At 56.1% G+C, this 54,930-nt stretch carries 39 protein-coding genes and 2 pseudogenes; 8 read left to right on the forward strand and 33 right to left on the reverse strand.

Annotated elements, in window-relative coordinates; genetic code table 11:
- Positions 1 to 399: HI0074 family nucleotidyltransferase substrate-binding subunit (locus tag BW14_RS09390; RefSeq protein WP_219847191.1), on the forward strand; the 399-nt coding region annotated here is incomplete at its 5' end.
- Between the two features lie 124 nt (positions 400 to 523).
- On the opposite strand, the gene rfbA is transcribed toward BW14_RS09390, so the two are convergent.
- The 20 genes and pseudogenes from rfbA to BW14_RS09485 all read right to left on the reverse strand — a co-directional run bounded on the left by rfbA (position 524) and on the right by BW14_RS09485 (position 21,489).
- Positions 524 to 1,423, reverse strand: a complete 900-nt coding sequence (rfbA, locus tag BW14_RS09395; protein ID WP_140490392.1) for a glucose-1-phosphate thymidylyltransferase RfbA — start codon at positions 1,421 to 1,423, stop codon at positions 524 to 526.
- Positions 1,424 to 1,480: 57 nt separating this feature from the next.
- Positions 1,481 to 2,566: pseudogene (locus BW14_RS09400) on the reverse strand (dTDP-4-dehydrorhamnose 3,5-epimerase family protein); the annotation flags it as partial.
- Positions 2,567 to 2,595: 29 nt separating this feature from the next.
- Positions 2,596 to 2,922 (reverse strand): GNAT family N-acetyltransferase, encoded by a 327-nt coding sequence (locus tag BW14_RS09405; RefSeq protein ID WP_140462595.1) that lies wholly within the window; start codon positions 2,920 to 2,922, stop codon positions 2,596 to 2,598.
- Between the two features lie 225 nt (positions 2,923 to 3,147).
- Entirely contained in the window at positions 3,148 to 3,306 is a 159-nt protein-coding gene (locus tag BW14_RS12040; protein WP_181161736.1) for a hypothetical protein, read from the reverse strand.
- Positions 3,307 to 3,400: 94 nt separating this feature from the next.
- Complete coding sequence (gene rfbB / locus BW14_RS09410; RefSeq protein WP_140462594.1) at positions 3,401 to 4,423, reverse strand: dTDP-glucose 4,6-dehydratase; 1,023 nt, start codon at positions 4,421 to 4,423, stop codon at positions 3,401 to 3,403.
- A gap of 378 nt (positions 4,424 to 4,801) precedes the next feature.
- Positions 4,802 to 5,893: an AbiH family protein gene (locus BW14_RS09415; RefSeq protein WP_140462593.1), complete on the reverse strand. Its 1,092-nt coding sequence runs from the start codon at positions 5,891 to 5,893 to the stop codon at positions 4,802 to 4,804.
- A 239-nt stretch (positions 5,894 to 6,132) separates the two neighbouring features.
- The gene (locus BW14_RS09420) at positions 6,133 to 6,729 is read right to left on the reverse strand and encodes a DapH/DapD/GlmU-related protein (RefSeq protein ID WP_181161737.1); all 597 of its coding nucleotides are present in this window, start codon (positions 6,727 to 6,729) and stop codon (positions 6,133 to 6,135) included.
- Positions 6,730 to 7,054: 325 nt separating this feature from the next.
- Positions 7,055 to 8,053 (reverse strand): capsular polysaccharide synthesis protein, encoded by a 999-nt coding sequence (locus tag BW14_RS09425; protein ID WP_258185214.1) that lies wholly within the window; start codon positions 8,051 to 8,053, stop codon positions 7,055 to 7,057.
- Between the two features lie 314 nt (positions 8,054 to 8,367).
- Positions 8,368 to 9,525, reverse strand: coding sequence for an NAD-dependent epimerase/dehydratase family protein (locus tag BW14_RS09430; RefSeq protein ID WP_140462590.1), 1,158 nt, complete (start codon positions 9,523 to 9,525; stop codon positions 8,368 to 8,370).
- 90 nt (positions 9,526 to 9,615) lie between these two features.
- A complete protein-coding gene (locus BW14_RS09435; protein ID WP_140462589.1) occupies positions 9,616 to 10,125 on the reverse strand; it encodes an acyltransferase in 510 nt (169 codons plus the stop codon).
- A gap of 19 nt (positions 10,126 to 10,144) precedes the next feature.
- Positions 10,145 to 11,590, reverse strand: a complete 1,446-nt coding sequence (locus tag BW14_RS09440; protein WP_140464732.1) for an oligosaccharide flippase family protein — start codon at positions 11,588 to 11,590, stop codon at positions 10,145 to 10,147.
- Positions 11,591 to 11,605: 15 nt separating this feature from the next.
- Positions 11,606 to 12,538 carry a hypothetical protein gene (locus BW14_RS09445; RefSeq protein ID WP_140490396.1) on the reverse strand — a complete coding sequence of 311 codons (933 nt, stop codon included), beginning with the start codon at positions 12,536 to 12,538 and terminating at the stop codon, positions 11,606 to 11,608.
- A 4-nt stretch (positions 12,539 to 12,542) separates the two neighbouring features.
- Positions 12,543 to 13,880 carry a hypothetical protein gene (locus BW14_RS09450; RefSeq protein ID WP_140462586.1) on the reverse strand — a complete coding sequence of 446 codons (1,338 nt, stop codon included), beginning with the start codon at positions 13,878 to 13,880 and terminating at the stop codon, positions 12,543 to 12,545.
- Positions 13,881 to 14,114: 234 nt separating this feature from the next.
- Positions 14,115 to 14,639, reverse strand: a complete 525-nt coding sequence (locus tag BW14_RS09455) for a serine acetyltransferase (protein ID WP_258184968.1) — start codon at positions 14,637 to 14,639, stop codon at positions 14,115 to 14,117.
- A gap of 32 nt (positions 14,640 to 14,671) precedes the next feature.
- On the reverse strand, positions 14,672 to 15,502 hold the full coding sequence (locus BW14_RS09460) for an NAD(P)-dependent oxidoreductase (RefSeq protein WP_140462585.1): 831 nt from the start codon (positions 15,500 to 15,502) through the stop codon (positions 14,672 to 14,674).
- A 23-nt stretch (positions 15,503 to 15,525) separates the two neighbouring features.
- The gene (locus BW14_RS09465) at positions 15,526 to 16,590 is read right to left on the reverse strand and encodes a glycosyltransferase (protein ID WP_140462584.1); all 1,065 of its coding nucleotides are present in this window, start codon (positions 16,588 to 16,590) and stop codon (positions 15,526 to 15,528) included.
- Between the two features lie 52 nt (positions 16,591 to 16,642).
- Positions 16,643 to 17,875, reverse strand: a complete 1,233-nt coding sequence (locus tag BW14_RS09470; RefSeq protein ID WP_140462643.1) for a nucleotide sugar dehydrogenase — start codon at positions 17,873 to 17,875, stop codon at positions 16,643 to 16,645.
- 92 nt (positions 17,876 to 17,967) lie between these two features.
- Positions 17,968 to 19,068 carry an NAD-dependent epimerase/dehydratase family protein gene (locus BW14_RS09475; protein WP_308810412.1) on the reverse strand — a complete coding sequence of 367 codons (1,101 nt, stop codon included), beginning with the start codon at positions 19,066 to 19,068 and terminating at the stop codon, positions 17,968 to 17,970.
- On the reverse strand, positions 19,052 to 20,350 hold the full coding sequence (locus BW14_RS09480; RefSeq protein ID WP_140462582.1) for a glycosyltransferase: 1,299 nt from the start codon (positions 20,348 to 20,350) through the stop codon (positions 19,052 to 19,054). Before BW14_RS09480 ends, BW14_RS09475 begins: the two co-directional genes overlap by 17 nt.
- On the reverse strand, positions 20,347 to 21,489 hold the full coding sequence (locus BW14_RS09485) for a glycosyltransferase family 4 protein (protein ID WP_140490398.1): 1,143 nt from the start codon (positions 21,487 to 21,489) through the stop codon (positions 20,347 to 20,349). Before BW14_RS09485 ends, BW14_RS09480 begins: the two co-directional genes overlap by 4 nt.
- A 1,069-nt stretch (positions 21,490 to 22,558) precedes the next feature.
- On the opposite strand from BW14_RS09485, the gene BW14_RS09490 reads away from it, so the two are divergent.
- Positions 22,559 to 24,007, forward strand: coding sequence for an ATP-binding protein (locus BW14_RS09490; protein ID WP_140490400.1), 1,449 nt, complete (start codon positions 22,559 to 22,561; stop codon positions 24,005 to 24,007).
- A 170-nt stretch (positions 24,008 to 24,177) separates the two neighbouring features.
- Here the strand turns inward: BW14_RS09490 and BW14_RS09495 are convergent, their stop codons facing one another.
- On the reverse strand, positions 24,178 to 26,034 hold the full coding sequence (locus tag BW14_RS09495) for a DUF4012 domain-containing protein (RefSeq protein ID WP_181161738.1): 1,857 nt from the start codon (positions 26,032 to 26,034) through the stop codon (positions 24,178 to 24,180).
- 173 nt (positions 26,035 to 26,207) lie between these two features.
- Positions 26,208 to 27,680, reverse strand: coding sequence for a sugar transferase (locus tag BW14_RS09500; RefSeq protein ID WP_258185062.1), 1,473 nt, complete (start codon positions 27,678 to 27,680; stop codon positions 26,208 to 26,210).
- A gap of 780 nt (positions 27,681 to 28,460) precedes the next feature.
- Between BW14_RS09500 and BW14_RS09505 the strand changes: the two genes are divergently transcribed.
- Positions 28,461 to 30,230, forward strand: a complete 1,770-nt coding sequence (locus tag BW14_RS09505; RefSeq protein WP_308810445.1) for an MDR family MFS transporter — start codon at positions 28,461 to 28,463, stop codon at positions 30,228 to 30,230.
- 37 nt (positions 30,231 to 30,267) lie between these two features.
- Here the strand turns inward: BW14_RS09505 and BW14_RS09510 are convergent, their stop codons facing one another.
- The 3 genes from BW14_RS09510 to BW14_RS09520 all read right to left on the reverse strand — a co-directional run bounded on the left by BW14_RS09510 (position 30,268) and on the right by BW14_RS09520 (position 33,560).
- Positions 30,268 to 30,639 (reverse strand): type II toxin-antitoxin system PemK/MazF family toxin, encoded by a 372-nt coding sequence (locus BW14_RS09510; protein WP_044089542.1) that lies wholly within the window; start codon positions 30,637 to 30,639, stop codon positions 30,268 to 30,270.
- Positions 30,636 to 30,887, reverse strand: a complete 252-nt coding sequence (locus BW14_RS09515) for an AbrB/MazE/SpoVT family DNA-binding domain-containing protein (protein ID WP_044089544.1) — start codon at positions 30,885 to 30,887, stop codon at positions 30,636 to 30,638. The genes BW14_RS09510 and BW14_RS09515 overlap by 4 nt, the downstream gene beginning before the upstream one ends.
- A gap of 525 nt (positions 30,888 to 31,412) precedes the next feature.
- On the reverse strand, positions 31,413 to 33,560 hold the full coding sequence (locus BW14_RS09520; protein ID WP_140490402.1) for a sugar porter family MFS transporter: 2,148 nt from the start codon (positions 33,558 to 33,560) through the stop codon (positions 31,413 to 31,415).
- Positions 33,561 to 33,856: 296 nt separating this feature from the next.
- Between BW14_RS09520 and BW14_RS09525 the strand changes: the two genes are divergently transcribed.
- The 4 genes from BW14_RS09525 to BW14_RS09540 all read left to right on the forward strand — a co-directional run bounded on the left by BW14_RS09525 (position 33,857) and on the right by BW14_RS09540 (position 38,864).
- Positions 33,857 to 34,726, forward strand: a complete 870-nt coding sequence (locus BW14_RS09525) for an aldo/keto reductase (RefSeq protein ID WP_140462575.1) — start codon at positions 33,857 to 33,859, stop codon at positions 34,724 to 34,726.
- Positions 34,726 to 35,469: an HNH endonuclease family protein gene (locus BW14_RS09530; protein WP_181161739.1), complete on the forward strand. Its 744-nt coding sequence runs from the start codon at positions 34,726 to 34,728 to the stop codon at positions 35,467 to 35,469. Before BW14_RS09525 ends, BW14_RS09530 begins: the two co-directional genes overlap by 1 nt.
- A gap of 330 nt (positions 35,470 to 35,799) precedes the next feature.
- A complete protein-coding gene (locus tag BW14_RS09535; protein ID WP_375137581.1) occupies positions 35,800 to 37,146 on the forward strand; it encodes an Nramp family divalent metal transporter in 1,347 nt (448 codons plus the stop codon).
- Positions 37,147 to 37,754: 608 nt separating this feature from the next.
- Entirely contained in the window at positions 37,755 to 38,864 is a 1,110-nt protein-coding gene (locus tag BW14_RS09540) for an ATP-binding protein (RefSeq protein ID WP_140490404.1), read from the forward strand.
- A gap of 234 nt (positions 38,865 to 39,098) precedes the next feature.
- Here BW14_RS09540 and BW14_RS09545 read toward each other — a convergent pair whose 3' ends face one another.
- The 8 genes and pseudogenes from BW14_RS09545 to BW14_RS09575 all read right to left on the reverse strand — a co-directional run bounded on the left by BW14_RS09545 (position 39,099) and on the right by BW14_RS09575 (position 51,731).
- Positions 39,099 to 43,502 carry an ATP-binding cassette domain-containing protein gene (locus BW14_RS09545; RefSeq protein ID WP_181162367.1) on the reverse strand — a complete coding sequence of 1,468 codons (4,404 nt, stop codon included), beginning with the start codon at positions 43,500 to 43,502 and terminating at the stop codon, positions 39,099 to 39,101.
- A gap of 484 nt (positions 43,503 to 43,986) precedes the next feature.
- Positions 43,987 to 44,859: an ATP-binding cassette domain-containing protein gene (locus BW14_RS12580; protein WP_375138442.1), complete on the reverse strand. Its 873-nt coding sequence runs from the start codon at positions 44,857 to 44,859 to the stop codon at positions 43,987 to 43,989.
- A 63-nt stretch (positions 44,860 to 44,922) separates the two neighbouring features.
- Positions 44,923 to 45,021 (reverse strand): annotated as a pseudogene (locus BW14_RS12585) (ATP-binding cassette domain-containing protein); the annotation flags it as partial.
- Between the two features lie 167 nt (positions 45,022 to 45,188).
- Positions 45,189 to 46,307, reverse strand: coding sequence for an ABC transporter ATP-binding protein (locus tag BW14_RS09555; protein WP_052382081.1), 1,119 nt, complete (start codon positions 46,305 to 46,307; stop codon positions 45,189 to 45,191).
- Complete coding sequence (locus BW14_RS09560) at positions 46,304 to 47,206, reverse strand: ABC transporter permease (protein WP_181162368.1); 903 nt, start codon at positions 47,204 to 47,206, stop codon at positions 46,304 to 46,306. Before BW14_RS09560 ends, BW14_RS09555 begins: the two co-directional genes overlap by 4 nt.
- A gap of 143 nt (positions 47,207 to 47,349) precedes the next feature.
- On the reverse strand, positions 47,350 to 48,351 hold the full coding sequence (locus BW14_RS09565) for an ABC transporter permease (protein ID WP_219847192.1): 1,002 nt from the start codon (positions 48,349 to 48,351) through the stop codon (positions 47,350 to 47,352).
- 59 nt (positions 48,352 to 48,410) lie between these two features.
- Positions 48,411 to 49,991: an ABC transporter substrate-binding protein gene (locus tag BW14_RS09570; protein ID WP_140462569.1), complete on the reverse strand. Its 1,581-nt coding sequence runs from the start codon at positions 49,989 to 49,991 to the stop codon at positions 48,411 to 48,413.
- A 258-nt stretch (positions 49,992 to 50,249) separates the two neighbouring features.
- Positions 50,250 to 51,731, reverse strand: a complete 1,482-nt coding sequence (locus BW14_RS09575; RefSeq protein ID WP_140490412.1) for an MFS transporter — start codon at positions 51,729 to 51,731, stop codon at positions 50,250 to 50,252.
- An 853-nt stretch (positions 51,732 to 52,584) separates the two neighbouring features.
- Here BW14_RS09575 and BW14_RS09580 point away from each other — a divergent pair.
- Positions 52,585 to 54,408, forward strand: a complete 1,824-nt coding sequence (locus BW14_RS09580) for a long-chain fatty acid--CoA ligase (RefSeq protein ID WP_140490414.1) — start codon at positions 52,585 to 52,587, stop codon at positions 54,406 to 54,408.
- Positions 54,409 to 54,930: the final 522 nt, after the last annotated feature.

A 54,930-nucleotide genomic window follows, 5' to 3' on the forward strand; every position in this document is an offset into this window, starting at 1 on the left:
AAAAAATATGAGAACTATGCCTCAGCATTGGATTCCCTGAAACCTGCACCTTTACAGGACCTGAGCAACGACTTCATTCAAAGCGGAATCATCGACAAATTCGAACTTCAGTTTGAACTCGGCTGGAAGCTGCTCAAGGCATTGCTTGCATACGAAGGCGACCCGGTATCCGCATCAGGATCTCCTCGGGACGTCATCAAGACAGCGTACCAATACTATGATTTCATGGACGAGTCCCTCTGGCTTCGCATGCTACGGGATCGCAACGATTCCGCACACATCTATGATGAGGATCGAGCTCAACGACTCGTGCACACCATCATCGACAGCTACATTCCCGAATTCGAACGCGTGGACAGAGGACTAACCGAACGATATGGCACGATGCTCACAGAATAAAGCATCAGACGGCAGAGTTGCCACCTTATTGGCGCGCATAACGAAGGCGGGTGCATCTTAGGCTGCTATACGCCACCCAAGATGTACCCGCCTGAAGAACAGCAGAGTTGAAGCGCGGAATCAATCAGTCGTTGGGAATGACAACAACCTTGCCGTCCGCCACATCCTTGAGGTGCTTGCCGTAAGGGCTCTTGCCGTAGCGCTGGGCGGATTCGAGGAGCTCGTCCTTGCTGATCCAGCCGTTCTCGTAGGCGATCTCCTCCACAATGGCGATGGGCAGGCCCTGCGCGCGCTGCACGGTGCGGACGAACTCGCCGGCCTCGTACAAGGAGTCCATGGTGCCCGTGTCCAGCCAAGCGTAACCACGGCCCAGCGTGCGCACGTTGAGGGTGCCGTCTTCAAGGTACATCTTGTTGAGGTCGGTGATCTCCAGCTCGCCGCGCGCGGAGGGCTTGACCTGCTTGGCGAACTCGGTGACGCGCTCGTCATAGAAGTACAAACCGGTCACAGCGTAATGCGACTTCGGTTCCTTCGGCTTCTCCTCGATGCTCACGGCCTTCTTGTTCTCGTCGAACTCGACCACGCCGTAGCGCTCGGGATCATCGACGTAATAGCCGAAGACGCTTGCGCCTTCACCGTTCTCGGCCTTCTTCACGGCTGCGCGCAGCGTATTGCCGAGGCCGTTGCCGTAGAAGATGTTGTCGCCAAGCACCAGGGCGCAGGGTTCTCCAGCGATGAACTCCTCGCCGAGGATGAACGCCTGGGCAAGTCCGTCGGGGCTCGGCTGCACCTTGTAGCTGAAGTGCACGCCGTAGTGGGAGCCGTCGCCGAGCAGACGCTCGAAGTTCGGCAGGTCCTTCGGCGTGGAAATGATGAGGATGTCACGGATGCCCGCCAGCATGAGCACGCTCAGCGGGTAGTAAATCATCGGCTTGTCGTACACGGGAAGCAGCTGCTTCGACGTGACCGTGGTCAACGGATAGAGACGGGTGCCGGAGCCGCCAGCGAGAATGATGCCTTTCATGATGTCCCTTACTTCTTCTTTCGATACGTATCAACGAACAATACGGCGCTACTACTTCAGATCATATACTCCATATGCCGCATGGGTGTCCAGCAAACGGAATATCTCACATGCAAGACGCTGAGTATCCGCCTGTGCGGATGCACTACAACGCAGGATATAGTGTTCAGGGATGTTAGCGACGGCAATATCGCCCGCTGCTTTGGTCTGCGCGTAGAGGTCCACAGGAGCGATCACGTCATCATCCGTGTTCTGCCCGTATACGCTTTCCGAACTTACCTGCACCAGTGTGATGTGATGTTCTCCTGCTGCACGAGCAAGAAGCGCAGTCCCTTGAGCGTTGGTTCTCCAGGCGCGAGCGACATCGCCGGCATCTTTGCAATCATCAGAAGCCTGTTCTGCGACATTGATGATGGTGCCGTACAGGCTCCAATCGTACCTGTCATAGGCTGTCGGGTCGGAGAAGTCGAACTCGTCGATATCCGTATACTCGAAGCCCTCCAGATTATGCGCCTCCGCATACGCGCGGATAGCATGGCCCAGCTGGCCGTTGCAGCCGGTCACCAGGGTCCTCTTCGGACTCATGGGCTTGGCGTCCCTGAGCATCGGATGATGCAGGTCAGCCTCGCTGCGCTCCGACTCCTCCAACGGGATGGGCCACTGGATGTCCAGCTCCGGATCCGCGAGGTTCACGAACGTGTACGTCTTCTTCTGTTCCAGGCTCCAATGCGCGTTCACCAGATACGTGTACACGGTCCCATCCTGCAACGCCTGGAAGCTGTTGCCCACGCCACGAGGCACATAGATCGCCTTCGACGGGTCCAGACGGGTCGTATACACCTGGCCGAACGACTCCCCCGGCCTGAGGTCCACCCACGCGCCGAAGATCGAACCCGCCGCGATCGAGATGTACTTGTCCCACGGCTCCGCATGGATGCCACGCGTCACGCCCTTCGTCGCATTGAACGAGATGTTGTTCTGCACCGGACCGAAATCCGGCAGACCCAGCTTCAGCATCTTCGCACGCTGCCAGTTCTCCTTGAACCAGCCACGATTATCACCATGCACAGGCAGATCAAACACCAGCAGGCCAGGGATATTCGTCTCCGTGACCCGGAGATCCTTCTCAAACTCAAACGACATAATCACCAATTCCTTTCCTTACCAAAACATCATTTCAACACCCAAACCGCGAACACATTGCCGCGTCGGTCCGGATCGAGCCTTTTCACCGGTTCAAAACCAAAATCATGGAACAGACGGGCACTCCGCTCATTGCGAGTATCGACATAGGCCACGGATTTCGCCTGCACGCCATCCCTCGCCGATTGAGCACGCGCGCATCGTATCGCATCCGCCAACGCATCACGCCCCAGACCCCTACCTTGATATGACGAAGAGACCGCAATGATGGCGACCTCGAACACATCAACCGATTTCCGCGCGACTGCGCAATACGTGGCGATGAGACCCGCACCGGTGACGCCAACCGTATCCAGTTGTCCGAACTCAGATACAAGGCGCTATGACGAATCAGCCGCTGCACCAACAATTCCCAAGGATACGGGTGCAAAGACTCGCCCTTGACCCATCTGCCATCGATCTCACGGTTCGACGGAACCGGCACCGTGCAGGTGAACGACGGGAAACCACGCTCATCGCCCTTACGCACAAAGCGGAAGTCTACGAGCGGGTTTCCGTCCAGCATGGGGAATGCCTCCGAATCAGGCATACAACAAACGGACGGAATCCTCCAGTGATTCCGTTTCCACCGTCCGCAGGTAGTCCATCACATCCTGAGGAAGAGGCGCATCGCACATGCGAAGATAATCACCCTCAGGCGAATTCTCCTCGACCGCATACAAATCAGTCAACGATGCCATCCGTCCTCCTTTCGTCCTTCACAGTGTATCTCTCCACCCGGCTAACGACAAACACGGGAGGCAGTGTATTCCCGCCGCCCGCATCACCCCTGTCTCACTGTCCTCGTTGCTTGTATTTGGCTTCGGTGGCCGCCTTGGCGGGCTCCCACCAGGCGCGGTTGTCCGTATACCATTGGATGGTCCGCTCCAGGCCCTTCTGGAAGTCCGTATGCTTCGGCCTCCAGCCCAATTCGGTCCGCAGCTTGGTCGAGTCGATCGCGTACCGGCGGTCATGGCCCGGACGGTCCCTCACCCAGTCGAAATCATCCGGATCCCTGCCCATCACGGTCAGGATGTCACGCAATACGGTCAGGTTGTTCCTCTCCCCGTTCGCGCCGATCAGATACGTCTCGCCGATGCGCCCCTTGGTCAGGATCGTCCACACACCCGTGGAATGGTCGTCCGTATGGATCCAGTCACGCACGTTCAGGCCGTTGCCGTACAGTTTCGGCTTCAGCCCCTCCAGGATGTTCGTGATCTGACGCGGGATGAACTTCTCCACATGCTGGAACGGGCCGTAATTGTTGCTGCAGTTCGAGATCGTCGCGCGGATGCCGAACGTGCGATGCCAGGCGCGCACCAAGAGGTCCGACGACGCCTTCGTCGACGAATACGGGCTGGACGGATGGTACGGGGTCTCCTCCGTGAACTTCGCCGGATCATCCAAGGCCAGGTCCCCGTACACCTCGTCGGTGGAGACGTGATGGTAGCGCACACCGTACTTGCGGCACGCCTCCAGCAGACGGAACGTGCCCTCCACGTTCGTCTTCAAAAACGGCTCCGGGTTCGCGATCGAATTGTCGTTATGCGACTCCGCCGCGTAATGCACGATCGCGTCATGACCCGGAACCAGCCTATCCAACAGCTCCGCGTCGCAGATGTTCCCATGCACGAACTCCACCCGGTCGCCCAGGATCCCCCTGATGTTCTCCAGATTGCCCGCATACGTCAACGCATCCAACACGGTCACATGCACGTCCGGATGATTCTCGTACACGTAATGCACGAAATTCGAACCGATGAACCCACAACCACCAGTCACAATAATATTCTTCGGAACAAAAACTTCATCAACCATACAAGCTACACTACCAAAACGTCTCGATAGCATCGACATATAACGAAAGCAAACAAAGTCATATTACAACATGCAACCAATAATAGTATTAATGAGTAAACTGACAAACTATTTACCGCCAATAGACTTTGTCTGCATATAATCAACGTGTTAAAGAGAACCGTATCGGTCGGATTGCAGAACTGGAAACAATCAATGTCGAATAAAACTTAATACAGTATGAAAGAAAATGAAAAAACACTAATAAATAGACTTATAAAACATAATCAATCATCATCCATCTAATTATATATTATTATGGCCGCATAGGCTCAATAGCCAAACATCATTGCTTAATAAAAAGGATATGCTTGGATTAATAAAACTCATTGATCACAATCAATATATATCCAAAGCGGTTAAGTAAAGACGATTTTCCATTACCAATTTATGCAACAATGAAAAACCAAGTCCTTTTCTGCTTTCGTAGTGTCTGAACAATTTATAGATATCAGACACTAAGTTACGTTTTAATTTATTTTTATCAGAGGGATAGTAAAAAACTAATATCACATTGGAATCAATCAAATGATTATGGTCAAATATATTCTCAAAATATGAATAATCTGGATCACTCAAGGAATGACCATATACTTTTATATAATCATAATTATTATGAAAAATAGAAGAAAAATTTGAACCATCGAAATATCTGGTAAGAAGCCTCATGGTCTTTGTAAATTGGCATATACTATAATCAGATGAAGAAATATCAGCGATGTCAAAGCCAAAGATTATGTTATCATCTTCAAGTTTGCCATGTATATTTACCAGACTATTGAGTGGATATTTTGAGCCATTTTGCTCAAAATGCAGAGGTCTCGTGTAATTAAATGACAATACATCTGTTTCAACAGGATAGTCAACCGAACACCATGGCCGCTGACGAGCGAGCATATCGTATAAATTTGACGCATTATCCTTATATGCAAGTCCTTCAGCAATTCCTTTAAGATAATCCTTGAAATCCGCCTCCAATCGCCTTAAGTGTTCAAAAAGAAAACCACGGAACTCTGAGATTGAGATATTACGGTACATTTGTATATAATATCGTTCTTCAATATTTGGCTTCACTAAAGGCATCATTTTTCCAAATGTCAATTTGGCTATTTGAATCAAGATTCCGATTTGCTTGTCATCGGTGACCCAGCGCTGAATCGTATATTCGACGTCCACCCAATTATTATTTTCCAACTCTATTGAGAATACTATGTCCCACAAGAAAGGTACTATTGCTGAATTATTCACCGCATTTTGCGCTCTATTAGCATCGATTGACAGTTTACTATGATTCTGCGAATACCTAACCCACGGATAATCTCCTCTCTCTTTTGTTCTGAAATCTAAATAATCAACAAACTTCGATTTAAGACCGCATTGCAGGTCAAATCCATTACCTATTATTATCAATTGTTTTTGCTTATCAAACATGTTCTTTTTCTAAAAAATAACATAATATTTAAGTCAAACCAATCAATGTTATCTATTAAACTACTCGATATAACAATTAACCCTGTATTATGCCTACTCCGAAACAATACGTTATCATGACTGAATCGCTGAGTGAGATGGGATGATTGTTCATCCCATCTCACAACAAGGGCTAAACAATCAGACTACCTCATACGATTACCAGCAATGCCATATATGAGACTGTATGTTACTCCTGTCTACGAATCCAATAGCTTCCGACTGACCCACACACCCGAATCAAAATCATATCTTTTGATCACACGCGCAGGATTCCCCACTGCAATAGAATATGGTGGAATCGACTTAGTTACCACTGAACCGGCACCGATTATAGCTTTTTCTCCGATTTCAACCCCCCCTACTATGATTACGTTATTCCCAATCCAAGCACCACGTCCAATACGGATTCCATCAGTCAATTCAAGTTGATTCATAACATATGAATCAGTGAGAGGAGACTTGCCATGATCGTAATCAATCATGACACAATCGGAAGCAAGCAATGCATCATCTTCAATAATGATGCGGGATGCACACTGTAGGGTTAGATTTCTCGTCACACGCACTCGTTCACAAATGCGAATTTCAGGCTCGTGATCGAATTTCTTTCCATGCGATGAATCCCAGCAGTACAGCCGACAATTATCACCTAAAACAGCCGTATTTGCACAATGAACATACTGGGGAAGACGCAGGTCAAGATTCTTACCTACCTGAATACCTGTCCTTTTGATAAAGTCAGAGCGCATTTTCCATACGCGCAGGGCATTCTTCGTTAGCCTCAAAAAAGACATAACCATTCCTTTTGTTATACTATATTTTTTGTATTTTGTCGCATATAAGCAAGATCGCTTATTATCCAACACCAAACATTAGTCCACTTGCGACTGCACACCATGATCATTATCATTACTGAAACACTGAAACAAATACATCCATACACCACCGAAAGTACCAACATGTCACAATAGGATTCCACGGGCAGCCAGAAGATATCCTGATGTGGAATGTTTATGGATCATCTCATCCATAAATAATGGTGTATTACTGCATACACAGGACGATTACAGAAAATGTTGTGAATTGCACTTCAAAAAAATAGCTCTCATTCTCATGTGGTTATCCCCTGCGCTGTAATGGCAATGATCCATCGAGTAGTTTCCCGTAGAACGTCTGACGACCCTTCACCGTGAGCGGGAAACTCTGTTTCCAGGTTAGCTTGAACAGGGATGTCTGCGACGTTAACGCCTTCCACTGATTGTCTTCGTACGCGTTACCCAATATTTTGTACAAGTCATCACATCGCGGATTATTCGGCTTGATAGCCAGAAACATGTCAGCGATCTCGACGCAATGACGTTGCGCCATGACGATCATGTAGTCGACCATCAGATAGTCCACCATGAAATCATTCGTCTTCCAATACTCGAGGAAAAAGTCGCGGATGGCCCGGAACATCCAACGATGATCCACATCGCATTGCAACGAATACCCTGCGAAATACCCTTGTGCGATGGAACAATGCAGATAATCTGGGCGCTTAATCGACCACACAGGCTCAGCGAACGTCATCTGTTCGAGCGGGCCGGTGCAGAAGAACGTGGAATCCAACCACAGACCACCGTGCTCCGCAAGCAGGGACAACCGCAACAGGTCGGAAAGATTCGTCCTAGTGATGATGCCGGCCTTTTGCTTCTCCTTCACCCACTGGGGGATGTGCACATAGCCTTCGTAGTTCTCATCAGTGATGATAATGACTTCACGATCGCCAGCATTACTTTTGATGGATTCCACGCACCGTTTAACAATCTCGGGAGCCTGATCGAGACCCTGCCACCAGCACATCCAAATCTTGTCTTCAAGAGCGGGGTCACTCTGCGGCATAGGCGCATGGAAGTCATATTCGTCGGCGAAGCGGCCATAGCGCTTCTCGAAGTACTTCATGAGGATCTCGTGCTTGCAAACCAGACGCTTGCGCACCTCCGGAGGCTCCTTGAACCCGTTGCGGTTCATCACCTGAATATCCACTTTGGCTATGAAGGTCTCCAACGCCTCCGGCCATGACGTCAGCCTTGCGATCTCCGCCGTAGATCGGCATTCCTCACTGATGCGATGCATTATTCGTTTGATGTTTGAATGACCTGCGACCATGTTGTGCTCTCCTCTTCTGTGTACAGAATACCGCCTATTCAGCGAATCGTACTAGGTGATTCGGTGATGGAGTTTATTTGCTGTTCTTAATGGAAGCGATAAAGGTAATCGTGGACTTCTAGGCACAATGACGAGGCTTATAAACCATTGCCATTCCACAAAGGAACCTTCACGCCCAAGAATACCAATGACGATTTCCAAAAACACATGGATGAAAAACGTACCAGCTGACATGCGAGTCGGAATTGCCTGCCGAAAAAGACGGCCGGTCATAAACGCGCTCAATGCTGTTTGCGGACGAACATGCCAGCATGTTCCATTTCTTCGAGGGAATGCTCGTAGCCGTTATCGCCCACCGTCTCCGTGCCTACCCACTTGCAGAACGCATTCAGCCCGTCATGCAGGCTGATGGACGGCTCGAATCCGAGCAGGGTGCGGGCCTTGGTGATGTCCGCCTTGTTGTGTGCGATATCGCCGATGCGGAAATCACCGGTGATGTTGATTTCACTGGAGCTTGCATAGGCGTCTTTCAGGATGTTCGCGATGTCAATCACCGAAGTGTTCACGCCACTGCCGAGATTGATGGTTTCCCCGTTGCTCTCCGGATGGGTGAGCGAGGCGGCCACGCCCGCGGCGACGTCCTTCACGTTGACGAAATCACGGCTCTCCAGCCCGTCTTCAAAGATGTTGATGGGCTGGTTGCGCAGCATCCTTGTAGAGAACACCGAGAGAATGCCCGTATAAGGATTGTCAAGGGATTGACCGACGCCGTACACGTTCTGGAAGCGGAACACTGTGTAATCAATGCCGAGTGCCGGACACATTGTGGCGAGCATCTGTTCCTGCGCCAACTTCGTAAACGCGTAGAGGGAACGCGGCTTGGCCGGAGTATCTTCGGTAGTGGCCACCAAAGTGAGTTTGGCACCGCAGGAATCGCAGTACAGGTTGAAGTCACCGGCGAGCATTCGCTCCCCTGTACGGGAGGATGGGTTCACGAATCCGCAGTTAGGGCAGCTGTATTTGCCTTCTCCGTAGACCGAGCGAGAGGAAGACAGCACTATTTTGCTTACAGTGCTGGCCTTGCCTTTCGTAGAGATGGCCTGCAACAGGTTCGAGGTGCCCATGATATTGACCTCGTTATACCGGTTTATTTCGTACATGGACTGTCCGGTACCAGTTTCAGCTGCCAAGTGAATGACATACTCGACACCGTCTATCGCATCCAGCATGGCATTCAAATCGCGCACATCGCCACGAATGAAACGGCACTTGCCTTGGATGGAACGATACAGATACGAGGATTCGGGCTCCCTGCCGTGAATCTGCTCAGACAGGGAGTCCAGCACCGTCACATCCCAATCGCCTTTGCTGTGAAGGCGATTGACGATGGCGGAGCCGATGAATCCTGCACCACCAGTAATAAGAATATTGTGATCCATATCAAACCTCAACTTATAAATTGACTTGAGACACTGGAGGAGAGACTAATCGCTGTATTTTCCATCAGATTAATACATTTATAATAGTTGTTATTCCAGATGATGAAGAACGAATGTCTTTTTCTTATCAGCACTCATCTTTTTTGTGTGCATAAAATCATCCATATGCTTTGCCTTGTAATCATCGATACTCTCGATTACTCGAGCCGGGACACCAACTGCAATGGAATTTGCAGGAATATCATGTGTGACAATAGCTCCACATCCAATTAAGCAATTATCGCCAATAGACACTCCCGGCATAATAATGGCGTTGAAGCCTATGTGAACATTGTTGCCGATATGGATTTTCCCAAATAGATCAACGTCGGATAGCTCAGGATACATGTGGCGAAGCACCCATACGCCTCCATCATGAGTTACGAACTTTACACCGGATGTGATTCTGACATTATCACCGATTTCAATCAGATACGGTTCACTACCGAAATCCCATCCATTCAAAATCTCGCCCCCCTTCCCCAGTTTCAATCCCATTTTCCGATAATGTTCCGCATTCTTCTCTGCACTGCGGAAATGAGTCATTAATTTCTCAAACATAACATATCCTTTTATATATTTAGATGGATTTTCTGATTCTCATATAGAAGAACAAGGATGCGACCATAAGAACAAATGCCGCAACGTATCTAGCAACAGTGAAACGATAAAGTGGAATTGCAATCGCCGAAAGAACAATCATTAACCACTGTATAGCGATAATAATCTTATCGTCATAAACAGTCTCTCGGGTTTTCGTGATGGTGAAATGCAATTTCCTTGATATTCGCATCTGAACATATGACAGGAAAACAAATGCAATCAACATGGAATAAGCAGCAGCTTGATAACCAAACAGAGGAATAAGAATGGCATTAAGGACAATATTGAGTACTGCACCACAAATTGAAGCTATCATAATATATGATGATTTCTTATGATACAGTAGAACATTGGAATACATATTTGAAATTGCATTCTGGAAAATCGCTGCTGAAATTGGCGGCATAATATAAATTGCAGCCATATATTCATCTGTAGCAATAATCTTAACCACCTCAGGAGCCAAAAAAGTTATCAACACACACATTGCAGCGTAAGAAAGCAACAAAAATGAAGAGAGGCTCCTAACTCTCTTCTTACCTTCAGAATCATCTATATTTCGGTATAGAAATGGAATGAATGAAGAGTTAATAGCCGACCACACAATTGCGGAAACCGTACTTACCGAGGATAGTGTGCCATAAATACCAACAGCGGAATTATCGACAAACCATCCAATCATCACACGACCAGAATTATTCAAAATCTGCGTGGCAAACTGGTTTGCAATCAAGGGCACACTCAGAGCAAGAGAAAACTTCCAATACCGCATAACAATAAACTTGCGGCCACGCACCATGATGTATATCCATAGCACAAGAGCAACAACATACAACACAGCATAGTTAGCAAACAATCGCCCCTCAGCAGTCCTCCCGCTCTCACGCATATACAGGACGGCAAGTACAGAAAGAGCAGATGCCAGTATCGCCGATCCAATAGTTACCAAAGTAGCGGCTTTATACTTATACTCATAACGTTGTCTTGCTAGCCAGAATTCTGTAGCAGGCAACAAGAGGAAACCTACCAGCATCAGTAAGATAAGCGACTTATCGAGGCCAAGGATACGGCTCCAAAAATCCGGAGCTACAGAATACACTGCAAAAAAAACAAGAGAGGAAAACGTCGTTAGTGTCAATACCGATGATTCATACCGGTCGCGTTCGTGTTCGTACTCCTTGAGCGCAACCATATATCCACCATAGGTTAACGAAAGGGTCGCTATAACAGTAAGTATCGCTTGCCACGAGTTATATAGATTGACAGTACCCATCTCTGAGGTCGACATGATACGAGTAAAGATAGGTACTGTAACAAACGCCAACCCCTTAGAGAACAAGGAAGCGAACGTATATGCAACAGCCGATTTCGCTCCTGCAGAGGGATGTATATTCCAAATATGTCGTTTACCATGTTTCGCCATTTTAGTTTTTTACCATCACTGTTGGAAACGATCAATCCATGAGCTGACGGAATAATAACGTTTTATCTGTTCATCATATAGATGAAAATCTGATTGCAAGAACATGGTCAACAATTCCTTATCTGGGTTCTGTAAATCAATAACTAATATGTTATTAGGATCATAGAAATCAGCTGACAACAATGCCGTATTGGTCGACACCAACTTTTTATTTAAAAAAATGGCTTCCATAACTCGCATGGAGAAACCATTCTGCCCTTGTTGAGTTATATCTAGAATCGCCTTGCTACGTGAAACCATATCCAGATAATCCATATAATTCACATAAGAGTGCTTTACAGTGAACGGCAAATTATCATGTTGAGCACTATTTTCAACGACAACAAACTCTGGAGTCATTCCTGCACCGGAAATTAGATTGTACAAAGCAAGCATATTTTCTTTACGGTCTTTGAGGAAGCCCAAAAATAAGATATCTGACGTCAGAGGATGAGATAATAGATGAAGATTTTCATCATACATAATTGTATTGAAATGGAACCCATATTGCTTACAGTTGCTATAGTCATACGAATAATACGAAAAACCATACTTCTCACATGATGCGAAATGATCCAAAACGACATGCTCATTGCGAACAATGTTCCATGAATACAAATAGCATCGCGCCGAAGAATTCTTATGCTTGCTGATATTACGCATTAAAGCGTTGTCAAGCCATGCCGCCATATCAAAAACTATGATCTTTGAAAACGATCGTAAATCTTTATACCAGTCCTCGTAGAATAATGAGCTGGCACTAAGATTCAGCTTTCTGAATGATTTCCATGCAATTTGCGATGCACCATGAACCAAACGGAACACGGGAGAAATCACAACATTAGGGAGCTCTAATTGATTAAAAAAATAGAAACTGCGATTGGGAACCAGTATCAGTGTTCTTTCCATTGCATTACCTCTCTATGGCAGAAGAACGTATCGGAACTATAATATTACGTAATCTGCGTGTCTGCGTGGTATGAGCGATTAGTTTCGATTTCTCATTCGAGGCATACACACTGAGGTAAATAGGGAAGAGCATAAGACCTGGATAAAAAAGATATGTTTCACTAATTGTCGAGTTAATAAACATGAATGCAAATACTGCAACGAGTATTTTCCTTGGTTCACGTTGAATCATCGGGTAGAAAATCATTATCATCATTGCTAACCAGAAAAGCACACCATACACAGCTGCATAAGTCGCTATACTCGCTGCAACAGCCGCTGGGTCAAGCGAATCTCGAATTACATAAAATTCATCAAAACCGATGCCAAACGGATCCATGGAAAGAGCCTTCAAACTGGCAATCACCGTAATCAAGCGATACTGCCCAGTGCTATCTGCAAGATCAATACCGCCACCGATATTGCCGCCAAACAGCTTGTGCAACACCTGAACGTAGAGCAAGCTCGACTCTCCACGCAACATATAATCAGAAAACAGCACAATTGCAAGAATGGCGACCAACATCACCAACCTCTGCTTTATCTTACTTGCCCCCAGAACGCTGTCACGTTTAAAGAAATACACCAGCAATATGACCATCATAGAAAGATAACCGGTTGTTGACTGGCATGTAACCAATGTCAATAACACTATGACAATCGCCGTACGATATTGCTTTTCACTGTCAAAGTGAAGTTTATCTTTCCAAAACAATAGGACAAACAAAGCCGCATTCAAAATTATCTGATACACACCTGGTTCAGTGTAGAAACCGCAGTTTCGTGTCGCATGTATCTCTAGATACGAATATAGCCACAGCCCCTTTCCATGCAAAACCGTAGCCCATTCACCGGTTCCCAGATTCTGGGTCCAGTATGATGTCGCTGGCCACACATTTACTAAAGAAGGATTAATGCAAAAAACAGACCAAAACAGCATGCTGACAACGCCAAAAAAACAAACAATTCGCACAAAGCGCGTAAGGAACATACACTTATCTATGCATATTGCGATATACACGACAACCAACATCGCTGTATTAGACAAAAGTGTCAGAGGTCCTACTCCTCCTGTTTTTGCACGGATGATAAGGGTTGCTAACACAAGAAGAATACAAAACAACAGTACATAAACATTTCGGTATTTTGCACTCAATAGCATAAGAAATACATATATGCCTACAACAGCACCATATACTAGAGTGGTATTCAGATAACGTGACATCGCGCTGCTACCGGGAATCAGCAACATCAAATATAACCAAATATATTGGATTATCTTATTCTTCTCTAACCGAATCATTACCACTCCTAAAGATCTAGACAATTTGTACACACGATGTGTCTGTGTACGTATTCAGACACATAATCTGAGTTCTGGCTTCAGTAATCAGCATTTTGAAAGAAGTCAGCCATTTTGCCATTTTAGTTATCTGCGGAGCATACTGTAAGTTCTCGTTTTATGTGTTGACGGTAATGTGTTGTAATCATGATCCTCAACCCTGTATCCGCCTCTGCCCCTCGTGTCACGTCATTTTCAGTCGTTGTTGCATAAATCAACTTTGCTGTTAAGGTATCCTGCTGTGGCATTTTCCCTGTATTTGACAATACAAGGATTGCCAAATACCACAGAATGACTCGGAACATCACAATTCACATAAGAGCCGGGGGCGATCAGCACATCATCACCTATAACAATTTTTCCCACTATTGATGCGTTGATACCAACCCATACATCATTACCAAGCGTCGGAGCGCCTTTTCTTCTACCCCGATTTTCCTGTCCAATGACGACCCCACGATGAATGTTGACATTCCGTCCAATAACAGCTGCAGGATTAATGGTAATACAATACGGGTGCCCAATATACAGCCCACCACCAATTGCTGTTTTGTAGCTCAACTCTATGTAGTTTTTTTGTCGATACCAACGGAACAGCAACCGATACACCAGTTGCAAGGGTTTGAAATGGCATTCCTGACAACGGCGAAACAGCCTCTGGAATCTCGGCATTTTCTCAACGGCATATCGTCGCTTATCTTGTTCTAGCAAAACACCCATTTCAATCCCTCATTTTCTGTAGAAATAGGTAATCAACATTCAGCATCAAGAATTCTGGTGATCTTCGAGGCGTCGCCCCATACTGCTTTGGAGTCATACGGTCGATCGGGAAAAGCACCATACTTCAGCTTGATGAAGAATCCGTTCTCGCTTATGAAGCGCTCTACCCTATCAGCAAGTTTTTCGGGTTTACCTGAACAAATGTTGATGATTCCAAGTACCTCATCTTGATTAACGGCCGCAGCGACCTGATGACAGAAATCAGAATAATCAAGAAAATCATACTGATTCTGACCAGTGGTAAACGGGAACTCTTTCTTACCTTCGATCTCCGCCGCAACGATTTTCGAGAAAATGGAGCTACCATATTGGGTATTGCTAACGATGTAATAGCCGCGAAGCCACTGGAACTTTACATTGTTCTGTGACGCGATGGTCTTCAATGCATTACGAAGCGCATCCTTCGCGATGCCATACATGCTCATTGGCCAACATGGGGTGTGAGCATTGATACTTCCTTCATGGAAACCGATTTCATGCATCGATCCCATGCATGCCACCTGCTTGGTTCCAGACTCACACATTTTTTTCAGAAAAGCCACATGTTTGGGAAGATCTTCGAAATGCGCATTCGAATTGTGCACAAACCCGTCTCGCCATGCAAGATGCAGCACCACGTCAGGCTGGCCGAAGTGTGCGTACGGATCATCAATCGAGAAGATGTCATCAGGCATGCAACAAGCCGATGGATTCACATGGTCGCAAGCGAAATCAGTAGCAATAACATCGTTCCCTCGCTTAAGCAATTCATCGACCACGCCACATCCCAAATACCCGTTAGCGCCAGTAACCAGAATCTTCATCGTTTTCTCCTTAGTTTTATGTCTTATTTCGCTTGGATGGCCAAAAGCCATTGTTTCGAGATGGAATCGAGTGATAAACGTTCGCGCAGCCGTGCTCCAGCTTTGCTAAAGCGTTCTTGTATGCCCGGATCTCCAGCAACACTGCACATAGCAGCAACCAGGCGTTTCTTATCTCGCACCGGAACCAGATATCCATTTACACCATTATCGATGACCATACGAGCGCCACCAATTGGGCAGTCCGTAGCAATCGTCGGAATTCCTAATGCAATAGCTTCAATCATAGAATTCGAAAGTCCTTCAAAATCAGAAGAAATCACAAACATGGCGGCATCAGAAATACAGGCATGCACGTCCTTCCGAAAACCACAGAAATGAACACTGTTGCCGACTCCTCGGGATACCGCATACTGCTTTAGATCACTTTCCAACGCACCTTCGCCATAAATCTCGAAAGTATAATCAGGGAACCGCACGAGAAATTCCGCAAACGCATCAATGGCAAGCGGCAAATTTTTTTGCTCGTTCAGACGACAAACAGTAACTACACATTTGCTCCGTTCGCCTTCATAAGGTGAGGGTAGAACATCACTAAGAGGATTTAGAATAATCCTATACTTGTTAGCTGCATACTTAGGGTAATACTCGAGTGCATCCTTCGTTTGAAACACCACACAGTCAGCAAGCGTATACAGCCATGGATGAATGGCACAAATCAGTCGACGTTTTCCAAAAGCACGGTGCGGATCATTACGTTGAGAAATGATTACACGATTTGGCATACCAATACCAGCAAGCAGTGTAGACAAATTTTGATCATCCATGAAGGAAATAAAAACCGTCTTCGGCATTTCCTTCATTTTCGTTCGGATGGCTTTAATTTGACCAAAAAAATTGGGATTGCCAAGTGCACAAGACGTATCAATATGAACACGTTCATCTAAATCATATGCTACATGAGTTCCGTTAGTCAGAAACAGTGTGATGTCATGTCCATTATGCACAAACTCGTTAGCGAGTAGGGAAACAACACGCTCCGCACCACCACCGTTCATGCTTGGCATAACGAAGCAAATGCTTTCACTCATATTGGCATGTCCTTGCACTCATTGCTGGAATAATAGGAGATGGCTCTTTATTTCAGTCCCTGCGGAACAGATCGCGGGTGTAGACCTTGTCCTTCACGTCATCGAGGCAGGAATCATAACGATTGGCAACGATGGAGTGGGAGCGCTTCTTGAACTCGTCAAGGTCGTTGACAACCTCGGAACCGAAGAACGTGGTTCCGTTCTCGAGGGTCGGCTCGTAGATGATAACCGTAGCGCCCTTGGCCTTGATACGCTTCATCACGCCTTGGATGGAGCTCTGACGGAAGTTGTCGGAGTTGGACTTCATGGTCAGACGGTATACGCCAACCACAGTCTCATGCTCCTTGTTGGCATCCCACTCGCTGTTCGGGCCGTAGGCACCGGCGAGCTCGAGCACGCGATCGGCGATGAAGTCCTTGCGAGTGGCATTGGATTCCACGATGGCCTGGATGAGGTTCTCCGGGACATCCTGATAGTTGGCGAGCAGCTGCTTGGTGTCCTTCGGCAGGCAGTAACCGCCGTAGCCGAAGCTCGGGTTGTTGTAGTGGGTGCCGATGCGCGGATCCAGACATACGCCGTCGATGATCTCGCGGGTGTTGAGTCCCTTGGACTCCGCGTAAGTATCGAGCTCGTTGAAGTAGGAGACGCGCAACGCGAGGTAGGTGTTGGCGAACAGCTTCACGGCCTCGGCCTCGGTGAAGCCCATCAGCAGCGTGTGGATGTTCTCTTCGATGGCACCCTGCTGAAGCAGCTTGGCGAACGTCTTCGCGGCTTCCACGAGATGCTCATCGTCAGGATCGGTGCCCACCACGATACGGCTCGGGTACAGATTGTCGTACAGTGCCTTGGATTCACGGAGGAACTCGGGGCTGAAGATGATGTTCTTGGATCCGGTCTTTTCACGGATGGACTTCGTGTAGCCCACCGGAATCGTGGACTTGATGACCATGATGGCGTCCGGGTTGACCTTCATCACCAGATCGATAACAGCCTCGACGGCAGAGGTATCGAAGAAGTTCTTGGTGCTGTCATAGTTGGTAGGGGTCGCGATGATTACGAAATCGGCGTCGCGGTATGCGCTTTCGCCATCCAGCGTGGCGACGAGGTTCAGCTTCTTCTCGGCGAAGTACTTCTCGATGTAATCGTCCTGGATCGGGGACTTGCGGTTATTGATCATGTCGACCTTTGCCGGAACGATATCCACCGCGGTCACCTGATGGTGTTGGGCCAACAGCGTGGAGAGACTCAGGCCCACATAGCCGGTACCGGCAACGGCAATCTTCAACGAATCAAAATCCTTCATGTTCTTTCTTCTTCCTACCTATTCGGCTGTTACATTCAATCTATCGCAAATCCAGCAAAGCGGCAGTGCCGTTATCAGCGCCCGGCCTTGTCGATGTAGAAGGCTTTGTACCATTCGGCGAACCTGCGCAGCCCCTCACGCAGAGGCGTGGATGGCTTGTAGCCGTAATCACATTCCAACGCCTCCGTGTCCGCGTAAGTGACGGGCACATCGCCCGGCTGCATGGCGACCAGCTCTTTATGCGACTCAAAGTCATAATCCTCGGGCAGCACGCCGGCGCGAACCAGTTCCTCCTGAAGGATTGTCACGAATTCGAGCAGGTTCTCCGGATGACCGTTGCCGATGTTATACACGGCATATGGCGGGACAGGCAGACCGTCCTCGCCGGTCTTCTTTTCAGGGGCGCCTTGCATTACGCGCATCACGCCTTCGACGATATCGTCGACATAGGTGAAATCACGACGGCAATTGCCGTAGTTGAAAATCTTGATGACATCACCGGCAAGCAGCTTGTTCGTGAATCCGAAGTAGGCCATGTCCGGGCGACCAGCAGGACCGTACACCGTGAAGAAACGCAAGCCCGTGGAAGGAATGACATACAGCTTGGAATAGGCGTGCGCCAGCAGCTCGTCGGACTTCTTCGTGGCCGCATACAAGCTCACCGGATTATCGACCTTGTCATCCGTGGAGTACGGCACCTTCTTGTTCGAACCGTACACGGAGGAGCTGGAGGCGTACACGAGATGAGCCACGGGATAGTTGCGGCAGGCTTCCAGAATGTTGTAGAAGCCGATGAGGTTGGACTGGATATACGCGTCCGGATGCGTGATGGAGTAGCGCACGCCGGCCTGAGCGGCCAGATTCACGACCACCTTTGGATGGTATTGCTCGAAGAGACCGAACACCGCGTCCTTCTCTGCCAAATCGCCCTTGATGAACGTGAAGTTCTCATAATGCGACAGCTGCTCGAGACGGTGTTCCTTGAGCCTCACATCGTAATAGTCATTGACGTTATCGAAACCGATAACCCGAATGCCAGAAATGTCTTCGAGTAGGCGCTTCGCCAAATTCGATCCTATAAAACCAGCAGCTCCAGTGACTAGAACTGTGTTTTTTCGTAAATCAATCATATCCATTGTTTTTCCTCGGTATTTCGATTCAAGTGTTAGTTCCATTTTCTTGTAAACAACATGCATACAATTCTTCAAGAGCACGAATATAAGTGGATTGCAGCGTCCTTTGAGCAACATAGATGCCGCATTCCCGTTGCATGCTCAAATACAAACTTCCATCAAGCGCCGCTGCATGTAATAATGCACCGACCAAACTATGCATGTCACCGCTGTTAAAGCAAAAGCCGGTCTTGCCTTCCACCACGAGCTCTGGAATACCGCCGATGTTCGCGCCAATCACCGGAGTCTGTGCAGCCAAGGACTCCAAGCCGGAGTACGGCATGTTTTCACGCCATTCGGAGCACAGCACGCTGAAACGGGCGTTGCCCACCTCCCTTTGGAGTTCTTCGCCGGTCTTATAGCCGAGCAGCGCAATCCGCTGTGAAGCTTCCGGGCCCGCCTGTGCGATGAGATTCTCGATGGTTCCTCGCTCCGGACCATCACCCACGATATGTAACTTCCAATCCTGCGGCAGAGATTTGCCCGCGGCATCCAGGAATGCGCGGACCAACGTAAGAATGCCCTTTTCCTTGGAAAGCCGGCCGAAGAACAGGAAGTACGGCTCCACAGTATCGAACTTGGCGGTGTTCGTGACCTTGCGTGCCATCGCCATCTGGCTTTCTGTCAGGAAGTTCTGCATCGCAATGGTGCGCCCGGCATAGCCACCTTCATCAAGTTTGTTCTTCATGAACTCGCTTGGCGCGATGATCCGGTCGATCTTGTCGTAGCTGTGATGGTATTTCAGGAACTCGGCTTCAAGGAAGGCGAGTCCGCTCTTCGCCTTGGAACCTTTCACACAGGTATGCTCCACCGCATGGAAGAACCTGCGATCCAAGCAACGATCGCATACATTGCCGGAACCATCCACCATCGTGTAGGCGGGGCACAGCAGAATGTAATCGTGCGCGGTATACACCACCGGCACATGATGCTTCTTGAGGTACGGCGCATCCAAAATCGACAACGTGAGTTGACGATGCACGTTGTTCATATGGATCACATCCGGCTGAAATTCCTCCAGCAACGCCTCGAACTTGTGCTTCGACTCGAACGAATACACCAGTGTGGCGGCTTCCTTCGCCTGCTGGAACGCTGAAATTTTCCCGACGTAATCCTTTTCGGAGACGAAGTACTTGCTCCAATAGCTCGGCTCATTGTTCGGATGCTGCATGGAGAAGAACGCGACCTCGTGGCCGAGCGTCTTCAGCCCTTCGGCCAGCGCAAAGAAATAGGTCTCTGCGCCACCTTTGCGGTAGAAATACTTGTTGATCAGCAGGATCTTCATCGCGCATCGCTCCCTCGGTACAAAGTGAGCGTTGCGTCAACGACCTTGTCCCAGCTGTACTTCGCGGTCACATAGTCGGCGGCGCCCGCTTTCAGAGCTGCCACACGAGCGGGATCATTGATCAGTGCGGCAAGTGTTGCCCGAAGATCATCCGCGTCCCCCTTATGGAAGGTCACTGCATGGCCTCTCACAACCTCCGTGCACTCGGGAATATCGGAGGTCAGGCAGCAGTTGCCATAGCTCATGGCCTCCAGCAGACTCATTGGCATGCCTTCGAGATCGCTGGGTAACACGTATATATAGGCATTGCTGTACAGCTCTACAAGCTCCGCGCCTTGTATGAAGCCAGTGAGCACTATGCGCGAATCCGAGGTAGCAGCGGACTTGATTGACTCGTAATATTCAGCAGAGTCTGAGGAACCTCCGGCAATGACCAGCTTCTTATCAGTGTCCAGTTTCTTGAACGCCTCGATAAGATAATGCACACCCTTTTCTGGCACGATTCGGCCGAGGAACAGGATATAACCATCCTTGTTGAGACCATATTTATGCGTGATCACATCAGCCGGCATCGGTGTGCTGCGTTCCACTCCGTTCGGGATGAAGTGCACATCACGCCCATATGTGTCTTTGAAATACTGCTGCACATTGCGGCTGAGCACAATCACCTCATCCGCGCACTTCGCCGCAGTTCGCTCGCCGAACTTCAGATACCAAGACGCGAACCGTCCCCACTTCGCACGCTGCCAATCCAAGCCGTGGATCGTGGCCACGGTGCGGATGCCCGCCCAATGAGCCAATCGGAGCGGCACGCACGGGCCTTCCGCATGATAGTGAATCACGTCGGGGCGCGCTTTGATCGCCTTCAATGTGGCGAAGAACGAGGAGGTAAGAGCCGCCAGACCTTTTGCGTCAATGGTGGTCACCGGCACTACATGTACGCCCTTGTATTCATACGGTTCGCCAGAATGATTCGAGCTGCTGTCGAATTGCGCACCAGCCACGTTATGGCCTCTGCGGTTGTATACCACCACTTCGTGGCCGAGCGCCGCCATGCGAACGGCCAGCTCTTCCACGACGACCTCTACGCCACCCTCACGTGAGGGTATGCGCTTATGACCAATGAATGCGATTCTCAAACCGACACCCCGCACAACGCCGCGGAATCAAAACTGACATAAGCGCCGTTATCGGCAAAACGTCTCTCTTCCACGGAACATCCTTACTCAAACCAACGTTTTCCACGCATTACACGCGCACAAAACCTGTCCTTTATCCGTTCATACTATACCGTCGGGGGTACTCTGTACCAACCAATTCTTCCTTATCGGAAATCAGTATGCGGAAACGCGCCATACGGCATCAATGACCGCCAGTTTATCCGCGTCAAGTGAACGTCGAGTAGAAGCACATGGAAATCACGGCTTCAACTTTTGGACAGAACCTGCCCCAAAGGAGCATGAGACAGTATGACGCGCTTATCACTCAGGTAATCCAAGCGTCATACGGATATAAGCGGCATGCTCTCTGAGATACTCACGCAAATACGGAATCGCAAAATCCACCTTTCCGTACCCGCAATCCTCGATGACCTGCGTGGATTCTAAAAGAATCTAAAAGATTCTAAACCGAAGTGGTATGAGTGGAGCGGGTAAAGGAAGTACGTGAACATGCTAGAGCAGCACACAGAGCTGTTCTACGGCACGAATAGTCGCACGAGCATCAGCATCATGCGGACTACCCCTCAGACCCGCTTCGCGGGCCAGCTCGTCCTGCAATTGTGGACGCGCTTCGCGCGCGGTTTGCCAGCTCGCCTGTCGGCTCGCACAGCACCTACAAACAGCTCTGCTGTTTGCTTAACGGTGCTGTCCTGACAAGGGGAGCCGAGATCTACAAACAGCTCCGCTGTTACTTCACGGCAACATCCCGACAATGGGAGCCAAGACCGACGAACCTCGATGTCACGGCTCCGACAGCTCCAAACTACTGCACCAGAGCATGAGATTTCATTTGCCTGCCATTTGATTCTCTTTTGACTCGATGGGCATCTTGGTGGAGCCCGGCATGCAGAAATGGCGGAATTCCAACGAAATCTCATTTGCCTGCCATTTGATTCTCTTTTGATTTTAAAATCAAAAGAGGCTATTGTTTCTTAGGAGCCATTTAGGACTCTCGGATGTCGAACATCAATAGCCACAGGAGGCGAGCATGCCGGAAGATATCATCACCCTCATTACCGCACTCGCCAACCAGGACAGCGAAAACGAATGCCTCGAGTTCAAGCACGGGAACACCGACCCGAATCGAATCGGCCGCGATATCTCCGCATTGGCCAATTCAGCAGCCTTGCTGGGACACACCTTCGCATACAAGATATGGGGCATTGATGACACCACCCATGAGCTTATCGGCACCGCATTCAATCCTAAAGTCGCCAAAGTAGGCAATCAGGAACTGGAGCTATGGCTTCGGCAGCACTTATCCGACAATGCCGAGTTTCGTTTTGAATCCGTCGAAGCCTTCGGCAAGCATCTCGTCCTCTTACGCATATGGCCGGCCCAATACCGCCCTGTGCTTTGGCAAGGGTTGTCCTATATTCGCACCGGCTCCTCAACGCAGGAGCTCAAGCATAGCTCGAAACGGGAAGAGGAGCTGTGGAGTCGCACGCGTGCTGAAGTATTTGAACTTCAATACGCGCTAAGCGGGCTCACCGACGATGAAGTGCTCGGCAAACTAGACACCGACTGGTACCGACAAGAGTTCGGCATTCCACAGACCACGCCCACCGAGCAGACTCTGCATCTGCTTGCGAGCGAACATTTTATCTCCATCCAAGATTCAGGCCGATACTCCATTACCAATCTTGGCGCGTTGCTTTTCGCCCGGAATCTCAACGATTTTCCGACCGTCTCCCGTAAAGCGTTGCGAGTCATCCGGTACGAAGGCTCTTCCCCCATCGCACCATCGCGCAGCAAGACATTTGATTTCGGATACGCCAAATTGGATCTGATGCTTGAATACATCGAAGCGTTGCTTCCCGAACAAGAAGTCATCCAAGGGGCGCGCCGAATCACCCTGCGTGCATTCCCCCATACCGCATTGCGCGAGCTGACCGCCAATATGCTCATTCATCAGGATCTCTCCATCACTGGAGCCGGCCCAATGGTATGCATTTTTGACAATCGCATCGAATTCACTAATCCCGGACGCTCTTTAGTGGATGTCGCGAGACTGTTGAACGATCCCCCTCATTCACGCAATGAGAAAATGGCGGCCATATGCCGCCGCCTGCATCTGTGTGAAGAGGCCGGTTCCGGGTGGGACAAAGTGGTTCTCGACTGCGAGCAGCACCATCTCCCCGCCCCGGAAGTAGAAGAACCCGGAGACAACATGCGAGTGACCTTGACGCGGTCGACACCGTACCGCGAACTGACGCGCGAGCAACGTCTCGATGCCGCGTATTGGCATGCCTGCGTGCAATACGCGCAAAGATTGCCTATGACCAACACCAGTCTCCGAGAAAGATTCGCGCTCCCCCAAAGCGGCACATCACAGATATCCAGGCTTATCAAGGCCTGTTTGGATGAGAATCTCCTCAAAATCGCGGATCCCGATGCCGGAAAACGATATATACGTTATCTGCCGTATTGGGCATGAGATTTCATTTGCCCGCCATTTGCTTTTCTTTTGACTCGATGGGCATCTTGGTGGAGCTCGGCACGCAGAAACGGCGGAATTTCAACGAAATCTCATTTGCCTGCCGTTTGATTCTCTTTTGATTTTAAAATCAAAAGAGAATCTGGAGGCTCAATCTAGAGTCACAGGACTCAGTCGGTGCGGCCTTCCACTTGCGGCGTCTGGTAGACGTCAAGAGGCGTCTTGACGCCGGGTGCGAGCTCCACATGAATGGTCGCCTCATAGGATTCGCCCGGGTTCAACACGAACTTCTTGACGCCCACAGTCAACGTGTTATGCATGGTGACACCGTCATAGCTCTTGCCATCCGTGGACTTCCAGTCCACCAGACGACCGCCCGCCGGAGCGTATATGTACATTGCCGTATCAATCTGGCCGGCCTGCAAGCCATCCAGGAACGGCCCGACGATATACTTCGGTAACTGTCCCACCTCATCCTGTGTGAGCATGTTGGTGAGCTTCACATGCACCGTGTACTGATCGGCTCCATCAGGTGCCACCTTGTCGAACTTCACACTGACGCTGCGCTTCAAATACCAGTCCATCTTGGCTTGGGAAAGATCCGAGAAGAACACACCGACCTCAGGGGTAGAGGCCTCGGTCTTCAGCGCACCGGAAATCGGCGTATTGAGCAGCAGCTTCTGCTCATCCTCATGCGCGCTCCACACCTTCATATGCCCCTGACCCACCGACGTGGTCACAGCCTTCAAAAACGCCTTGCCATCCTTGGCGTTTTGCATGATGTGCTGGAACGACAAACCGGCAGCCTGCGCAAAATATGCATCCTGCTCGTCCTCCGACTTGTCGATATACACCTGATTAAGCAGGTATTGAGCAGTGTTTGCACCATCCAGTGTCACACCGTCAGGCAGCGTCAATCCTCCGCTCACCTTAAGCATGTTCTGCAGAAACACCGGGTCGATGGCAATGACGCCATCCACATCCTGCCCGGCATGCGCTTTCCACATGGCCTTGGATATCTCACCAGTACGCGGGAAATCAGGCGTGAAGTTCGTATCCACAGCGACACGACCAAGCTTATCGGTGTACAACGTTCGCTCTTCAGCAGTAAGCGGCAGCACCGGATCGGTAAACCATGGAATCTCGCCACCGGAAACAAACGGCTGCAGTTCCACCTTGCCGTTGCTTACGGTCATCACACCCCACGAACCAGGCAAACCGCCACCCGGTCGAATCTCGGAATTGGTCTGCGCCAGAATCAGATACGTGCGCGCCGAACCATCACTGCCAAGCATCTTCGGCGCCACCTGCACCGCGACGTTCGCATCATGCACCATGCCTGATAAGGTATGCAGATAATTCTGCGCCTTCTCCATGGCATCAGCCAATTGCCCGATATGAGGATCGGGGGCGCCAATCACATCCTTTTCGGCATCATCGATCACGTTATCGGCCGTCTGAAGCGACTCCGTATACTTGGTCAGGCCAGAGACATCGACAGTTCCGTCATTGACGGAGACATCACTCATATTCAGCGCTGCCGAAGCCTGCTTCAATGCAGGCATCGCCTGTGTAGAGATGTTCTCCATTGCGGTGACTGCAGTGCGCGCAGCAGTGATATCTGCACCATAATACGGAATACGGGCAGCCACACTCCAGAGCATAGAATTGGTCTGCTCATAGGCAGCGTTCGTATGCGCCGAGAATCGATTCATGGAGTCATTCAAAGCTGCCGTATCACCGCTGGAAAGCGAATCCTGCATATTCGAGGCCACCGCCACAGCCTGCTCGACTTCGCTTTTGACCTTCATGGCGGACCATCCGAACCATGCCGCAATTGCAGCAAAGAACAGCAGCAACACGCCCAGCACAATCAATGCCCGCCGAATTCGACGGCGACGCCGTATCCGTCGAATATGACGTGCACTCATACGGCGACGCCGGCGGTGATGCCGCTCCCCTCCCGGCTCATCCACCGGAGGCTTCGGGGGTTCCTGGCTCGCCGCGGAATCATCGGACGCCTTCATATAATGAAGGCTATTCGATTCATAGTCTGGTTTACCTGACTCCTCAGGTGCTGCTGCCATATCTGTGTCCCCCCGCCCCGTCACACATCATTGCGTCATATACAAGCTGTCATATTACCGTAATCGGCAACAATGACGATATGAGCCATCTGAACTGCAGACAGCGACAATCATCAGTAAGCGCCCTTGTGGCTGAGCACGGCACCCACCGTGCGGAACATCAGCACGAAATCACCCAGTACCGACCAATTCTGGACATAAGCCACATCCAGGGCCTCGCTCTCCTCTGCGGACAAATCGGAGCGACCGGACACCTGCCACGGACCGGTGATGCCTGGCTTGACCAGCATGCGAGTGGCGTACAGCTTGTTATACCGGGCATATTCCTCAGGTAGCGGCGGGCGCGGGCCCACCACGGACATATCACCTATGAACACGTTAAGAAACTGCGGCAACTCGTCGATGGAGAAGCGGCGGATAAAATGACCGACCTTGGTGATACGCGGATCGTTCTTCATCTTGAAGATGAAACGATCGGTCTGGCCAGTCTCCTCGGCGAGCTTCTTCTTCAGTTCATCGGCATTGACCACCATCGAACGGAACTTGAGCATCTCGAACGGCTTGCCACGCAATCCAATGCGCTTCTGCTTGTAGAACACCGGACCGCCATCGGTGGCCTTGATAGCGATGGCCACCGGAATCGTGAGAATCAGCGAGCAGATGATAGCCAGCGTGGAGATGACCAAATCGAGCGCACGCTTGATCAGACGGTTGCTCGGGGAATACTGCGCCAAGCGCTGCGTGATGATTGTGGTGCCCTGGATCGAACGCACCTGCAACTCATGGTTAGAGGTATCTGCGGCAGAGGCCACCATGGCGATCTCCAAGCCATATGATTCCATGCGCACGGAGAAGATGTTGAAGTTGTCGGAATACCGGCGAATCTCATCGGTGACCATCACCGTCTGGGCGTCCATGCCGGCGATGCTCTCTGCCAGACCATGCTCGTCATACTCCAACACGGGCAGCGACGAGCCCCAGTTCATGCAGATGTCGCGTTGCATGTCTTCGATATCGTGATCCGGCTCGACCAGATCGGTCTCGGGGTTGAGACGGATCGGGCAAACCGCCACCGGACGGTAGTTCAGCTGCTCACGACGGCTCAGGAACTTCAGCGTACGGCCGATGCCCTCAGGAGAGCCCACCAGCACCGTGCCATACGCATACTCACCCTTGCTGCGGCTGCGTGTGATGAACAGTCGGGTGAAGATGCGCTCGACCGTGGTCAACGCCCATCCGGCGATGACCATCAGGCACAACGATGTGAGCGTCAGATCGAAGTTGAAGAAGAAGTTAAACGCGCACTGGATGACCCAGCATGTCAGCATGCCCTTGAACAGCAGCGCATTGAGCTGATAGCCGTCACCCATCACATGACGGTGGTACACGCCTACAGCATGCAACGACCACACCCAGAACAACGCGGTGATGACCAGATACAGAGTCGCGTTCATCGTGAAATCGAAACGGGGAGTGAAGAATGGCTGTGCCTCGTCTCGAATATTGAGCACAGTGGCACCGGCGATGACGAACATCGCAGCATCGATGAACATCAATGCCAGATTTACGAAGAACCGCCAGTACATTACGTGCGAAAGCTGGGACTGGCCGTTGACCGACTGCACCGGCTCCTGAGACTGCTGAGCAGGATTCTGAGCCGCCTGCGTTTGCGAGGCATCCTGCTGCTGCGCGCGCCCTCGGCCATCCTCCCACTGTGACGAACTATCCAACGATGTCATTACCGACATTCCTCTTTACTACTCGCTCTCTCTGCCGTTCAAGCCCCGCCGGATGCCGCAATCACGGTATTCCCGATGTCAGTTCCTGCCGTATTGGACAGCATCGGATGCGATACCACATGCTGCCACGGAATCCTCGCCCCCCCCCCCGCATTGTTTGCATTGCAGGGCGGGTATCGCACTGGACGCTTATACGGATCTATGGGCGCTAGGTCTCGGGGCCGGCTTTTCGGTGGGTCGAACCTATTTCCGTATCTTACAAGGGTGGGGACACAAATTACATGGGGCATTGTTACGGACAGTGGAATCGTATGTGTGATCAGATGAACATGCTCACGGATTCGGTAATAGCAACGTTGTACCGATATCCGCATTATGGACATGCGTGACGGGAGAATAGCGGCTGCAAACGGCATACGGGTAGAGGCGGATTCCGCATGGCACTGGAATGGAACTGGCTGAGGCTGTTTGGTGAAGGCCAATCTGCAGTCGGCCTAGAAGATGTGGACGGATCAGCCACGCGAGAACAGACCACCCTGCGGCGTAGGGTGTACGCGTGCTTTCTTGAGGATATCCGGTCAGGCATAGGAGCGACGACTGTTCACACCGGCCGGATCTGGAAGTGGGGTGTGTGTGGCCAGCGGACATGGAACTGGGAATCAGAACATCGGAAATCTCGCCATTCGGAATCGCACCGGCGAGCTGCGCAAGGCGCTGAGTCAGGACGAGGCGTTCGCGGACGGCAAGTTGAGCCGGGCGGCGTTCATCTCCCTCGCCATCCTCACGTTCATCACGTTCGTCGGCAACTTCGCGCAGCTGCAGCTGAGCTCCGCGCTGCCGGTCATCGTCTCCGAATTCGGCATCTCCGTGACCACCGGGCAATGGCTCACCTCCGTATTCCAGCTGGTCATGGGCGTGATGGTGCCGCTCACCGCGTTCCTGACCCGTCGGTTCTCCACGCGCCAGATCGTGATCACGTCCATGGCCGTGTTCACGTTGGGCTCGGTGCTGGCATGGCTGGCACCGAATTTCGTACTGGTGCTGGGCGGGCGCGTACTGCAGGCGGCGGGCACGGGCGTGATGTGGCCAGTGCTGCAGATTACCGTATTCTCCATCTATCCGTTGTCGCGGCGCGGTTTCGCGATGGGCACCGTCGGCATGGCCATGAGCGTGGCACCGGCCATCGGACCGGTGCTGGGCGGTTGGCAGACCGACGCCACCGGCTGGCGCTCCATCTTCCTGACGCTGAGCATCATCGGCGTCGGCTCCCTGGCGGCAGCCGTGTTCGGACTGCATAACTTCGGCGCGCATGACCCTTCGGCGCGTGCGGACTTCTTCTCCGTGTCGCTGTCCGTCATCGGATTCGGCGGGCTGATGTTCGGCTTCACCAACTCCGAAGCCTACGGGTTCGGGGCACCGGTGGTGTGGGTGCCGATGGTCGTCGGACTGGTGGGTATCGTGTGGTTCGTGGCCCGCAACCTGCGGCATGGGCGGCGGTATAGCGAGGCGAAGGCGGCGGCTGCAGCTGAAGCGGCCGCTAATGGTGCTGCGGACGCCGACGCGGAGCCTGCGGACAGCCGTACCGCTAAGTCCAGTGGTATCACCAGCAACAGTCATGCAGCCGTCTCCGGCACAATCACCGGAACCGCACAAGCCACCGGTGCTGTTGGCAGTGGCACCGTGCTCCCCCAGCCGCCGCTGCTCGACCTGCGCGTGCTGAAGAACCGGTCGTTCACCGTCGGCACCATCACCGCGTCGCTGGCGTTCTTCGCCTTCAGCTCGATTCTGGTCATCATGCCGCTCTACATCCAGACCGACCGCGGATTCTCGGCCACCATGAGCGGGCTGATCATGCTCCCCGGCGCCATCGGCATGTGTGTCTCCCAGTTCTTCGGCGGACGCGCGATGGACCGGTTCGGTGCACGGCCGGTCGCACTGTTCGGCTCGAGCGTGCTGACGCTGGGCACCATCGGCATGTCGCTGATCTCGATGGACATATGGATATGGTGGGTGTCGATCTGCCAATTCGTGCGTCAGATCGGCATGGGCTTCCTGCTGATGCCCATCACCACGTGGTCGTTGAACTGCCTGAACGGACCGGACGAGGTATCCGCAGGATCATCGGTCACGAACACGATGCGCCAGATCGCCGGTGCGGTGGGCGCGCCGGTGCTGGTGATTCTCATGGAGGTGCTCGCATCCTGGCGCGCTGCTGGCGGGGCTTCTGATGTCGCAGCGTCGATTTTCGGCATCCAGTGGGTGCTGCGCGTTTCCGCGATGATCTGCTTCGTCATGGTACTGATGGTGGCGTTCGGCGTACGCGGGGACGGCGCGGGTCACATGCGCGACGCCGTATCGCTGAGTGCGTTGCGCCGTCGTCGGAGCCTTCATCGGTGAGTGTGCGGCTTGTTTTCAGAGCTAGTGGTCCGTCTCGCTAGATGAGTCGTTCGATGCGCATGGTCGGTTGCATGAGGCCACTGAGCAACGTCTCCGTGATCCTGTCGAGCGTCTGCTCGTCCACATCGCCGACACGGACCGCGTGCCGCGCGTCCAGATCAAGGCACTTCGCCTGTTCGATCTCGGCCCACCCATGTATCTCGGAACCATCTTCGGTGGGAATGACGCCGATATTGACGTGAAGCGGATACTCACGGTCGCTGGTGACCGGCACGGTCATGGGCATGTTGTTGAACCGGTTGTAATAGTCGTTGCTCACCACGACCAGCGGACGACGCTTGTTCTGCTCGTGACCGGCTGACGGGTCAAGGTCGGCCCAGACGATATCCCCGTATCTCCAGTCGCTCACATCCGCTCCCGTCCTGCCGCCGCCGCGAATCCGTCCTCGGTCGGCTGGGGGCCGTCGTATCCGTCGAACAGTTTCGCGTAATCCATGATTCCGATGAACCGTTTGCGGGCGGGCGTGACCAGCAATCCGCCCTGTTCGACGCGGACCTCCAGCTCGTCTCCCACGTGCAGACCGGCCTGCGAAATCAGTTCTTTGGACAATCGGATGCCCTGCCCGTTGCCCCATCGTGTCAGCGTGGTCGTGGCCATGTCAACCTCCCATCATAAGTGTATACTAAGTATACACTTGATTCGTTTGAAAAAAACACTGCATCTCGCGTCTCTCCCCCAGTCAGCTTCGCTGACAGCCCGTCCTGCAATTACGGTCGCGCTCCGCGCGGCCTTCTGCTGGCTCGCCTGTCGGCTCGCACGTTGCCTACGAACAGCTCCGCTGTTCGCTTCACGGCAACGGTCCATCAGAGGGGGCCGGTGCGGCCAACAGTTGGCTCCCCTTGTCAGGGGAGCTGTCGGCGTAGCCGACTGAGGGGTAGTCAACTTGGTTTGGTCTCTCCCCCAGTCAGCTCCGCTGACAGCCCCCTCGTCAGAGGGGGCCGAAATACCACCGCTGTTTGCTTCGCTGACAGCCCGTCCTGCAATTACGGACGCGCTGCGCGCGGCATTCTGCTGGCTCGCCTGCCGGCTCGCACGTTGCCTACGAACAGCTCCGCTGTTCGCTTCACGGCAACGTCCCGTCAGAGGGAGGCAGCACCGCTCAACCAATCACGAGACGGACCACTAGGCCTTGATCAGGGCGTCTAGGGAATCAAGCGCTTGATTGATGGCCTTGGTTTCGCGGGCGTCCTCGGCCTCGGCCGCATCATAGGACGGGGCCGTGGTGTCGGGGAGAATCACGCCGATGCCATTGCCATTGCGGGATTGCTCCAACGCCGAAATCGACACCTGCTGCTGTGTCGGCTCGGGGACCACAGGCCGGGCGGGAAGCGGCACCGACATCGGCGCAACAGGCTGAGCGACCGTGGCATCGGTCGTGGGCGGCACTGGCGCGGCCGCCGGAGCATGACTCGCCGCCGCCTCCGCCTGTACGGCCGCGAGGGACTCGGGCACTATCATCGTCGCATCATCGATATTGGCGGGTTCGTCGACCATATGGCTGCCGCCGGGATTGCCGCCGGGATTGCCGCCGGCACCCGAAAACGCACTGACGGACGGGTATGCGCCAGCAGCGAGTCGGGCATCGGAGATCACAGAGTGGCCTACCGTGTGTTTCAGTTGTTCGGCTCGCAGGTCCTCGGCGGCATCATGCCGGGCCGCGTCCCGGCGCATCGCCGCGACATTCTGCTGCGTCTGCAGCTCGATGATCTTCCGCTGGGCTCCGATGCGGGCGCGTTCGGCGGCGGTCATAATGCCCAACGCCTGCAGTCGTTCGTTTTCGACACGTCGCAGTGTGGCTTCCGCGTGGCGGATGTTCGCATCAGCAGAACTCAGCGTGTATTTGGCGGCGGCGAGCGGGGTTTTCGGCTGCCACAGATGCTCGATCTCCTCGAGCGTGCGTCCCATGGTCTCCGGAACGAGCTTGACAATACCCAGCAGGCAAATCAGATTCACGGCGCCGAAGATGGTGAAGGAGATGCCTCCACCCCAGCCGTCGATCATCAACGGTGTGAACTGGGCGATGATCCAGTTGGCGAACAGCAGGCACATCACGCACAAGCCCGTCGCCCGGCCGCGCAGATACGTGGGAAAGAGTTCAGGTATCACAATCCAGGGAATCGGCCCCATGGAGAACGCGAACGATGCGGTGAACGCAATCACGAACACGAATGTCAGCAAAGCGCTCTGGATGGCGTATGAGATGGCGATGCAGAACGCGAATGCGCACATCATGCCCGCGCCGACCTCCATCAGTCGTTTGCGCCCGAACGTGTCGATGAGATACAGGCCAATCACCGTGGCTACGAGTTCCACGCCGCCCACGCATGCGGCGGTCAGGAATTCCGTGTCCCCCCTGAAGCCCAGATCGGAGAACATCACCGGACCATAGTAGGAAATGGCATTCATGCCAATCAGCTGATTGAACACCGCAAGGAAGATGCCGATGCCCAGCGCCTTGCGCAACCCCGGGCGGAAGAAATCGTGGAATTCCCTGGACATCTCATGTTCCAGTTTCACCGACGCATTGATATCGTCCACTTTCAACCGGGCGCGTTCGGTGCCGAGAATGTGCTCGAGCACGGCGAATCCCTCATCGGTCTTGCCGACCTGGATCAGGAATCGCGGGCTTTCCGGAGCGTGCAGCATCGCCAGCAGAAAAGCGGCCGCCGGAATGGCGCCGAGCCCCAGCATCCAGCGCCAACCGGTGGCCACATCCCAGTGATGCGAGCCGTACGAGACGATGATGTAGTTGATGACATTGGTCAGGAAGATGCCGCACACCGCGAGCATCTGATAGGAGAACGAGAGCAGGCCGCGGATGTTGGTCGGCGCCGACTCGGTGATGTAGGTGACGGCCGGGGCAGCGGTCAGGCCGATGCCGAATCCTCCGACCATGCGCGAAACAATCAGGTCAATCGGGCCGACGGTCAATGCGCTCCAGATGGCGGCCACGAGGAAGAATCCGCCGCCGATAATCAGGATGCGTCTGCGGCCGAATGTGTCGGAAAGAAAGCCGGCCGCCGCGGCCCCGACCATGGCTCCGACCATGATGGAGGAGATGACGAAGCCTTCCATGAAGGTGCTGAGCCCATACCGGATGTCCAGGAATTCGATGGCACCGGAGATGGACACGGTGTCGTAGCCATAGAGCAGCCCGGCGAGCCCCGCGCTCAGTGCCAGGCCAAAGGTGTATTTGCCGGAGCCCTGCGTGCGAATGGCTGTTCCCAACGGGTTGTTGTGTTTTGTGGCATCCTGAAACAGGCCCGCCATATGCCCTTCCTCTCAATACAGCATGGGGACTGTGTTCATATTAGTCGCACCGGGAAGGATTGTAACGCGGCAATTTCACAACCGTTCCCTAGCTGTTCCATACGGCTCGTTTGCTGGCGATCAATGCGGCATGCGGTCATGCGGATGGCTGGGAGCGCATGGTTCCATACGGCAACGTGTACAGTGGCGAGTAGCCGAACATGCCATCGAATCGTGACGCCGGAGCAGCGGCGGCCACCATGATGAACCGTATGTCGAACCACTATATCGAACCACTATATGAAGGAGCATCGCTCATGACCAACGGTCACATCAACCCAGCGAACGTACCGGACATCCCACTCAAAGACGGCCACTCCATCCCCCAGATCGGCCTCGGCGTGCTGCGCATCGACGACGATGGCGTGACCCCGGTCGTGGAATCCGCACTTGAAGCCGGCTACCGTCACATCGATGGCGCGGCCGGCTACAACAATGAGGCGGGCGTGGGCCGCGCGCTCGCCGCCACCGGCTACAACACGGGCGCCAAGCGCGAGACCCTGTGGGTCACCACCAAGCTGCGCGACTCGCAGCAGGGCTACGATTCCGCGCTGCGCGCCTTCGACGATTCGCTCGCCAAACTGCAGCTCGACTACGTGGACATGTATATGATCCATTGGCCCACCCCGTTCGACTGGCGCAGCACCGACACATGGAAGGCGTTCATCAAACTGCGCACGGAGGGCCGCGCCCGCACGCTCGGCGTCTGCAACTTCATGCCCGCCGACCTTGACCGCCTCTATCAGGAGACCGGCTCCTGGCCTGCCGTGAACCAGATCGAACTGCACCCCACCTGGCAGCAGCGCGAAGTGGTGGCCTATTGCAAGGAGCACGGCATAGCCGTGGAGGCCTATTCGCCGATGGCCCGTGGCGCCGACCTCAACGCCGGCGACGGCACGATTGCGCGCATCGCCGAGGCGCATCAGGTGAGCCCTGCGCAGGTGATTCTGCGCTGGCACATCGAAAACGGCACCATCATCATCCCGAAGTCCGTGCACGCGGAGCGTCAGCAGGAGAACCTCGACCTGTTCGGCTTCGCCCTGACCGCCGAAGAGCATGAGGCCATCGACGCGCTCAACGGCCCGACCCGCGCCGGCCACGACCCCGCCACCTTCACCTACGCCTGATGAGTCGCCGATCAACGCATTTCCGGCGCGGCATCAACGCCTCCAATCCATTGGAGCGCATCCTGATCCTGCTGGTGATCGCCGCCATCATCGGCGTCACCGCAGGACTGCTGCTGCCGCAGGTCAGTCCCACCGCAGCCACCGTCACCGGCAGATATACGGCCACCGGCTCGGCCGCCGACACCCTGAACGCGCTCACAGTGGACGATAATCAGAATCCTGACGGCTACGACCGCGACGCGTTCGGCTTCCGCGAAACCGACACGGACGGCAACGGATGCGACGTGCGCGAGGACGTGCTCGCTCGCGACCTGACCGACGTGGTGTACAAGCATGCCGGCTCCTGCCAGGTCTCATCCGGCACGCTCGCCGACCCGTACACCGGCCAGACCATCCACTTCGTGCGCGGCCGCACCACCAGCGCCAAAGTGCAGATCGACCATGTGGTGGCGCTCGAAAACGCATGGCAATCCGGCGCGCGCGACTGGGACTCCGCGCAGCGTCTCCAGTTCGGCAACGACCCGTACAACCTGCTGGCCGTGGACGGTCCCGCGAATCAGGAGAAGGGGTCAGCGTCTGCGGCATACTGGCTGCCCACCAATGCCGCATACCGGTGCGATTACGTGGCCCGGCAGATCGGCGTCAAGGACAAGTACCATCTGAGCGTCACCAGTCAGGAGAAGACCGCGATGCTTGCCGTATTGCACAACTGCCCGGGGCAGGCGGTCCCCGCCGATCAGTGATTTGTCTTTGACATATCTGCGTTACGAGGGGCGGGCGGGAATACTGGTGGAAATGCTGCGCGGAAAACCGATGTTGACGAAGTAACATGGCGACGCTATAACAGGGGCCGGTACCAGACAGTGCATAAACGGTACCCGAACGGTGCATGAGGGGAAGGCAAGACCACGAATCAGCTCAACGACAAGGACAGCGAAGACAAGCCTGCGTCTGACCAGAACAGGCCGCGCACCAACGATCCCACCATCACGAACGGCCGTACGCATGGCCGCGGCTACGGTCGTATGCACACCATCGACAAGCGTCGCACCATCAATCCCAACCGCGAACGGCTGGTCTCCGAACATCCTGACCTGAACATCGTCGACGCGCAGACTGCGGCCGCCATCGACCGAGACGACGCCGAGATCGACAAGGAGCGTGCTGCAGCGCGGGCGGAAGGAGGCAGCGGCGCCAAGACCACCCATCACGGTCATGCGCTTGCGGGAATCCTGGGCCCGGCGTTCGTGGCGGCCGTGGCATACGTGGACCCCGGCAACGTGGCCGCCAACATCACCTCCGGCGCGCGGTACGGCTATCTGCTCGTCTGGGTGCTGGTGATGGCCAACATGATGAGCGTGCTCATCCAGTACCAATCCGCCAAACTCGGCATCGTGACGGGCAAATCGTTGCCTGAGCTGCTTGGCGAGCGTATGCATGACGCCGGCCGGTTCATGTTCTTCATGCAGGCCGAGGTCATCGCCATCGCCACCGATCTGGCCGAACTCATCGGCGGCGCCATCGCCCTGAACCTGCTATTCGACCTGCCGCTGTTCGTGGGCGGCTGCGTGATCGGTGCCGTCTCCACCGTGCTGCTGATGTTCGAGGGCGGCAAGACCCATCGCCTGTTCGAGAAGATGGTCATTGCGCTGCTGCTGGTCATTACGTTCGGCTTCATCGCCGGCCTGTTCATCGCGCCGCCGAACCCGGTCGAAGTAGCCGGCGGCCTGATCCCGCATTTCACCACCACGGACTCCGTACTCATGGCCTCCTCCATGCTGGGCGCCACGGTGATGCCCCACGCCATCTACCTGCATTCCACGCTGGTCAACGACCATTACGCGCCCGGTCAGGCCAAGCCCTCCACCAAGCGTCTGCTTGACGGCTCCAAGGTCGATGTGGTCTGGGCGCTGCTGCTCGCCGGCACGGTGAATCTGAGCCTGCTGATTCTGGCCGCGAACTCCCTGTACGGCATGAAGGGCACCGATTCCATCGAGGGGGCGCAGCATGCGATTGTCTCGGTATTGGGCCCGGCGATCGGCACTATCTTCTCCATCGGCCTGCTGGCATCCTCACTGAGCTCGACGTCGGTGGGAACCTACGCCGGTTCGGAGATCATGCATGGCCTGCTGCGTATCAAGGCGCCGATGTGGGCCTGCCGTGTGGTGACGCTGGTGCCGGGACTGATTGTGCTCTGGTTCGCGCCGAATCCGACCGAGGCGCTCGTGGTCGGTCAGGTGATCCTCTCCATCGGCATCCCGTTCGCCATCATCCCGCTGATGCGCTACACGCACGACAAGGAGCTCATGGGCAAATGGGTGGACGGCCCGGTCAAGCATGTGATCTTCATCGCCGTAGCCGTGCTGATCATCGCGCTGAACGTGCTGCTGATCGTGCTGACGATCCTCGGCAAGGCCTGAGGTCTGAGGCTGAGGCTGGGGCTGAGGCTGAGGCTGAGACTGGGCTTGAGGCTGGTATGTGGGTCGAAAAGTGGGCTGTTTGCACCATATCTTGCAGTTGTGTGTACCGGCGGCTGGAGATCGGGTGAAAACGGGCGGCTCGCGTCGTGTCAGCGGTGTTGCATAATGGCGGAATTGCAACGATCGTGGAGTTCCTGCCCGTCAGCCTTGCCGATGTGCGCGCGCCTGGCGGTACACACAACTGCAAGATATGCCCGAGAATAGGCACCGTGCCACATCTGGGGGATCACCTCCGGTCGCTGACAGACGCAACCGTCACTCATGCCAATGAGAACGTGCCATTTTTCTGAGCCGGCTGCAGTGCTTCGACCAATGGTCGTAGGCCGTGTTGCTCGGTGGAATTGTTCAATCGCGGTGTTGCTTCTTGTTCTATTTGTTCTATTTGTTCTATTTCCTATCCTATATAGGGCTTACTATTGTTGGAATTGCAACGACAGTAAGCCCTTGTGATTCGTAGGGCGGGTTTGTTCTATGGATTTTCTATTTGTTCTATAGACAGGTATATTGAAGGTACACTAGGACAACCGGCGTTGCGAAGGAGACTCGCCATGACGTTCCCTGCGAATCCATTCAAACCAACGGCAGGCGTGATGCCGCCGGTGCTCATCGGTCGCGAATCCATCGGATTGGATTTCTCTGAAGGGTTGGATGATGGTCCCGGTGCGCCCGATCGCCTGATGCTGATCACAGGGCCGCGAGGTAGCGGGAAAACCGTGATGCTGACGGAACTGGGGCTGATCGCCGCTCGACGTCACTGGACGGTGATTGATGAAACGGCATCTGCTGGTTTGGCGGAACGCCTCATCGCTCGTATCGCCCCGGAATCGAGCCGCATCGCCGGAGTGAACATCAAACCGTCGCTGATGGGCGCCAGCTTGGGCGAGGTGAACATAGCGCCGGCATTGCGCCCCTCCACGCTGCGCGACTCCATGTCAGCGCGGCTTCGTGCGCTGGGCAAAGGCAAAGGTCTTCTGATTACCATCGATGAGACACAGGATGCGAGCATGGAGGACATGACCGCCATTGCCACGGCTGCTCAGCACATGCTGCGCGACAATGCGGAAGTCGCGTTCGTCTTCGCGGGCTTGCCTTCTCTCGTGTCCGATTTGCTCAACGCCAAGGTGCTGACGTTCCTGCGTCGCGCCTCGATCAAGGAACTCGGTGATGTGCCGCTGGATGAAGTGCGGGACGCATTCGCATCCACGATTCGGGGCGCAGGACTGTCGATTACGGACGAAGCCTTGGATTTCGCAGCGCAAAGCACGGGCGGCTATCCGTACATGATCCAGCTGGTCGGATACAACATGTGGCGCACCGCCCGCCGGCGTGCCGATGGATTGGGTCGCACGATCTCATTGGACGACGTGAAGGCCGGTGTGGAACAGTCGAAGGCAAAACTTGGCGAGGGTGTGTGCGCTCCCGTGGTTAAGCAGCTGTCCGATCGGGCGGTCGACTATGTGACGGCCATGGCACAGGATGACGGACCGTCATCGACCTCGGAAGTCGCTGCGCGTATGGGCGAGAGCATGGACTATGCCAACATCTACCGTCAGCGTCTGATCGAAGACCACATCATCGCGTCTCCGGCGCGAGGCTTCGTCGATTTCGCCATCCCGTTCCTGCGAGAATACCTACGTTCCCTGCATCGGCCTGAATGATCTCCGGCGGATTCTTATGGTTCTCTTCCACTGGTCAATGCGGCATGTAATACCGTTCATCATTACTGCGGTGCGGAATGCTTCGATGCTTCGGCTGGAAAACCTTCGATAATGTGGATTGCCGCACTTCGGGCGATCATTATGGATGTTGTGAATTGCGGAAAACTCGCTCATAAAATGTGAAGCTTCGCCTAAAACTCGCTCATGAAATGCTGTATCCGCACCAATAAAGCCTCAATCAAGATGCAGCGTGCGGTCGGCGACACGCATGGCGGATTCCCGGTGGGAAACCAGAATCACTGCGGCAGCATGGGATTCCGCGCTCTGGGATGCAGTAGCTTGAGATACCACGCCTTGAGATTCGGCAGATTGCGATTCAGCACCTTGAGTTTCGCGAGATGCGTGGCCAGACGCCGCTCCCTGCGGACCGGGCACGGACGCAGAAGCCGCTTCCGGCTGGGATTGAGCGGCGTCTGCATCCTGAGCCAGACCGCGAATCGACCGCAGGATGATGGCCTCGTTCAACGCATCAAGCCGGCTGGTGGGCTCGTCGAACAGCACGATGTCGGCATTGCGCAGGAAGACGCGCGCCAGTCCGATGCGCTGACGTTCGCCTTCGGAGAGGCGGTCGCCCAGCTCGCCAACCTGGGTATCGAGCCCATTGGGCAGCGAGTCAACGAGGTCCAATACCGATGCCTTCGCCAGCGCTTCGCGCAGGCGGGCATCCAACGGGGTGACATTCGTGGCCGAAACTGCCGGTGCGGACTGGACAGCTGAAGTGGAGGGGACAGCTGAAGTGGCGGAAGCGGACTGCGCTTCCGGAGTCGGCTGTACCACCGAATCCGCAGCCGATTCCACAGTCGTCTTCACAGTCGTATTCACAGTGTCATCCGCCGCGTATCCGGCGGCTTCGATCACCGATTCGGGCAGCGCGATCAGCAGATTGTCGCGGATGGTGCCGTCGAACAGGTACGTATCCTGACCCATCATGGCCTGCACGCGGCGGCGATGATGAGCATCCACCTCGGGCAGCGGCGTACCGGAGAGCAGCACGCGGCCGGACTGCGGATCCCAATAGCGCATCAGCAGTTTGAGCATCGTGGACTTGCCACGGCCGGACGGACCTTGGACGCCGAGGATGCCGTGGCGCGGGATGTCGAGCGTGAAGTCGTCGAGGATGGCGCGGGAGGGACTATTGCCGTCATTCCCGCCCTCGCTCTTCGCAACCGCCGCGGCAGACGCAGTGGTCTCCGACGCTTCCGACGCGGCAGACACGGCAGACCCGGCGGCATCCGGCGCAGCCGTCGGATAGGCGAAGGTGACGTGGTCGAGCGTCATGCCCTGATAGTCGGGCTTGCTGATTCCGGTTTCGATGACGGCCGGGGCTTCGTCCATGATGCCGAAGAGCCTGCGGGCGGCGGCGAACGTCTGGGTGAGGTTCGCCGGCAGGGCGCTCAGGGCCAGGGTGGGGCCGAATGAGCTGGTGAACAGCACGAACGCGGCGACCAGCGCCGGAATGCGATGCGGGTCAGCGGCAGCGAGCGACAGCACCAAGGCCAGCATCAGCATGTTGAGGGCGATGACGATGAGGCCGCCGATGCCGGCGAATCGCCCGTTGACACGGCTGAGTCTGGCGTGGTCGCGCCACAGGGCGCGGGTGCGGTCCTCGATGGCGCGGGCTCGGTCCTCGCCACGGCCGAAGCGGATGATCTCATCCAGGCCGCGCATGTCATCGAGCATCACGTTGTCGAGCTGGCCCGCGGCGCCTCGGATCGCCGGACCGAGGTTGCGCACGCCGGTGGCGAAGAACTTCGGGATGAGCACGCCGACCACGAGATGCGAGGCGACCAGCGCGAGCGCCATCCACGGGTTGAGCGTGGCGGCGATGATCGCGTACACGATGGTGGTGGTGATGGCGATGGCCACCGGGCTGATGGTGTGCGCGAAGAAGATTTCGAGCAGCTCCACATCGGTGGTGAGCATCGCGATCAGGTCTCCCTTGCCCTTGCCGGCAAGCTTGGCGGGCGCGAGTCGACGCAGGGCCGCGAAGGCCTTGGAGCGGAAGAGCGCGAGCAGGTGGAAGGCCACGTTGTGGTTGAGATACTGCTCCACATACCGGGTGATGCCGCGCAGCAGGGCGCAAATGATCATGCCAGCGACAGCTGGACCGACGCCGATGCCCCACACCGGATTGCCGGCGAGCGCGAAGCCCGCGACGATGCCGAACACCGGCAGGAAGGTGGCTGCGAGATGACCGATGGAGCCGGAGACAGTGGCCGCGACCATGAGCTTGGTGAGCGGGGCCGCCACCTTGAGCAGTCGCGTGACGGTCTGGAAGGTGGTGAGCCGGGCGGGGACTACGGTTGCGTTGGAGCCGGTAGCCGTAGTGCTGGGCACTGCATCCGGGTCGCTGTCTGCTGCGGTATCGGAGTGTAATGTGGCATCGGCAGGGACTACGGCGGCACCGGCGTGGGCATCGGTGGCGGCGTTGGTGCGGTCAGCGGCATCCGCGGCATCCGCATCGGCTGCAGCAACACCAACCGTCTGCTGCGTATCCTGTCCGGCATCCGAAGCGATGTTCTCGATGGCGGCCTGCGTGGCATACAGCTCGGCATATCTGCCGTGGGCCGCCAAGAGCGACGCATGCGTGCCAGTCTCCACGACGTGCGCATGGTCGAACACCACCACCTGATCGGCATGTCCGGCATTGGCCATGCGGTGCGTGATCATGATGACCGTCTTGCCGCCGACATGCGCCAGCTCGCGAATCGTGGCGAGAATCAGTTCCTCGGATTCCACATCCACACTGCTGGTGGCCTCGTCGAACACGAATATCGGGGAGTCATGCAGCAGCGCACGGGCGATGGCGATGCGCTGGCGCTGTCCGCCGGACAGGTTGGCGGCGTCCGGTTCGATCGTCATGTCCAGACCGGCCGGCTGGCTGCGCACGAAGTCGGCGATGCGAGCCTGTTCGAGCGCGGCCCAGAGTCGTCGCTCCACAGCGTCAGAGGAATCAGCGGCATCCCCAACATCGCCGGAGTCAACGGAACCGTCAGCGTTTACGGAATCGGCCGCGGCATAGCCCTGCGGCAACGCCATGGTCAGGTTCTCGCGCAGCGTGCCGGCGAACAGATGACTGCTGGCGCCGATCAAGGTCACATTGCGGGCCAGAGTCTCGCCGGACAGCTCGCGTGATTCGACTCCGCCGATGGTGAGCGAGCCCTGATAGCCTTCCAAGGTGCCGGCGATGAGGGCCGCAGCCGTCGATTTGCCTGAGCCGGAGACGCCGACGATGGCGGTCAGCTCGCTGGGCCGTGCGGTGAAGGACACGTCGGCGAGGGCCTGCGTGGCAGTGGATGCGACATCAGAAGTGCTTGCCCCGGCATCCGTGTAGGAGAACGAAACATCCGAGAACTCGACTTCGAGCGACGGGCCCGCCTCGCCTCGGGTGGACGCGGGCAGGTTCGCACTGCCGTGCGCGGGTTCGGGCGCGTCGAGCAGTGCGAAGATGCGCTTGGTGGAGGTCATGCCGTTCATGGCCACATGGAAGAACGAGCCGAGCTGACGCATTGGGATGAAGAATTCGGCGGACAGGAGGACGATGAACAGCAATCCGGCCAGCGTGAGCGGGAATCCGGAACCGAACGGCATCAGATACTGCAGGCCGTAGGCCACATAGGCGAGCGGGCCGGGCAAGTGCGCGGCCATGTCGATGGGCTGCCAGACCGTGCCGGGCATGTAGGTGCCGTCAGTGTGCGCATAGCGCCACAGGGCCACGCCGATGCCGGCCGCGGCACCGCCGTAGGCCACCACATCCATGGCCGTGAGCGAACGCAGTTGGATCTGCAGCACGCGCATGGTCATCACGCGGAAGCCTTCGGCCTTCCTGTCCATGTCTGCGGCGGCACGGTCGTCGGCGTCGAAGTTCTTGAGTGTCTCGAGTCCCTGGAGGTTGTCGAGGAAGGCGGCACCCATGTCGGTGTAGCGGCCCCAGTACTTCTTGAAGGCGCGGGCGGCGGTCATTGAGACCATGCCGGTGACGATGATGATGAGCGGCGCGCACAGCAGCATGGTCAGGGCGGAGGGCATGTCTATCGGCGCGATGACCGCGAACAGCGTGATCGGCGCGAGAATCGCGTAGAAGAGCTGCGGCAGGAACAGTTCGAAGAAGCTTTGGATCTGTTCGACGCCTTCGCCGGCGGATTGCACTACGTCGGAGGTCTTGACGCGGGAGGCATAGGAGGGGCCGAGGCGCAGCATCTTGCGGTACAGTTTGGAGCGCAGCGCGAGCTTGACCCGTTCGGCGGCCTCGGTGCCGAGGCGGGCCGACCCGGTGGTGGTGGCGTAACGGATGGCTGCGCACACGATCATCAGCAGTACGTAAGCCAGCAGGTCACCGGTCATCGGTGTGGCTTCGAGGCCCGGAACATCAAACAGGTTGGCCGGGCAATCGGCCGACGATGCGGCATCGCACGCGAAGAGGTGCGGGTCGGCGAGAACGAGCAGGCCCTGCAGCAGCATGACCACGGAGAGCATGAAACCGATGTTGGCCAGCAGCCCCACCCACATCAATGCCACTTTGCCGGCCACGAGACCTTTGAGGCCGGGCGCTAATTGAAAGAGCCGTTTATCGAACATGCTTCTCCTGTAATTCTCAATGTGTCATGATGCGTAATGTCATCTCATGCAATCTGTTTCACCGTAATGGAAATGCCCGGCACACGCTAGTACCTCCTAACGAGAATTCGCTCACAGCCGGATTGCTCTGCATTGTCCTTTGCACGAAGCTCATTCGGCCTTGCGTGGGGGATAACTGCCTTCAATGAGGTACATTTGCCTTCTTGCGGAAAGGCATCTGCCTTCAATGAGGTACCTCAACCGCAATACAGCGAGTACAACAATTGCAATGGCGGCACTTATACTTCAGGTTTCCCATATGCGGTACCTCACTGAACGGAGATAGCTTTCCGCGAATGGGCTAATGTACCTCACCGAACGGAGATACGCCTTGCCAACCAGTTTTTCTGAAGTTCGCCTCGAGATTGCATCCACGGAGGTGGTTGGTCGGAGCTCAAAACCGGCTCAGCGTGTGGACGCTTCGAAACCGAAGAAGAGACATGCATTACAACGAGGCAGCGCCGACACTGCGGGATGCGGCTAGGAGGTCGCGGGCATATCGAGGGCCAGGATCGGCGAAGAATGCTGCGGTCGGCTTGCGCACAAGCACTTGGCCACTGCGCATAACCATGATGCTGCCTTGGGCATGTGAAGCCGTGAGCATGGAGGCACCTTGAGCAGGCGAATCCGCACATGGGGAGGCAGCGTCTACGGAGCCGGCGGATGCGGCCTCACCCTGCCCCGCATCATCACTGACGGTTCCACCGCACAACGCGTTGGCCACGCCCAGATCGTGGGTGATGAGCATGAGGCTGAGACCTCGGGTGCGGCGCAAATCAGCCAGAAGCTCCAAAACCTCGTGCTGCACCGAGACGTCCAACGCGCTGGTGGGTTCGTCCGCTATCAGCACGTCCGGATTCACAGCGAGCGCACGGGCGATGGCGATGCGCTGGCGCTGGCCGCCGGAAAACGCCTGCGGGCGGCGGGACAGCATGTCGTTCAGCTCGCTGACGTCGGCCGCTGCGAGCACAGCCGCAGATGCAGATGCGCCTGCGTCACTACCGGTGGTTCCCAAAACTGTATTCGCGCTCACGCCTGTGCCGGCCGAAGCACTATGGACACCGGCCGAAGCACTGCGAGCACCGGCCGAAGCAGCGCTAGCACCGACACCGCCTTGCACCGTCATGTTGCCGGTGTCATCAATGGCGTCGGAGTCGCCGCCCAAACCAACCATGCGCAGCAATTCGCGGCAACGCGCATCAACGGCCTCAGCGTCTGGATGCGGCCAGAGCGTCTTGTGCAGCAGCATGCCTTCGGCGAGGATACGGCGAATCGAATGGCTTGGGTTCAATGAGGAATCCGGATTCTGGAATACCATTTGGACACGTCGGCGTTGCTCGCGGGTGCGGCGAACCGGTGCCAGCACACGCCCGTCGAGCAGTACCTGCCCGGACGTGGGCGCGATGAGCCCGGCGGCGACCCGTGCGAGCGTGGATTTGCCTGCGCCCGACTCCCCCACGATGCCGATGGCCCCGCCTCGTGGCAGGTTGAGCGACACATGATCCACCGCCATAAAGCCGCTGTACTGCACGGTGATGTCGCGCAACGTCAGAATCACATCGGTTGATTGTGCTGGCAGCTCGACCGTATGTTCAGCGGTATGCTCGACCGTGTGCTCGACCGTATTGTGCCCGGCCATATGTGCACTCATGCTTCCGTCTCCGTGTTTCCAGTATTCCCGGTATTACCAGTATTCCTGGCCCCGTCCGTCAATTGCGCCCTCATATCAGTGGCAACTTCACCAGCATCCGGAATCGGCAGGACCGCGCTGACCAGCCGGCGCGTGTATTCATCCTGCGGATGCCGCAGGACCTGCTCGGTCGGCCCGGCTTCCACGATGTGCCCGTGCTGCATGACGATAAGCCTTGAACACAGTCGGGCGGCGACACCGAGATTGTGGGTGACGAACAGCATGGTCAGACCGAGCCGGTCTCGCAGATCGGCGAGCAGGTCGAGGATCTGCAGCTGCACGGTGACGTCCAGCGCGGTGGTCGGCTCATCGCACAGGAGGATGTTCGGATTGGTGGCGAGCGCGATGGCGATGCCGACGCGCTGGCATTGTCCGCCGGACAGCTGGCCCGGATAGCGGTCAGCCGCCCGCAACGACTCCGGCAAACCGAGCGAGACCAGCAGATCAGCGGCCTGCGCTCGGGCTTCACGGCGGCGGAGATGCCGGTTGTACCGCAGCACCTCGGCCACTTGCCGGACCACGCCGCTGAGAGGGTCGAGGGAAGACACCGGGTCCTGGAAAATCATCGCGAGGCGGGGAGCGCGGGAAGGTGCCGATGCGCCTGGGCGAACGCTCTCACGGGCAACTCCTCCAATCTGCTGTGCAGCCGTCTCCCCTTGCTCAGGAGGAGCCGGAAGAGTGGTGACACCAGCACCGCGAGAAACCCCGGCAGCCGCTGCCGGGAGTGGCGCAATGGTGATTGCCGACTCCGGATTAGCGAGCGTCACGCCTTCAGGCAGCAGTCCCATGACCGCGCGCAGGGTCAGGCTTTTGCCGGAGCCTGATTCGCCGACAATGCCCACCGCCTCTCCGGGAGCCACATCAAACGAGACGCCATCCACCAGCGGACGGCCAGTCAAAGAGGCGTGGATGAGAAGATCCCTTACTTTGACCAGTGACTGAGTCGGCGCTACGGCATCGGTGGAATCACCGGCAGTCGTGCAACCGCCGCCCAAAGCCGCATCAGGTCGCGCGGCGGCTTCGATATTGGCTTCGACCGACGAATCAGCTGCGGTTGTAGCCGCATCAGAACTCATGCCCGCCTCCTCATGTCGTTGAGCCCGTCGCCGATCAGGGCCAGCGCGATGCCGACCAGCACCACCGCGGCACCCGGCAGCGTGGACACCCACCATCGTGTGGCGAGGAAGGATTGCCCATCGGCGATCATCGTGCCCCAGTCAGGAGTAGGCGGCCTGACGCCGAGCCCCAGATAGCCGAGCGTCACAATCGCCACGAGCAGGGCGACCATGTCGCTGACCAGCACGATCACCGCCTGCGAGAGCACGTTCGGCAGGAGCTGGCGGAACAGGATCGAAGCGTCGGAGAAGCCCATCACGCGCGCGCTGTCCACCCATTCGGCTCCCGCGAGCGAGGCGATGGCGCCTTTGACCGTGCGCGCGAAGATGATCCACCCCATGATCAGGAACGTGAGGAATATGCCGGTGATGCCGGTGCCGGTGACGAACGCCACCACGGCCACCAGCAGATAGAACGGGAATGCTATGAGCGCGTCGGAGAGCAGCGTGATGATGCGGTCCGGCCAACCGCCGTAGTATCCGGCGACGAGCCCGGCGCACGTGCCGATGAGGAACGGCAGCAGTTCGACGCCCACCATCAAAGTCAGATCGACGCGCCCGGCCGCAGCCACGCGCACGAGCAGATCGCGTCCGAGTTGGTCGGTGCCGAACGGATGCGCGAAGGATGGCGGCTGCAGCATGGAAGGGATGTCTTCGGCGGTGGGGTCGTATGGGGAGACGGCCGGGATGATGATGGCCGCAAGCACTATTGCGGCGAGCAGTGCCAGACCCGCGATCAACGTATGTGGTAGGCGATGCTCCAACACGCGCAGCCGCAACGAGTAACGCGAAAGCACGTTCTTCGGCTGCTTCGAGCCGCGTTGCGGAACCTGAGAATCACTGTTATGCTCAACTGCCACCGGTCGAGATTGCCGATGCTGTCGGGCCCGTTCTGGCGACGGGGAAGACGACGTAGCATTCTGTCCGAAAAACATCATGGATTGTTCGTGTGGCCTTTGCATAGACGGTACATGGCGCGATTCTGAAGCTGGCGTCCGCATGGTCACATCGCACCCCCGGCTGCCGCGCCATTCCGCTCGCCGGCTGCCGCGCCCCGCACACGGTAGTCGATGAGTCCGCCAGCGATCTCGACGACGACCGAAACCAGCACCACGCCCAGCGCGCAGTAGATGGCGATGGCCTGGATGAGCGGGAAGTCGCGCGCGGTGATGGCGTTGAACAGCAGCGACCCTACACCCGGCAGGCCGAACACCTGCTCCACCACCAACGTGCCGCCGACCAAAAACGAGATCTTCATGCCGTACAGTTGCAGGGCCGGCAGGAGCGCGTTGCGCAGCACATGCCGACGGATCACACGCTCGGGCAGGTGGGCGGCACGTAAGGTCACGACGAAATCAGACCCGAGTACTTCAAGGATCCGTGTGCGCAATGACCGCACGATAAACGGGGTCTGGGCGAGGGCGATGGTCAGCGAGGGCAACGCCATCGAATACAGCATGCCGTCGATGCCCGGCTGGACACCGCCCACCGGGAAGATCTTGAGCGTCACGGCGAACAGCAGGACGAACACGAGTCCGACCCAGAATTCAGGCATGCCGAGCGTGATTGTCGGCACGATGCGCACGAGCTGGTCCACCCAGCCGTCTTTGTGCAGCGCCGCGGTCATGGCCAGCGGCAAGGAGATCGCCACGACGAGCACCGCCGAACAGCCTATCAGCCACAGGGAGACCGGCATGCGGCTCAAGACCAGCGCGCGCGAGGATGCGTTGTAGGCAATGGATAGGCCGGTGTCGCCGGTGGTGAGCAGGGTGGCGATGAACGAGGTGAACTGCCGCCAGAGAGGCTGGTCGAGGCCAAGGCGGCGATGCATGTCGGCGATCTGCTCGGGCCGGGCCTTGAGCCCCAGCACCATCTGCGCCGGGTCGCCGGGCACCAGTCGCACGATCAAAAACACGCCGACGGTGACCAGAGCGAGCACGAGCAGCATATGTACGACAATGCCGCCCAGCCATCGGACGAGGGCGGCATGTCGTGAAGTAATCATGGTGGTTATTGTACGGCTACGGGAACCGGTACGGCTATAACCCGGGTAAGAACCGGGAATCAGCCGAGGGTGACGTCCTGGAAACGGACGGAGTTGTTCGGCAGGACTTCGAGGCCGTTCACGTTCTTGCGCAGTGCCTTGACGATCTGCGGGGAGTATAGCGGAATGTACGGCACCTCGTCGGCCAGGGTCTGCTGGATCTTCTCGTACAGGTCGGCGCGTTCGTCGCCGTCCGGGGTCACCTGCGCCTTCTTGAGTTCGGCGGTGACCTCGGGGTTGGAGTAGCTGGTCCAGTAGGACTTGCTGAAGCCGTCCGGGTCCGCCTGGAAGTCGATGATCGAGTCGGCGTCCGGGTAGTCGGCCTGGGCGGAGTTGATCATGATCTGGTAGTCGAACGCCTTGAAGCGGGAGCGGAAGGTGGCGATGTCCACCGAGTCGATGTCCAGCTTGACGCCGACCTTGGCGGCCGCGGACTGCAGGAGCTGCGCGGCCTGAGAGTAGGCGTTGTTACCGGAAGCGAGCAGGATCTTGGCCTCGAAGCCATCCGGGTACTTGGACTGGGCGATCTCCTCCTTGGCTTTGGCGAGGTCGTTGTCCACCGGCTTGATGGAGTCCTGGGTGCTGTATTCGATGGCCTTGGGCAGCACGGTCTTGGCGGTGTCCGCGTGGCCGAACGAGACGGCCTTGGTCACGTCGGCGCGGTTGAGTGCGTAGGCGAGCGCGCGGCGCACATGCACGTCGGCGAAGTGCTCGTCGGCGGTGTTGAAGAAGAAGGTATGGGTGACCCAGCTGCCGGCGGTCTCGACCTTGGTGTCGTTGCCGTTCTCGAGCTCGTCGAGGTTCTCGAGCGCCGGGTCCTCGATGCCGTCCACCTGGCCGGTCTTGAGCTGGTTGACGGCCTGCGTGCCGTCCTCCACAAGCTTGTAGACGAGCTTGCTAATGCCCGGCTTGCCCTTCTGCCAGTAGTTTTCGTTCTTGGTGAAGGTCAGGTCGCCGGACTTGTCCCACTTGGAGACGACGAACGGGCCGGTGCCCACCGGGTTGGCGAAGAAGTCGGCTTCGGACTTGCCGCCGAAGTCCTTGGGCACGATGCCGTTGGAGAAGTTGGCGAGTTCGGCGAGCAGCGGGGTGTACGGGCTGTTGAGCTTGATTTCGACCGTGTGCTCGTCCGGTGCGGTGACGGATGAGATGTCGGCGGTCAGCGGCAGGGCGGCGTCCTTCTCGGCCTGATGCTGCTGGATGGAGAAGACGGCGTCTTCTGCGGTGACGTTCTTGCCGTTGGAGAACTTGAGGCCGTCGCGCAGGGTGAACGTGTAGGTCAGGCCGTCGTCGGAGATCTGGTGGGACTTGGCGAGCCAGTCGATGATTTTGCCGTTCTTGTCGAAGCTGACGAGCGGCTCGAAGATCTTGTCGATGGCGAACGCGTTGTTGGAGGTGATCTCGGTCCACAGGTTGAGCGAGCTCACGGCGGCGGAGCGCGCGTAGGTGAACGTGGTCTGGCCGCCGGATGCGCTGGTGCCGGTGGCGGACGTGGTGGAGCCGCCGGTCTGCGAGCATGCGGCGAGCGAGATCGCGAGCACGGCGGCGGTCGCGGCCGTCAGCGCCGTGCGGATGGCACGAATGGTGCTGGTCTTCTTCATCTCTGATTCCTCTACTTGGTTCTCTGTATCTGCTGTTTCAGGTGTGACTACTGCCCGCCGTGCGAACGGGCTGAACACGCGTATGCCTGAATATGCAAGAGCGCAGTCCATCCTAGGAGGGACTGCGCTCTGGTGCAATCGCGGTCTTGCCGCTTCGCTATCGGCGTTGGTTAGCGCCGGCTATCAGCTCGGCGGTAGCTCAGCGATGGCCGACGTCGATGGCCAACATCGATGAAGGACACGGCAAAGTCATGCATGTCAGGCGACTGCTGCGGCGGCGTCGGCTGCGGCGTCCGCCTTGGCGCGACGGTCGGCCAGCGCGGCGCGGATGGCCGGCTCGTTCTTTTCGAAGCGACGGTAGAAGAGCATGATGAAGATGCAGATCGCGTACACGATGATCGGCAGCCAGATGAAGCAGAACTGGATGGCGTTCAGGGCCTCGGGGGTCTGCTGCTGGTTGGCCACGTAGCCAGCGGCGGCCATGATCTTGGAGGGGATCAGGTTGCCCAGACCGGAACCGAACTGGATGCAGAAGGAGGCGCCGACAGCGGAGAGCAGGCCGGCGGCGCGGATGCCGTTCTTCCATTCGCCGTAGTCGACGGTGTCGGCGAGCATCGCGAACGGCATGGCCAGAGCCATGGCGGCGCCGAGGATGGAGATGGTCCAGAAGACCACGAACAGCGCGAAGCTGTTGGAGGCGGTAAGCAGAAGCAGCTGGCCGACGATGGCCATCACCATGCCGAGAATCATGGTGTCGGTCTTGCCTGCCTTGCCCAGCTTCTTGGACAGCGGCGGGATGAGGAAGGTGGTGATCAGACCGAGGATCTGCATGCCGTTGAGCACGGTGGCGAGGTTCTCGTTGTTCAGGTTGTACTTGGCGTAGTACACGGCCACGGACATGCGGTCCTCCTGAGCGATCCAGAAGATGACGAATGCGATGATCAGCGTGATCCACGGCCAGTTGCCCTTGATGGCGTGCAGGCTTTCCTTGAACGGCAGCGGGTTCTGGGTCTTCGGATCGTAGTTGTGCTCGCGGATGTTGCGGAAGGCGAACCACAGCAGGACCACGGCGATGACGCCGTAAACCGCGAAGGTGAACATGAAGCCGACCTTCTGGTTGGTCTCGCCGGTGATCGCCTTGCCTGCCCAGTTGACCAGCGGCAGGGTGCACACGGCGGTGATGAAGGTGCCGAACAGGCCACCGGACAGACGGAAGGTGTTGGCCTTCACACGCTCGGCCGGGTCGGGGGTGAGGTTGGAGAGGATTGCGGTGATAGGCGTCTGGATGCCGGTGTAGACGAGGCCGGCGGCGAGGATGTAGGTGACGGTGGCGTAGACGACCTTGCCTGCCGGCGGCAGGTCAGGGGCGGTGAACGCCAGGAACACGGTCAGTGCGAACGGCACGGCCATCCACAGGAAGAACGGGCGGGACTGGCCCCACTTGGTCTTGGTGTGGTCGACGATGGAGCCCCAGACCGGGGCGGAGATGCAGTCGCCGATACGGGCGATCAGCAGGATCCAGCCGGCAGCGGCGGCGGTGATGCCGAACACGTCGGTGTAGAAGAACATGATGTAGGTGCCGAGCGAGGAGTACAGCAGGTTGCCTGCCATATCGGTGCTCAGGTAGGAGAGCTTCTCCTTCAGCGGCAGCACGCCATCGAAGTTCCCGTCGGCGGCTTCTCCTTGTGCTTTCGTGTTGTCCGTGGTCGTGGCCACGTGTCCAGTCAGGGCAACAGACATAGTGCTTCCTCTCTTACACGTCTGTTTTTGTTTTGAATTGATGACTTCATGTGTGTTTTATCGGTAATGGTTGCGCTATCACCGATTGCCGAATGGCATATTAGGAGGCGATTACGCACAAAAACGCTCAAAATCCTCCCTGCGCGCGAATCGTTGTGGAACTGTTATCAGCTGGTCCCGATTGTTGTCATTCCGTTATCGCGCCGTTGCGAAATCGTTATCGAGACACCGAAACATGACGAACCGGAGCGAGACACCCCATCGCACCGCGACCCCACCGCACCGCGACCCTCATCGCACTGCGACCCTCATCGCACTGCACTCCTCCTCGGCCCGTCCGCGTGCGTTTACTGCGGCTTCAGTACCCCTTACCTCACCAAACGTACGCTTACCGCCGCTCAGTGTACGTTTACCGAGATAACAGGGCGCGAAACCCCATCGTATATCCTGCATCAGTAGCTCTTTGATGAATTGACTACCCCTCAGTCCCGCCGGGCCAGCTCCCCTGACAAGGGGAGCCATATAAATCAACGGACTTACGACGCGGCACACAAGCGTACGTTTGGCGAGATGAGTGAAGCCGAACTTGTAGGCGATGCACAAAAGCGCACGCCGGACTTCTCCACTCCGCACAACGCGGCATCACCTACGCCAGCGTAACCTCTGTGAATAGCATGGCCGGGGAACCATCGTATGCGACACCGACCGAACGAACAGTGCTGCGGCATAGCACGCCAGCTATCGCACATAACAGCACACAACCATAACTTCACATAGCCCTACAGCCCACTTCCACAGTCATGATGAACGGCCACTTCACTCGGCAATCATCAATTAAGGAACAACAGCGCACATGCTCACCGAATACACCACCCCCGGCGAATCGATCGTGGTTCGCGACGATCAGACCATCTATTCCCTGCTCACCGACCGCATCGCCCGCACTGGCGAGGACACCGTGATCGCCGCCAGAAAACTCGGCCCCGGACACTGGCAGAACGTGACCACCGGCGAATTCCACAAAAGCGTGACCTCCGCAGCCAAAGGCCTGATCGCACTGGGCATCGGCAAGGGCGACGCAGTGACCATCTTCTCCTCCACCCGCCTCGAATGGGGCATTCTTGACTTCGCGCTGGCTGCGATCGGCGCGGTGAGCGTGCCGATCTACGACACGGATTCCGCCTCGCAGGCGCAGCGCATCATGAACGATTCCTCGGTCAAACTCGCCGTGGCGGACAATCGCGAACGCTTCGACCGTCTCGATTCCGTCAAGGACCACTGCCCCACGCTGCGGCAGATCCTGATGTTCGACGGCAATGCGCTGGGCGCGCTGGAAGGCTTGGGCGTGACCGTTTCCGACGAGGAGCTTCAAGAGCGCGTGGCTTCCGTGCACACCGACGATCTGGCCACGATCGTGTACACGTCCGGCTCCACCGGCAACCCGAAGGGCGCAGAACTGACGCATAAGAACTTCGTCTCGATCACAATCGCCGCCTCGCAGGCCCTGCATGAGGTGATTCTCGACAACCATCCGCGCCTGCTGCTGTTCCTGCCGCTCGCCCACTGCTTCGCCCGGTTCATCCAGTACGCATCGATTGCCTCCGACGATGGCGTGGTCGGCTATCTGCCGGACACCAAGTCCCTGCTGCCCGACCTGCGGTCCTTCGAGCCGACGTATCTGCTCGGCGTGCCGCGCGTGTTCGAGAAGGTCTATAACGCCGCTTCCCGCAAGGCCGGCACCGGCTGGAAAGGACGGCTGTTCGCCAAGGCCGCGGAGGCCGCGCGCACATGGAGCCGCAAGGAACAGGCTGGCGAGAAGCATACGCTGGCCGAGATCGCCGACCGCGCCAAGTACGAGGCTCTCGTGTACCGCACGGTTCGCGGCGCTCTGGGGCCCAAGATCAAGTACGTGGCCTGCGGCGGCGCTCCGCTGTCGTTGGATCTGGCGCACTTCTACAACGGCATCGGCCTGCCGATGATTCAGGGCTACGGCATGACCGAGACGGCGGCGCCGTTCGCCGCCACGCGCGTGACCGACAATGTGATCGGCACGGTCGGCCAGCCCGCACCCGGTTCGTCGATTCGCATCTCCGACGAGGGCGAGCTGCAGGTCAAGGGCCCGAACGTGTTCCGCGGATACCACAATCTGCCGGAGAAGACGGCCGAGGCGTTCACCGCCGACGGATGGCTGCGTACCGGCGATCTGGCGGAGATCGACGATGCGGGACGCATCACCATCACCGGGCGTATCAAGGACATCATCATCACGGCCGGCGGCAAGAACGTCTCCCCCATCCCGCTGGAGGAGGAGATCGCCAAGTGCCCGATCGTGGAGCACTGCGTGGTAGTGGGCGATCGCAGGCCGTTCATCGGCGCATTGGTGACTCTTGACCCGGAGTCGCTCGCCGTGTGGCTGCCTGCGCATGGGCTGTCCGTCGAAACCCCGGTGGATCGCCTGGCCGCGAACGCGGCGGTGCGCGAGGAGATCCAGCAGTATGTGGACAAGGCGAATTCCACGGTGTCGCGCGCCGAGTCAGTGCGTAAGTTCGCGGTGCTGGATACGCAGTTCACGCAGGATAACAAGTGTCTGACGCCATCGCTGAAGGTGGTGCGTCCGGCGGTGAACCGCGTCTTCGCCGATGTGATCGACAGCGAGATCTACAACGGCAAGCGATGAGCGGCTGCAGGGCTGGGGTGTTGCAGGGCCTGCAGGGCTGAGGGGCTACAAGCTGAAGGACTGAAGAGCCTGCAGAGCCCGAGGGATGAGGACTGAGAGCCCGGCAGGCTGAAGGGACTGCCGGGCTGAAGACAGAGTGCGGAGAACCGGAGAACTGACGGGCTGAGGAACACCGCTCGAGGGGCAAAGCAAACCTCACCGGGACAGGTTTCATGCCCCGATATCTCAGGGAAGGCGCATTGGGGTACGGGGACAGGCTTACTTGTCTCCGTACTCCAATATGCACGTCATTTATCCTTCAGAGACAGATTGTCCTGTCCCTGTAACTCGACAAAGATGGAAATCGCCTTCAGAGACAAGCTTTCCGGTCCCTGAAACTCTGTAAGGACAAAAACCGGCTTTCAGAGACAGGTTGCGTTGTCCCTGAAGCCCAATAAGCGCAGAAATCACCTTCCGGGACGGACTTTCTTGTCCCTGTAGGCCTGTACGCACGCCATCTGAGCTACAGGGACGGGTTTTCTT

The sequence above is a fragment of the Bifidobacterium sp. UTBIF-68 genome, from assembly GCF_006408855.1.
Lineage (GTDB): Bacteria > Actinomycetota > Actinomycetes > Actinomycetales > Bifidobacteriaceae > Bifidobacterium > Bifidobacterium reuteri.

Bases quoted from the DNA above. Each gene is read 5' to 3' on its own strand.
- rfbA (WP_140490392.1), bottom strand. From the start codon at position 1,423: ATGAAAGGCATCATTCTCGCTGGCGGCTCCGGCACCCGTCTCTATCCG.
- BW14_RS12040 (WP_181161736.1), bottom strand. From the start codon at position 3,306: ATGGCATCGTTGACTGATTTGTATGCGGTCGAGGAGAATTCGCCTGAG.
- rfbB (WP_140462594.1), bottom strand. From the start codon at position 4,423: ATGGTTGATGAAGTTTTTGTTCCGAAGAATATTATTGTGACTGGTGGT.
- BW14_RS09415 (WP_140462593.1), bottom strand. From the start codon at position 5,893: ATGTTTGATAAGCAAAAACAATTGATAATAATAGGTAATGGATTTGAC.
- BW14_RS09420 (WP_181161737.1), bottom strand. From the start codon at position 6,729: ATGTCTTTTTTGAGGCTAACGAAGAATGCCCTGCGCGTATGGAAAATG.
- BW14_RS09425 (WP_258185214.1), bottom strand. From the start codon at position 8,053: ATGCATCGCATCAGTGAGGAATGCCGATCTACGGCGGAGATCGCAAGG.
- BW14_RS09430 (WP_140462590.1), bottom strand. From the start codon at position 9,525: ATGGATCACAATATTCTTATTACTGGTGGTGCAGGATTCATCGGCTCC.
- BW14_RS09435 (WP_140462589.1), bottom strand. From the start codon at position 10,125: ATGTTTGAGAAATTAATGACTCATTTCCGCAGTGCAGAGAAGAATGCG.
- BW14_RS09440 (WP_140464732.1), bottom strand. From the start codon at position 11,590: ATGGCGAAACATGGTAAACGACATATTTGGAATATACATCCCTCTGCA.
- BW14_RS09445 (WP_140490396.1), bottom strand. From the start codon at position 12,538: ATGGAAAGAACACTGATACTGGTTCCCAATCGCAGTTTCTATTTTTTT.
- BW14_RS09450 (WP_140462586.1), bottom strand. From the start codon at position 13,880: ATGATTCGGTTAGAGAAGAATAAGATAATCCAATATATTTGGTTATAT.
- BW14_RS09455 (WP_258184968.1), bottom strand. From the start codon at position 14,639: ATGGGTGTTTTGCTAGAACAAGATAAGCGACGATATGCCGTTGAGAAA.
- BW14_RS09460 (WP_140462585.1), bottom strand. From the start codon at position 15,502: ATGAAGATTCTGGTTACTGGCGCTAACGGGTATTTGGGATGTGGCGTG.
- BW14_RS09465 (WP_140462584.1), bottom strand. From the start codon at position 16,590: ATGAGTGAAAGCATTTGCTTCGTTATGCCAAGCATGAACGGTGGTGGT.
- BW14_RS09475 (WP_308810412.1), bottom strand. From the start codon at position 19,068: ATGGAACTAACACTTGAATCGAAATACCGAGGAAAAACAATGGATATG.
- BW14_RS09480 (WP_140462582.1), bottom strand. From the start codon at position 20,350: ATGAAGATCCTGCTGATCAACAAGTATTTCTACCGCAAAGGTGGCGCA.
- BW14_RS09490 (WP_140490400.1), top strand. From the start codon at position 22,559: ATGCCGGAAGATATCATCACCCTCATTACCGCACTCGCCAACCAGGAC.
- BW14_RS09495 (WP_181161738.1), bottom strand. From the start codon at position 26,034: ATGAAGGCGTCCGATGATTCCGCGGCGAGCCAGGAACCCCCGAAGCCT.
- BW14_RS09500 (WP_258185062.1), bottom strand. From the start codon at position 27,680: ATGTACTGGCGGTTCTTCGTAAATCTGGCATTGATGTTCATCGATGCT.
- BW14_RS09515 (WP_044089544.1), bottom strand. From the start codon at position 30,887: ATGGCCACGACCACGCTGACACGATGGGGCAACGGGCAGGGCATCCGA.
- BW14_RS09520 (WP_140490402.1), bottom strand. From the start codon at position 33,560: ATGGCGGGCCTGTTTCAGGATGCCACAAAACACAACAACCCGTTGGGA.
- BW14_RS09525 (WP_140462575.1), top strand. From the start codon at position 33,857: ATGACCAACGGTCACATCAACCCAGCGAACGTACCGGACATCCCACTC.
- BW14_RS09530 (WP_181161739.1), top strand. From the start codon at position 34,726: ATGAGTCGCCGATCAACGCATTTCCGGCGCGGCATCAACGCCTCCAAT.
- BW14_RS09540 (WP_140490404.1), top strand. From the start codon at position 37,755: ATGACGTTCCCTGCGAATCCATTCAAACCAACGGCAGGCGTGATGCCG.
- BW14_RS09545 (WP_181162367.1), bottom strand. From the start codon at position 43,502: ATGTTCGATAAACGGCTCTTTCAATTAGCGCCCGGCCTCAAAGGTCTC.
- BW14_RS12580 (WP_375138442.1), bottom strand. From the start codon at position 44,859: ATGGTATTCCAGAATCCGGATTCCTCATTGAACCCAAGCCATTCGATT.
- BW14_RS09555 (WP_052382081.1), bottom strand. From the start codon at position 46,307: ATGAGTTCTGATGCGGCTACAACCGCAGCTGATTCGTCGGTCGAAGCC.
- BW14_RS09565 (WP_219847192.1), bottom strand. From the start codon at position 48,351: ATGATTACTTCACGACATGCCGCCCTCGTCCGATGGCTGGGCGGCATT.
- BW14_RS09570 (WP_140462569.1), bottom strand. From the start codon at position 49,991: ATGAAGAAGACCAGCACCATTCGTGCCATCCGCACGGCGCTGACGGCC.
- BW14_RS09575 (WP_140490412.1), bottom strand. From the start codon at position 51,731: ATGTCTGTTGCCCTGACTGGACACGTGGCCACGACCACGGACAACACG.
- BW14_RS09580 (WP_140490414.1), top strand. From the start codon at position 52,585: ATGCTCACCGAATACACCACCCCCGGCGAATCGATCGTGGTTCGCGAC.